The sequence below is a fragment of the Thioclava sp. JM3 genome (assembly GCF_002213185.1).
Classification (GTDB): domain Bacteria; phylum Pseudomonadota; class Alphaproteobacteria; order Rhodobacterales; family Rhodobacteraceae; genus Thioclava; species Thioclava nitratireducens.
Map to the genome: position 1 here is coordinate 444315 of NZ_NBOB01000002.1, position 57671 is coordinate 501985.

General features: G+C 61.3%; 50 protein-coding genes (2 of these 50 cut by a window edge). 29 read left to right on the forward strand and 21 right to left on the reverse strand.

Annotation, left to right across the window (positions count from 1 at the left end; translation table 11 throughout):
• Together B6V73_RS05520 and B6V73_RS05525 are read left to right on the forward strand one after the other, a co-directional pair.
• Positions 1 to 133, forward strand: partial view of a hypothetical protein gene (locus B6V73_RS05520; protein WP_088719011.1) — the 3' portion only. The gene continues 95 nt to the left of window position 1, outside the view; only the last 133 of its 228 coding nucleotides appear in the window; its start codon lies beyond the left edge, outside the window; its stop codon occupies positions 131 to 133.
• Positions 133 to 588: a host attachment family protein gene (locus B6V73_RS05525; protein ID WP_075776072.1), complete on the forward strand. Its 456-nt coding sequence runs from the start codon at positions 133 to 135 to the stop codon at positions 586 to 588. The genes B6V73_RS05520 and B6V73_RS05525 overlap by 1 nt, the downstream gene beginning before the upstream one ends.
• Before the next feature lie 223 nt (positions 589 to 811).
• Here the strand turns inward: B6V73_RS05525 and B6V73_RS05530 are convergent, their stop codons facing one another.
• Positions 812 to 1657 carry a DUF1206 domain-containing protein gene (locus B6V73_RS05530; protein ID WP_075776071.1) on the reverse strand — a complete coding sequence of 282 codons (846 nt, stop codon included), beginning with the start codon at positions 1655 to 1657 and terminating at the stop codon, positions 812 to 814.
• Between the two features lie 133 nt (positions 1658 to 1790).
• Between B6V73_RS05530 and rarD the strand changes: the two genes are divergently transcribed.
• Positions 1791 to 2732, forward strand: a complete 942-nt coding sequence (rarD, locus tag B6V73_RS05535; protein ID WP_088719009.1) for an EamA family transporter RarD — start codon at positions 1791 to 1793, stop codon at positions 2730 to 2732.
• Here rarD and B6V73_RS05540 read toward each other — a convergent pair.
• The gene (locus B6V73_RS05540; RefSeq protein WP_088724715.1) at positions 2718 to 3272 is read right to left on the reverse strand and encodes a TIGR00730 family Rossman fold protein; all 555 of its coding nucleotides are present in this window, start codon (positions 3270 to 3272) and stop codon (positions 2718 to 2720) included. The two genes, rarD and B6V73_RS05540, sit on opposite strands and share 15 nt — an antisense overlap.
• A gap of 135 nt (positions 3273 to 3407) precedes the next feature.
• Here B6V73_RS05540 and B6V73_RS05545 point away from each other — a divergent pair, with 135 nt between their 5' ends.
• Both B6V73_RS05545 and B6V73_RS05550 read left to right on the forward strand, forming a co-directional pair.
• Positions 3408 to 4970 (forward strand): LysM peptidoglycan-binding domain-containing protein, encoded by a 1563-nt coding sequence (locus tag B6V73_RS05545; RefSeq protein ID WP_088724716.1) that lies wholly within the window; start codon positions 3408 to 3410, stop codon positions 4968 to 4970.
• A 138-nt stretch (positions 4971 to 5108) separates the two neighbouring features.
• Complete coding sequence (locus B6V73_RS05550) at positions 5109 to 6956, forward strand: ABC transporter ATP-binding protein/permease (protein ID WP_088719006.1); 1848 nt, start codon at positions 5109 to 5111, stop codon at positions 6954 to 6956.
• 157 nt (positions 6957 to 7113) lie between these two features.
• On the opposite strand, the gene B6V73_RS05555 is transcribed toward B6V73_RS05550, so the two are convergent.
• Both B6V73_RS05555 and B6V73_RS05560 read right to left on the reverse strand, forming a co-directional pair.
• Positions 7114 to 10668 carry an efflux RND transporter permease subunit gene (locus tag B6V73_RS05555; protein ID WP_088724717.1) on the reverse strand — a complete coding sequence of 1185 codons (3555 nt, stop codon included), beginning with the start codon at positions 10666 to 10668 and terminating at the stop codon, positions 7114 to 7116.
• Positions 10665 to 11843, reverse strand: a complete 1179-nt coding sequence (locus B6V73_RS05560) for an efflux RND transporter periplasmic adaptor subunit (RefSeq protein ID WP_088724718.1) — start codon at positions 11841 to 11843, stop codon at positions 10665 to 10667. The genes B6V73_RS05555 and B6V73_RS05560 overlap by 4 nt, the downstream gene beginning before the upstream one ends.
• Before the next feature lie 196 nt (positions 11844 to 12039).
• Here B6V73_RS05560 and B6V73_RS05565 point away from each other — a divergent pair, with 196 nt between their 5' ends.
• From B6V73_RS05565 to der, 3 genes are all read left to right on the forward strand, one after another.
• Entirely contained in the window at positions 12040 to 12717 is a 678-nt protein-coding gene (locus tag B6V73_RS05565) for a hypothetical protein (RefSeq protein ID WP_088719003.1), read from the forward strand.
• A 71-nt stretch (positions 12718 to 12788) separates the two neighbouring features.
• Complete coding sequence (locus B6V73_RS05570) at positions 12789 to 14111, forward strand: PQQ-binding-like beta-propeller repeat protein (protein WP_075776063.1); 1323 nt, start codon at positions 12789 to 12791, stop codon at positions 14109 to 14111.
• A 49-nt stretch (positions 14112 to 14160) separates the two neighbouring features.
• Positions 14161 to 15675 (forward strand): ribosome biogenesis GTPase Der, encoded by a 1515-nt coding sequence (gene der, locus B6V73_RS05575; RefSeq protein WP_088724719.1) that lies wholly within the window; start codon positions 14161 to 14163, stop codon positions 15673 to 15675.
• A gap of 83 nt (positions 15676 to 15758) precedes the next feature.
• Here der and B6V73_RS20720 read toward each other — a convergent pair whose 3' ends face one another.
• Positions 15759 to 15932, reverse strand: a complete 174-nt coding sequence (locus B6V73_RS20720; RefSeq protein WP_157771566.1) for a hypothetical protein — start codon at positions 15930 to 15932, stop codon at positions 15759 to 15761.
• A 123-nt stretch (positions 15933 to 16055) separates the two neighbouring features.
• Complete coding sequence (gene serS, locus B6V73_RS05585) at positions 16056 to 17345, reverse strand: serine--tRNA ligase (RefSeq protein ID WP_075776060.1); 1290 nt, start codon at positions 17343 to 17345, stop codon at positions 16056 to 16058.
• A gap of 200 nt (positions 17346 to 17545) precedes the next feature.
• Between serS and B6V73_RS05590 the strand changes: the two genes are divergently transcribed.
• Both B6V73_RS05590 and B6V73_RS05595 read left to right on the forward strand, forming a co-directional pair.
• Positions 17546 to 18535 carry an efflux RND transporter periplasmic adaptor subunit gene (locus B6V73_RS05590; protein ID WP_088719001.1) on the forward strand — a complete coding sequence of 330 codons (990 nt, stop codon included), beginning with the start codon at positions 17546 to 17548 and terminating at the stop codon, positions 18533 to 18535.
• Positions 18525 to 21782 (forward strand): efflux RND transporter permease subunit, encoded by a 3258-nt coding sequence (locus B6V73_RS05595; RefSeq protein WP_240504101.1) that lies wholly within the window; start codon positions 18525 to 18527, stop codon positions 21780 to 21782. The genes B6V73_RS05590 and B6V73_RS05595 overlap by 11 nt, the downstream gene beginning before the upstream one ends.
• 5 nt (positions 21783 to 21787) lie before the next feature.
• Here B6V73_RS05595 and B6V73_RS05600 read toward each other — a convergent pair whose 3' ends face one another.
• The 5 genes from B6V73_RS05600 to B6V73_RS05615 form a co-directional block, all read right to left on the reverse strand.
• On the reverse strand, positions 21788 to 23521 hold the full coding sequence (locus tag B6V73_RS05600) for a recombinase family protein (RefSeq protein ID WP_088724720.1): 1734 nt from the start codon (positions 23519 to 23521) through the stop codon (positions 21788 to 21790).
• Complete coding sequence (locus B6V73_RS20725) at positions 23518 to 23688, reverse strand: hypothetical protein (RefSeq protein ID WP_168174866.1); 171 nt, start codon at positions 23686 to 23688, stop codon at positions 23518 to 23520. The genes B6V73_RS05600 and B6V73_RS20725 overlap by 4 nt, the downstream gene beginning before the upstream one ends.
• A 40-nt stretch (positions 23689 to 23728) precedes the next feature.
• Positions 23729 to 24085 (reverse strand): hypothetical protein, encoded by a 357-nt coding sequence (locus B6V73_RS05605; protein WP_088724721.1) that lies wholly within the window; start codon positions 24083 to 24085, stop codon positions 23729 to 23731.
• 182 nt (positions 24086 to 24267) lie between these two features.
• Entirely contained in the window at positions 24268 to 24435 is a 168-nt protein-coding gene (locus B6V73_RS20730) for a YegP family protein (protein WP_168174867.1), read from the reverse strand.
• Between the two features lie 138 nt (positions 24436 to 24573).
• Complete coding sequence (locus B6V73_RS05615; protein ID WP_088724723.1) at positions 24574 to 24837, reverse strand: hypothetical protein; 264 nt, start codon at positions 24835 to 24837, stop codon at positions 24574 to 24576.
• Between the two features lie 181 nt (positions 24838 to 25018).
• Between B6V73_RS05615 and B6V73_RS05620 the strand changes: the two genes are divergently transcribed.
• Genes B6V73_RS05620 through B6V73_RS05640 form a run of 5 tightly spaced genes read left to right on the forward strand, consistent with a single transcriptional unit; the run spans position 25019 to position 32132 of the window.
• Positions 25019 to 25633: a restriction endonuclease subunit S gene (locus tag B6V73_RS05620; protein ID WP_206185562.1), complete on the forward strand. Its 615-nt coding sequence runs from the start codon at positions 25019 to 25021 to the stop codon at positions 25631 to 25633.
• Between the two features lie 11 nt (positions 25634 to 25644).
• On the forward strand, positions 25645 to 27171 hold the full coding sequence (locus B6V73_RS05625) for a class I SAM-dependent DNA methyltransferase (protein WP_088724725.1): 1527 nt from the start codon (positions 25645 to 25647) through the stop codon (positions 27169 to 27171).
• Positions 27161 to 28429, forward strand: a complete 1269-nt coding sequence (locus tag B6V73_RS05630; RefSeq protein ID WP_088724726.1) for a restriction endonuclease subunit S — start codon at positions 27161 to 27163, stop codon at positions 28427 to 28429. The genes B6V73_RS05625 and B6V73_RS05630 overlap by 11 nt, the downstream gene beginning before the upstream one ends.
• Entirely contained in the window at positions 28426 to 31395 is a 2970-nt protein-coding gene (locus B6V73_RS05635) for a type I restriction endonuclease subunit R (protein ID WP_088724727.1), read from the forward strand. Before B6V73_RS05630 ends, B6V73_RS05635 begins: the two co-directional genes overlap by 4 nt.
• Positions 31392 to 32132 carry a SprT family zinc-dependent metalloprotease gene (locus tag B6V73_RS05640; protein ID WP_088724728.1) on the forward strand — a complete coding sequence of 247 codons (741 nt, stop codon included), beginning with the start codon at positions 31392 to 31394 and terminating at the stop codon, positions 32130 to 32132. The genes B6V73_RS05635 and B6V73_RS05640 overlap by 4 nt, the downstream gene beginning before the upstream one ends.
• Here the strand turns inward: B6V73_RS05640 and B6V73_RS05645 are convergent.
• The 5 genes from B6V73_RS05645 to B6V73_RS20420 all read right to left on the reverse strand — a co-directional run bounded on the left by B6V73_RS05645 (position 32121) and on the right by B6V73_RS20420 (position 36274).
• Entirely contained in the window at positions 32121 to 32543 is a 423-nt protein-coding gene (locus B6V73_RS05645) for a hypothetical protein (RefSeq protein WP_088724729.1), read from the reverse strand. The genes B6V73_RS05640 and B6V73_RS05645 overlap by 12 nt on opposite strands.
• Before the next feature lie 7 nt (positions 32544 to 32550).
• Complete coding sequence (locus B6V73_RS05650) at positions 32551 to 32886, reverse strand: hypothetical protein (protein WP_088724730.1); 336 nt, start codon at positions 32884 to 32886, stop codon at positions 32551 to 32553.
• Between the two features lie 108 nt (positions 32887 to 32994).
• A complete protein-coding gene (locus B6V73_RS05655) occupies positions 32995 to 33435 on the reverse strand; it encodes a hypothetical protein (RefSeq protein ID WP_088724731.1) in 441 nt (146 codons plus the stop codon).
• A gap of 109 nt (positions 33436 to 33544) precedes the next feature.
• Positions 33545 to 34033, reverse strand: a complete 489-nt coding sequence (locus B6V73_RS05660) for a hypothetical protein (RefSeq protein ID WP_083080420.1) — start codon at positions 34031 to 34033, stop codon at positions 33545 to 33547.
• A gap of 1113 nt (positions 34034 to 35146) precedes the next feature.
• Positions 35147 to 36274, reverse strand: coding sequence for a hypothetical protein (locus B6V73_RS20420; RefSeq protein WP_143597872.1), 1128 nt, complete (start codon positions 36272 to 36274; stop codon positions 35147 to 35149).
• 393 nt (positions 36275 to 36667) lie between these two features.
• Here B6V73_RS20420 and B6V73_RS05665 point away from each other — a divergent pair, with 393 nt between their 5' ends.
• The 7 genes from B6V73_RS05665 (at position 36668) to B6V73_RS05695 (ending at position 44250) form a co-directional block, all read left to right on the forward strand.
• The gene (locus B6V73_RS05665) at positions 36668 to 38107 is read left to right on the forward strand and encodes a hypothetical protein (RefSeq protein WP_143597873.1); all 1440 of its coding nucleotides are present in this window, start codon (positions 36668 to 36670) and stop codon (positions 38105 to 38107) included.
• Positions 38108 to 38642: 535 nt separating this feature from the next.
• Positions 38643 to 38915: a hypothetical protein gene (locus B6V73_RS20940; RefSeq protein WP_088724733.1), complete on the forward strand. Its 273-nt coding sequence runs from the start codon at positions 38643 to 38645 to the stop codon at positions 38913 to 38915.
• Positions 38908 to 39900 carry a DUF4917 family protein gene (locus B6V73_RS05675; RefSeq protein WP_088724734.1) on the forward strand — a complete coding sequence of 331 codons (993 nt, stop codon included), beginning with the start codon at positions 38908 to 38910 and terminating at the stop codon, positions 39898 to 39900. The genes B6V73_RS20940 and B6V73_RS05675 overlap by 8 nt, the downstream gene beginning before the upstream one ends.
• Complete coding sequence (locus tag B6V73_RS05680) at positions 39893 to 40345, forward strand: hypothetical protein (RefSeq protein WP_088724778.1); 453 nt, start codon at positions 39893 to 39895, stop codon at positions 40343 to 40345. Before B6V73_RS05675 ends, B6V73_RS05680 begins: the two co-directional genes overlap by 8 nt.
• A gap of 1 nt (position 40346) precedes the next feature.
• Positions 40347 to 42197, forward strand: a complete 1851-nt coding sequence (locus B6V73_RS05685; RefSeq protein WP_088724735.1) for a DUF262 domain-containing protein — start codon at positions 40347 to 40349, stop codon at positions 42195 to 42197.
• Positions 42198 to 42448: 251 nt separating this feature from the next.
• A complete protein-coding gene (locus B6V73_RS05690) occupies positions 42449 to 43738 on the forward strand; it encodes a plasmid recombination protein (RefSeq protein WP_143597874.1) in 1290 nt (429 codons plus the stop codon).
• 125 nt (positions 43739 to 43863) lie between these two features.
• Positions 43864 to 44250, forward strand: coding sequence for a hypothetical protein (locus B6V73_RS05695; RefSeq protein WP_143597875.1), 387 nt, complete (start codon positions 43864 to 43866; stop codon positions 44248 to 44250).
• Between the two features lie 182 nt (positions 44251 to 44432).
• Here B6V73_RS05695 and B6V73_RS05700 read toward each other — a convergent pair whose 3' ends face one another.
• From B6V73_RS05700 to B6V73_RS05715, 4 genes are all read right to left on the reverse strand, one after another.
• The gene (locus B6V73_RS05700; protein WP_088724738.1) at positions 44433 to 45194 is read right to left on the reverse strand and encodes an ABC transporter permease; all 762 of its coding nucleotides are present in this window, start codon (positions 45192 to 45194) and stop codon (positions 44433 to 44435) included.
• Complete coding sequence (locus B6V73_RS05705; RefSeq protein ID WP_088718999.1) at positions 45194 to 45982, reverse strand: ABC transporter ATP-binding protein; 789 nt, start codon at positions 45980 to 45982, stop codon at positions 45194 to 45196. Before B6V73_RS05705 ends, B6V73_RS05700 begins: the two co-directional genes overlap by 1 nt.
• A gap of 72 nt (positions 45983 to 46054) precedes the next feature.
• On the reverse strand, positions 46055 to 47068 hold the full coding sequence (locus B6V73_RS05710) for an ABC transporter substrate-binding protein (RefSeq protein WP_088724739.1): 1014 nt from the start codon (positions 47066 to 47068) through the stop codon (positions 46055 to 46057).
• A 174-nt stretch (positions 47069 to 47242) separates the two neighbouring features.
• Positions 47243 to 49159 (reverse strand): 5'-nucleotidase C-terminal domain-containing protein, encoded by a 1917-nt coding sequence (locus B6V73_RS05715; RefSeq protein ID WP_168174868.1) that lies wholly within the window; start codon positions 49157 to 49159, stop codon positions 47243 to 47245.
• 232 nt (positions 49160 to 49391) lie between these two features.
• Between B6V73_RS05715 and nudC the strand changes: the two genes are divergently transcribed.
• Positions 49392 to 50423: an NAD(+) diphosphatase gene (nudC, locus tag B6V73_RS05720; protein WP_088724741.1), complete on the forward strand. Its 1032-nt coding sequence runs from the start codon at positions 49392 to 49394 to the stop codon at positions 50421 to 50423.
• Between the two features lie 67 nt (positions 50424 to 50490).
• Positions 50491 to 50958: an SRPBCC family protein gene (locus B6V73_RS05725; RefSeq protein WP_088724742.1), complete on the forward strand. Its 468-nt coding sequence runs from the start codon at positions 50491 to 50493 to the stop codon at positions 50956 to 50958.
• A 12-nt stretch (positions 50959 to 50970) separates the two neighbouring features.
• Here the strand turns inward: B6V73_RS05725 and B6V73_RS05730 are convergent, their stop codons facing one another.
• Positions 50971 to 51828, reverse strand: coding sequence for a prephenate dehydratase (locus B6V73_RS05730; RefSeq protein ID WP_088718994.1), 858 nt, complete (start codon positions 51826 to 51828; stop codon positions 50971 to 50973).
• Positions 51829 to 52034: 206 nt separating this feature from the next.
• Here B6V73_RS05730 and B6V73_RS05735 point away from each other — a divergent pair, with 206 nt between their 5' ends.
• From B6V73_RS05735 to B6V73_RS05755, 5 genes are all read left to right on the forward strand, one after another.
• Positions 52035 to 52583: a cytochrome c family protein gene (locus B6V73_RS05735; protein WP_075776052.1), complete on the forward strand. Its 549-nt coding sequence runs from the start codon at positions 52035 to 52037 to the stop codon at positions 52581 to 52583.
• A gap of 151 nt (positions 52584 to 52734) precedes the next feature.
• A complete protein-coding gene (locus B6V73_RS05740) occupies positions 52735 to 54651 on the forward strand; it encodes an extracellular solute-binding protein (RefSeq protein WP_088724743.1) in 1917 nt (638 codons plus the stop codon).
• A gap of 32 nt (positions 54652 to 54683) precedes the next feature.
• Positions 54684 to 55841, forward strand: a complete 1158-nt coding sequence (locus tag B6V73_RS05745) for an ABC transporter permease subunit (RefSeq protein WP_088721872.1) — start codon at positions 54684 to 54686, stop codon at positions 55839 to 55841.
• On the forward strand, positions 55841 to 56953 hold the full coding sequence (locus B6V73_RS05750) for an ABC transporter permease (RefSeq protein ID WP_075776049.1): 1113 nt from the start codon (positions 55841 to 55843) through the stop codon (positions 56951 to 56953). The genes B6V73_RS05745 and B6V73_RS05750 overlap by 1 nt, the downstream gene beginning before the upstream one ends.
• Positions 56950 to 57671: the beginning of an ABC transporter ATP-binding protein gene (locus B6V73_RS05755; RefSeq protein WP_088724744.1), read on the forward strand. Its footprint extends 889 nt past the window's final position; only the first 722 of its 1611 coding nucleotides appear in the window; it begins with the start codon at positions 56950 to 56952; its stop codon lies off the right edge, out of view. Before B6V73_RS05750 ends, B6V73_RS05755 begins: the two co-directional genes overlap by 4 nt.

The window sequence follows — 57671 nt, forward strand, 5'->3', positions numbered from 1 at the left end:
CAGCTCGGGCGGGAACCTGAACCGCAAGGTCGGCACCCGCGATGAGAAGAAGCAGCTCGATGAAACCTCCGCAGGCACGACGCGCCCGCTCGGTGGCGACGAGCGAGATAGCGGCGAAAAGGAGAAGATGTGATGAAGAAACTCTCCAAGGGTACTTGGGTCGTCATCGCGGATGGCGAGAAGGCGCTGTTTCTGGAAAACATGATGGATGACGAGGATCCGAACCTCGTCGTGCGGCGCGTCGACGAGCAGGACAACCCGCCCGATCACGAGCAGGGCACCGACAGCCCGGGTCGGATGGCTGATGACGGCCCCGGCCAGCGCTCGGCTTTTCAGGAGACGGACTGGCACGAACTGGCGAAGATGCGCTTCGCTGACGATCTGGCCGAACATCTTTACAAGATGGTCCACAAGGGTCGGATCGAGCGGCTGGTGATCGTCGCGGCACCCCGTGTTCTGGGGGAAATCCGTCACGCGCTGCACAAGGAAGTCGCCGACGTCGTGGTGGCCGAGATCGACAAGACGCTGACCAATCACCCCCGCGACGAGATCGAGAAGCTGGTGAAAGAAGAGCTTGCGACCGTCTGATCGCGCCTCGCTGCGATTGACAGACAAAGCGCCGCGCGGTTGTTCGCGCGGCGCTTTTTTGATGGGGCTTTCCCGAAGGAGCGCTGCGGGGAAGCGGCGAGACCCGCAAGGGGAGTGCAGTGACCGGGCCTGTGATGCGGGCACATCGCGCGCGCATCGGCAGAGCGCAAGAAAACGCCGCGCGAGATGGGCGCGGCGTTCCGTCGACGGGGCAGGGCGCGCCTCAGTCGTCGCTCTCGAGGCTCTGCTTGAGCGTTTCGATGTCCGGGTCGCTGGCACGCGGCACGATCCGGTAGACCGCGTTGACGAAGCAGAACACCGCGAAGCCCAGCAATCCGACGCAGATCGCCCCGGTCAGGAATTGCCCGAACGGGTGGCCCCGCACCCAGTCAAAGACCTTGCCCAGACCACCCGCGCTCGACGGATCGTAGCGGTAGGCGGCATAAACGATAAGCGCGCCGATGATCGCGACCACCACGCCCTGCGCCGCAAGCCCCGCCTGCAGGACGAAATTGGCGCGACGGGTGACTTCGTTGGCCATCAGATGCTTCAGATAGGCCTTGGTGAGCCCCTTGTAGAGATAGTAACCGCCAGCCCCGATCACGATCAGGCCGATCACGCCGAGCGCGATACGACCCATCGGCGCGCTCAGGATCGTCGAGACCAGCTTGTTCGTCCCGCCATCGCTGCTCGCCCGCGCGACGAGCGCCGTGACCGCAATGCCGCCGATGCCGAGATGGACGAGACCGCTGACCACGAGGCCGATACGGGCGATCCACCCTTTCATCTCGGAGCCATAGGCCTCGAGATCCCAGACCGCGTCCACCACGCGCCAGATTGCGTAAGCCGCCATGCCAAGGGCGATGCCGACGAGCACCACGGCGCCCCAGCCGCTTGAGAGCTTCTCCATCACCTGTTTGGTGCCCTCGGCGCTGCCGCCATGAAAAAGCGACCAGAGCGAGACACCCGCGACGACGAGATAGACCAGACCGCGCCCGCCGTAGCCTGTGCGCATTACGGGCACTGCCCAAGCGAAATCGTCGGGATCGTGGCTGTTGGTGGCGGACATTGGCGGTCTCTCTCGGCGTTGTGAATTGACGCAGACCCAATGCGTGGACAAGCGCACAGGTTCCGCCGCGCCGTGGTCTTTCCTTTCGCCCGCCGATCGGTCAGGGTCACGCGGTTGAGAGAAGGGAATTTCGATGAACGAGGCGGTCAAAGGCTTCTGGGCGATGGTGACGACCTGCGTCATCTGGGGGCTCTCGGGTCTCTATTACAAGATGCTCGACGGGATGCCGCCGATCGAAGTGCTCGCCCATCGCACCTTATGGTCCTTCCTGTTCTTCGCCGTGATCCTCGGGTTGAAAGGCCGCCTCGGCGAGCTTTGGGCCGCGCTGGCCGAACGTCGCGGGCGCGGGGCGTTAGTGATCGCGACCGCGGCGTTTATGATATCGGCCAACTGGTTCACCTTCATCTGGTCGGTCCATTTCGGCCACGCGGTTCAGGCGTCGCTCGGCTATTACATCTTCCCGCTCGTCGCCGTCGTTCTCGGGCTGATCGTCTATCGCGAGGCGCTGAGCACGCGGCAATGGATGGCGGTCGCGCTGGCCGCCACGGCGGTCATCGTCCTGACGATCGGGCTGGGTGTCGCGCCCTGGGTTTCGCTGATCCTTGCCGCGACCTTCGGCACCTATGGGCTGATCAAGAAGGGGTTGCGCGCGGGCGCGATGGTCTCGGTCTGCGCCGAGGTGCTGCTGCTCTCGCCAGTCGCGCTGATCGTGCTCTGGGGCTATCACGCGGGATGGTGGGGCAGCGCGCCCGGCGCGGGCCATTTCGGCGGCGATTGGAAGACCACGGTTCTTTTGATCTTCTCCGGCCCGCTCACCGGCACACCCTTGCTGCTGTTCGCCTATGCGGCGCAGCGGGTGCGGATGGCAACCGTGGGTCTGGTGCAATATCTCAATCCGACGCTGCAATTCGCGGTGGCGACGCTGGCCTTCGGCGAGACGGTCACCATCTGGCACGCGATCGCGCTGGCGCTGATCTGGACGGCGCTCGCGCTCTATTCGAGCGCCAATCTGAAGATGCGCCGACCGCAGCCGGCGGCGCAGCCCGCGACGCAGCGCGGTTTAGGCGAAAGCTGAGACGAGCGCGGTTTCCAGCTCCGCCACGCTATCGACCGTCACCACCAGCTCGCGCAGCGACGGATCCGCGAAGCCCTGCTCGATGATATGGTCGATCAGGGACCCGAGCGGCGCCCAGTAGCCCTCGGTGTTGAGCAGGAAGATCGGCTTCTCGTGCAGGCCGATCTGACGCCATGTCAGCACTTCGAACAGCTCGTCGAGCGAGCCCGCTCCGCCCGGCAGTACCACCACCGCATCGGCATTCATGAACATTACCTTCTTGCGCTCGTGCATCGTCTCGGTGACGACGAATGTGGTCAGGTCACGCTTGCCGACCTCGCGGGGGAAGAGATGCTCGGGGATCACGCCGAAGGTGCGCCCGCCCGCGGTTTGCGCCGCGCGGGCGACCTCTCCCATCAGCCCGACATCGCCCGCCCCATAGACCAGCTGCCAGTCGCGCGTGGCCAGCATCTCGCCGGTGTCACGCGCCGCTGCCGCATAGGCAGGCTTCGCGCCCGAACGCGAGCCGCAATAGACACAGACGGAACGGGGAATGGTCATGACGGTGTCTCCGGAAATGCATTGTTATTGAGCGGTGATACCGGGGTTGCTAAGTTCCCTCAAGGGATCGGGTCACCTAGCCGCAGATAACAACAGGCGGCAGGGCCCTGGGGATGACGTTAAGGCGGGACTTAGATGAATGAAAACGTAACGGATCAACCGGCCGGGGGCACCGGGCTCGGTGTGGTGAAAGGGGGGGCGGCGGCGCTGCTCCTCGTGATCTTGGGGCTGGTGCTTTGGGGCGTCCTGCGCCCGGTGGAGCGCGAAGGGGCGCAACCGTCGGGCACGGAGACGACTGCCGCGACCGGTTCGGCCGAGGCTGATAAGGCGGCCGGCGGTGTGAATGCGGCGGCGAACAACGCAGCGCAAACCGCGCAAACGGGGAGCGCCGATGCGACCTCCGGGACCGCTGCGCCGCAGACGCGAAGCGCGGAGACGGTGGCGCAGGAGGCTGAAGAAGCGGCGAGCGCCGCGGCGCCGCTGGCCCAGGAACCCACCGACAAGCTGGTTGAAACGGTCAAGGATCCGGGTGCGGAGGCCGCGTCGGGAAGCTCTGCCACGGGCGCGGATATGGCGACTGACGGCACCACCGCGAAGGCGCTACGTGACGGCAAGCCGCTCGCCCAGGTGCAATTCGACGCGCTGCGGGCCGCACCCGATGGCTCGGTGACGCTCGCCGGGCGGGCGGAGCCGGGCGCGAAGCTCGATATTCTCGTCGACGGCAAGGTCGTGGCGAGCACGCAGGCCGATGGCGGCGGCAGCTTCGCCTCGCTCTTCGATCTGCCGCCCGCCGACGGCCCGCGCGCGCTCTCGCTGCGGGTCACCGGCGCGGATGGCTCCGCGCGCGACAGCGCCGAGACGCTCGTGCTGCGCGGACAGCCGAAAACCGAGAGGATTGCCTCTGCAGAGCAGAGCGTACCCTCCCAGACGCCCGTTGGGCCGGCTGCGGACGGTGCGACAGATAGTAGCGCCGATGCGACGGCCTCGGCGGCAGATGGTACGGCGATGAGCGGAAGCGCCGCGAACGGGACCGATGTTGGCACGTCCGCCGGAACTGCGACCACGACGCCCGCTACGGCGACCGAGGTGACACAATCGACGCCCACGCCGCCCGCAGCGCCGCTCATCGCCGATGCAGACGGTGCGCGGCTGCTCGCCCCGAAAAGCGATGACCTGGTGATCGATACGATCTCCTTCGGCTCGGGCGAGGTCGCACGCAGCGAAGGCCGTGGCGCACCCGAGGGCACGACGCTCAGCGCCTATCTCGACGACACGCTCGTCGCCGAGGCGCAGCCGGGCGCGGATGGGCGTTGGTCGCTCGACCTGCCGGGCTTGGGCACGGGCGAGCACAAATTGCGGATCGATGCGCAGGACGCCACAGGCAAGGTCGTCGCGCGGGCCGAGACCGGCTTCGACCAGCCCGACGAAATCCTCGTGGCGAATGCCGCCGATCCGACTGGTGCGCAGGCAGCCTCCGTGCGCGCGACCGGTGAGGTCGGCGACGCGGTGAAGGTCGTGCAGATCGTGAAGGGCAATACGCTTTGGGCGATCGCGCGCGAGGTCTATGGCGACGGGTTCCTCTATGTCCGGGTCTTCGACGCCAATCGCGACCAGATCCGCGACCCCGACCTGATCTATCCGGGGCAGGTCTTCAATATCCCGTCGCCCGAGACGGACGTCTCGGGGGCTGCGCAGTAGCGCACACACCGCTTGCATGGCTGGACTCCTTCGCGCCGCCGAGTAGGTTGCGCGCAGGTTCCACCCGTGGAGGGGCGCTGCCCCGCTCCCTGACGGGAGCCCCCGGGATATTTTCGTCAAGAGGAAGAGGAGGGCGCGATGCCTCCGGCACAGATCACGACCAAGGGCAAGATGAATGCCGAGGAGCGCGCCCGAGGTTGGCGCACGATCCGCGCGGTGCTGCCCTATCTCTGGGCGCATGAAGCCCCGTGGGTGAAGCGGCGTGTCGTCTTCGCAATGGTGATGCTGGTCTTCGCCAAGATCATCTCGGTCGCAACGCCCTTCGTCTATCGCGAGGCGGTCAACGCGCTCTCGGGCGAGGGAACCTCGGCGGCCTGGGCACTGGGCATGGGGGCGGTGGCGATCACCGTGGCCTATGGCGTCGCACGGCTGATGACGGTGGCCTTCGGCGAGCTGCGCGATGCGATCTTCGTGAAGGTGGCGCAACGCGCGCTGCGCCATCTGGCGCTGCAGACCTTCACCCATATGCATCAGCTCTCCTTACGCTATCACATCACCCGCAAGACCGGCGGCCTCAGCCGGATCATCGAGCGCGGGGTGAAAGGCGTCGAGTTCCTGCTGCGCTTCATGCTGTTCTCAGTCGGCCCGCTGATCGTCGAACTGACGCTGGTGGCGATCATCTTCGCGGTGGTGTTCGACTGGCGCTACGCGGCGGTCGTGCTGGTCACCATCGCGGCCTATATCAAGTTCACCTTCAAGGTCACCGAGTGGCGCGTGAACATCCGGCGCGAGATGAACAAGGCCGACACGGCGGCGAACCAGAAGGCGATCGACAGCCTGTTGAACTTCGAGACGGTCAAGTATTTCGGTGCGGCCAAGCGCGAGGCGGACCGCTACGACGAGTCGATGAAGGGCTACGAGACGATGGCGGTGAAGACCGGCCAGTCGCTCGCGGCGCTCAATGCCGGCCAGACGCTGATCATTACGATTGGGCTGGTTACGGTGATGGTCATGGCCGCGATGCAGGTGCAGGCGGGTACGCTGACGGTCGGCGATTTCGTCATGGTGCAGGCCTACATGATCCAGATCACCATGCCGCTGGGCTTCCTCGGCACGGTCTATCGCGAGATCCGGCAGGCACTCGTCGATATGGGCGAAATGTTCGATTTGTTGCAGCAACCGGCCGAAATTCAGGACAAAGAGGGCGCCGATGTTCTGAAAGTGAAAGGCGGGCATATCAGTTTCGACCGGGTCGAATTCGCCTATGACCCGACGCGGCCGATCCTGAAGGGGATTTCCTTCGACGTGCCTGCGGGGCAGACCGTGGCGCTGGTCGGGCCCTCGGGCTCGGGCAAATCGACGATCGGGCGTTTGCTGTTCCGGTTCTACGAGGTGACTGGCGGGGCGATCCGCATTGACGGTCAGGACCTGCGCGACGTGACGCAGGAAAGCCTGCAGCAATCGATCGGCGTGGTGCCGCAGGATACCGTGCTGTTCAATGACACGATCCGCTACAACATCGCTTACGGCCGCGCCGATGCAACGGACGAGGAGATCGTGGCGGCTGCGAAAGCGGCGCGGATCCATGACTTCGTGACCAGCCTGCCGGAAGGCTATGACACGGCGGTGGGCGAGCGCGGTCTTAAGCTTTCGGGCGGCGAGAAACAACGGGTTGGCATCGCGCGCACGATTCTGAAGAACCCGCCGATCTTGTTGCTCGATGAGGCGACCTCGGCGCTCGATACCCAGACCGAGCGCGACATCCAGATGAGCCTGAAGGCGATGGGCGAGGGGCGCTCGGTGATCACCATTGCGCACCGTTTGTCGACGGTGGCGGATGCCGATCAGATTCTCGTGCTCGACAAGGGCGAAATCGTCGAACGCGGGCGCCACGAGGAGCTTCTGGCGCAGCGCGGGCGGTATGCCTCGATGTGGGCGCGGCAATCGGCGGAAGAGGAAGACGAGGCGGAGCAGGGGGCGGCGTAACGCGTGAAGGGCGGCGCCTTACCCTTGGGTAGGCGCGACCATCCCGACGAGGCTTGGCGCTTTATCGCGAAAGTCCGTAGGTCGGTCGTGCCTGCGATGACATTGCCAATGCGCCCTCCCGGGGAGGGTCGGGCGCGGCCCGGGCGTTTTCGCGGGTTCACTCCGCCGCGTCGGGCCGTGTCACGAGATGCGGCTTCACGCCGCCTTCGGGCGCATCGTCATCCCAGATGATCTCGCGGCCACGCATCTTGCGCATCGCGCGTTCCAGCGCCAGATCGCGTGCAGCCCGGCTGTCAGCCCCTTGCATCAGCGCCGAAAGCGCGCGGGTCGAGCGGTAGGCGCCGGTCTTGAACCAGACGCGAAGCGCAAGCAGCGCGGGCGTCAGAACCAGCGTCAGGACAGTCGCGGTGCCGAGCCCAAACACCACCGCCGTCGCCAGTTGCTTCCACCAAAGCGCGGTCGGGCTGTCGATCGAATAGCCGCCATTGAAGAAGTCGAGCGACAGGCCGAACATCATCGGCGCGAGCCCCGTCATCGTGGTGATCGTGGTCAGCAGCACGGGCCGAAGACGCGCCTCAGCGGTGCGGATGATCGCCTCGATCTCGGGCATGTAGCGCGAGAATTCCTGATAGGTGTCGATCAGGATGATGTTGTTGTTCACCACGATCCCGGCCAGCGCGACGATGCCCACGCCGGTCATGATGATCGAGAATTGCTGGCCCATCACAAGCATCCCGATCAGCACGCCCGCAGTCGACAGGATCACCGCCAGCAACACCAGCACCGAATTGTAGAAGCTGTTGAACTGCGCGAGCAGGATCACGAACATCAGCGCCAGCGCGCCGCCGAAGGCGGTCATCAGGAAATCCTGACTCTCGTTCTGCTCGACCAGATCGCCTGACCATTCGTAGCTGACGCCCGGCGGCAGCGCGGCCTCCGTCTCGAGCCACTTCCCAAGCGCCGCGATCCGCTCGTTGCTTGTGATCGGCTGCCCGTCTTCGTTGGTGAGCCCTTCCTGAACGCCGGCCTTGATGTCGTAGAAGCGGGTCTGGTCGATCCGGTCGATCTGCCCGATCTTCGGCTGCGGGGTTCGAGTGATGAAATTCGCAAGCGGTACCAGCCCCTCGGAGGTGCGCAGCTTCAGCGTATCAAGTGTCGACAGCACCCGGTCTTCCTCGGGCAGGCGCACGCGAATCTCGATCTCTTCGTCCGACGATGGTACGCGCATCGTGTCGAGCAGGATGCCGCGCGTGACCAGCTGCACCATGCCGCCGACGGTCGCCACATCCGCGCCGAAGCGGCCCGCGCGAGTGACGTCCACGTCGATCACCCAGTCGATACCGGGCAGGGGGCGCGTGTCTTCGATGTCGGTCACGCCTTTCATCTGCGCCATATGCGCCTCGACCTTCCGCACCGCTTGATCGAGCGCGGCAAAATCATCGCCCTCGAGCCGCAGCTGGATCGGCTTGCCCGAGGACGGCCCGCGATCCTGCGCGAGATATTCGGACTGGATCCCCGGGATGGTGGCGATCTTTGCCATGATCTTCTCCATCACCACATCGCCATCGAGCGAAGGATCGTTCTTGCGCTCTTCCCAGGGGATCATCTCGATCTGTATCTGGCCGATCGTATCGCGCGGGGTCTGCGCGCCGCCGGTGTTCTGGTTCAGCCCGCCTTCGCCCGCGAAGGAGAAGACCGCGCCGACGCCGGGCGTGCCGATCACCATGTTCTCGGCTTGCTGAAGGAGCGCGTCCTTCTCTGTCAGCGAGAGGTTGCCGCGACCGCGGATATAGACGATCGCCTGTTCCACCTCGCTATCGGTGAAGAATTGGGTGCCGTTATTGTTCTTGCCGTAATAGCCGAAGGTCATGAATACGCCCGCCACGATCACCGCGACCACGATCAGCGGCATCACCGGATTTCCTGCGATGGCGGCGGTGAAATGCCCGAAGGGGCGGCGGCGATACCCCGCATCGATGGGCTTCGGTTTGCCTTGGGGCTTGGCCGCCGTGAATGTGATCGAGCTGAGCATCGCCGCGAGCACGAAGAGGATCACGCCGGGCAGCGAGGCCAGCAGGTTGCCCGAGGCGGTATGCGTGCCCGTGAAGAAGGCCGGGTTGAGCGTCAGCAGCGCGCCGAGGAACACGAGTGCGGCGGAGACCACGGCCAGAAGCAGGCGCAGCCAATAGGGGCGCCCTTTGAGGTGCGCGGCCCCGTTATCCAGTCGTCGGCTCACGCGGCCCGCGACGCCGCCCACGACAGGAAGATAGATCAGCGCCACGACCAGCGAGGCCGAGAGCACGAAGATGATCGTGACCGGCAGCATGCCCATGAACTCGCCTGGCACGCCTGGCCAGAACAGCATTGGCAGGAAGGCGCAGAGCGTCGTCGCGGTGGAGGAAACGACCGGCCAGAACATGCGTTTCGCGGCTTCCGTATAGGCGGCCATCGGGCCGGAGCCCTCGGAAATACGCTTGTCGGCATATTCCACCACCACGATCGCACCATCGACCAGCATTCCCACGGCGAGGATCAGGCCGAACATCACGATATTCGAGATCGGCACGCCCATCGCGCCCAGCAGCAGGAAAGTCAGCAAAAACGACGTCGGGATCGCGAAGCCCACCAAGAGCGCAGAGCGCGTGCCCAGCGTCGCAAGCACCACGATCATCACCAGCGCGATCGCGGTCAGCACCGAGCCTTCGAGCTGGCTGACCATTGCGCCCACGGTTTTCGACTGATCGAGCGAGATGCCGACATCGACCGCGCGTTGCAGTGGCTCGGGCCACTGGCTCTCCGCCTCGGCCACGGTCTTTCGCAGCAGGTCCACCGTGTCGATGACGTTGTAGCCCTTGCGCTTGACGATCTGCAGCGCCACCGTCGGCTCGCCGTTGAAGCGCGCGGTGCCGGTGCGATCCTCGAATGTCAGGCGGATATCGGCCAGATCGCCGAGTGTCACGACGCTTTCGCCGTTCTTCTTCACCGGCAGGGCGTAGACATCCTGCGCGGTCTCGAAGGTCGCAGGGATCTTCACCGAAAACGCGCCGCCATCGGTCTCGACCTCGCCCGCCGCGATCAGCTGGTTGTTCGCTTGGACGACATTGATCAACTCGGGCGCTGTGACGTTATAGGCCTCTAGCTTCAGCGGATCGATCACCACTTCCAGCATCTCGTCGCGCTGGCCTGCGATCTGGGCTTCCAGCACTGGCTCCAGCCCCTCGACCTCGTCCTGCAACTCGCGGGCGAGCTTTTGCAGGGTGCGCTCGGGCGCATTGCCCGACAGCGTCACCACGACGATCGGAAATTCCGAGAAGTTGATCTCGTTGATCGAATATTTCTCCGCGCCGTCGGGGAATTTCGCTTCGGCGGTGTTCATCGCGTCGCGGACATCGGCGAGGATTTTGGTCTTGTCCCAGCCGAAGTCGAATTCGAGCATGAGCCCCGCGTAATTCTCCTTCGCGATGCCGGTCATCTTGTCCAGACCGTCGAGCCCGGCCAGTTCGGTCTCCATCGGCTTGACCAGCAGCTTCTCGGAATCGGTGGCCGAGATGCCGGGGAAGGGGACCGAGATGAACAGCATCGGAATCTCGATATCCGGCTCGCCCTCCTTGGGCAGGCTCAGATAGGCGGTCAGCCCCGCGAGGATCGAGATCGCCACGAAGGCGATCACCATCCGCGCGCGCGCTGCGGCCCAATCGACGATGCCGGTCATTGCGCGGCCCCGTCGGTGGCGTCTGCGGCACCACCATCGGTTTGCGGCGCGGGCGTCATGGGGTCGGGCGTGTCTTTGGCCGCATCGCCCGGCGCGTGATCGACGAGGGTCACGGCCACGGGCGAGCCCTCGGTGACGTAGTCCTGCCCGACCACGATCACCGTGGCGCTTTCCGGCAGGCCCGCCAGCCAGACGCCCTCGGGCGTGTCGCGCAGGAAGTCGACCGGGGCGAAACGGGCCACGCCGTCCACCGCCAGCCGCACGCCCAGCTTGCCCTGATCGTTCAGCGACATCGCGGAGGCGGGCAGGAAATGAGCCTTGGTCCCGTCGGCGGCGACGATCATCTCGACCGTCTGGCCCTCGCGGATCGATTGGTCGCCATTGGGCGCCTCGGCTTCGATCCGGAAGGTGCGCGTGGCGGCATCCGCCGATTGCGAGACAAAGGTGACCTTGCCCATCACCTCGCGCCCGGTCGCAAGCCGTGCGCCGACCATCGCGCCGGCCTTGACCCGGTCGATCTCTGTCTCAGGGACGTAGCCGACCAGCTTGATCGGATCGAGCTGGATCACGGTGGCGCAAAGCCCGCCCGCCGAGAGTAGCGAGCCAAGTTCGGCGGTATCTTCCTCGATCAGCCCGGCGAAGGGCGCCGTGATTTCGAGCCGCGCCAATTCGGTCTGCGCGGCCTCGACGGCGGCGGTAGCCGCTTCGAGCGCCGATTGCGCGGAAGCGGTTGCGGTTTCAGAGCGGTAGCCGCCTTCCTTCAGCCTCTCGGCGGCGGTGGCGTTCAGCCGGGCCTCGGTCAGCCGTGCCTGCGCCTCGGTCAGTGCGGCCGGGCGCGTGCCGGGGTCGAGCTTGCACAGCAGTTGTCCCTTTTCGACCTGCGCGCCTTTGCCCAGCGGTTCGGAAATCACCTTGCCCGTCGTCTCGGCGCGCACTTCGACGCGGCGCGCAGCCTCGGTCTGCCCGCGCGTCAGAACGCCTTGGTCGAGCGGCTGCGCGGTCGAGACCATCGCCTGCACCGGCACGGCGGGGGTGCCGGTCTCCTCTACCTGCTGCGCTTTCTCGGCAGGCGTCGCGGCATCGCCGAGATAGCCCATCAGGCGGTCGCGCTCGAACACCAGAAGGTAGAGCGCGACAAGAACGAGGATCGCGTTGAGGATCGGGACCGGACGCATCGGCGGGCTCCTGTAAATGGGCGCGGCGTTCCGCCTAAATGGGGACTGAACCGCAGAGTTCAACTTACCGAGAGCGAGGCGTGATCTCAAGGCTTGCATTCCTCAGCGATGCGCGGACCGGAGCGGTCCGTGCGGCCCTTGGCAGCGCCCGGGGAGCCGTGTAAGAGGGGCGCCAAAGCTACGAGGAGACCCGCGCGTGAGTGATACCGACAGTTTCATCGACGAAGTCACCGAGGCGGTGCGTCAGGACAAGCTCTGGGCGGCGTTCAAGAAATGGGGCTGGATCGGCGCGGTGATCATCATCGCGATCGTCGGCGGCACCGCCTGGAACGCGTGGCAGAAGGAAAAAACGCAAGCCGAGGCGCGCGCCTTCGGCGATAAGGTGATGGCTGCCGTCAACGGCGACACCACGGGCGCGGACCTCGCGAAGATTACCCCCGACGGTCCGGGCCGCGCAGCAGTTCTCAAGATCATGCAGGGCGACGCCGCTATCGAGGCGGGCAAGCCCGACGAGGCGATCAAGTTCTTCGATGCGGTCAGCGCCGAGCCGGGGCTGCCGGCTTCGATCAGCGATCTCGCCAAGCTCAAGGCGGTGATCGCGGCGGGCGACAAGATGGACGCCGCCAAACGCGACGCGACGCTGCAGGAACTGGCCACCCCCGGAGCGCCTTACCGCCTTCTGGCAATGGAGCAGCAGGCGGCGGCGGCCCTGTCCTCGGGTGACAAGGAGGGCGCAATCTCGATCGCTCAGCAGATTCTTGAGGACGCCGGCCTCACGCCGGGCTTGCAACAACGCGCGACAGAGTTGATTGTGGCGCTGGGTGGCGAAGTGCCGACCCAGCCGGGGCAGGGCGCTCCGGCACCGCAAGAGTAAAGGGTTGAACCGGCGCGCCTTTCGGATGCGCAGGAGCTGCAAGAGAGCCGAGACAGGCAGGGGGAACAGGCGTGAAGCTGAGTAAGACGATCTGCGTGCTGAGTGTGGCGGCTTTCGTGGCAGGCTGTACCAAGGAAACCATCCTCCCCGGCGAGCGTCTCTCGCCCCGCGACGCGCTGCGCGCCGAAGAAGGGCTGCCGCTGGCTGATGCGCCCGCCCAGCAGTCGCTGCCGATCTCGCTTCCACGTCAGGTGAGCAATGCAGAATGGCCGCAACGTGCGGGTTCGGCGACCCATAGCCTGTTCAACGCGGCGATCGGAAACGGCACGACGCCGGTCTGGTCCGCCGATATTGGTGCGGGCAATGCGCGCCGCTACCGCATCACCGCCGATCCGATCGTGGGCGGTGGCAAGATTTACACCCTAGACAGCCAGGCCCGCGTCACCGCAACCGCGACGAATGGCGGGCGCGTCTGGCAGGCCGACATCACGCCGCCCGGCGACCGCGAGGGCGACGCCTCGGGCGGCGGGATCGCCTATGCCAACGGCACGGTCTACGTGACGTCCGATTTCGCCGAGCTCGTCGCGATCGACGCGGCCACCGGCGGCATCAAGTGGCGGCAATATTTCGACGCAGGCATCGGCGGTGCGCCGACCGTGAAGAATGGCGTGGTCTACGTGGTCGCCCGCGACTCCTCGGCCTGGGCGATCCGCGCCAGCGACGGCAAGGAAATCTGGCAGGTGCCGGGTGCGCCGTCCGCTTCGGGCATGACCGGCGTCTCCTCGCCCGCGGTGACCGACCGCATGGTGATTTTCCCGTTCTCCTCGGGCTTCCTGAGCGGCGTTCTGCCGCAAAGCGGGATGCAGATGTGGAACTCCAAAGTGCCGGGCGCACGTCCGGGCGTGGGCTATGCCAATATCGTCGATCTGACGGGCGATCCGGTCGTGGTGGGCGATACCGTCTACGCGGGCTCCTCGGCGGGCAAGCTGGCGGCCTTCGACGTGAATTCCGGCGATCGTATCTGGACCGCGACCGAAGGGGCCAACAGCCCCGTGCAGGTTGCGGGCGGCTCGATCTTCCTCGTTTCGGATCAGGGCAAGATCGTGCGGCTTGATGCCAAGACCGGCGATCAGATCTGGTCGAAGGATCTACCGTACTACACCAAGGACAAGCCGAAGCGTCAGCGCGACATCGTCGCGAGCTACGGGCCCGTTCTTGCCGGCAACAAGCTGTTCGTCGCGTCTTCCGACGGCGTTCTGCGCGTGTTCAGCCCGATCGACGGCAGCCTCATCGGCCAGGCGAAGATCCCGGGCGGGGCTGCGACCGATCCGGTCGTGGCGGGGCGCACCCTCTACGTCGTCGGCGGCGATGGGAAACTGCACGCTTTTCAGTGAGCCCTTTAGGGTGTAAGGGGGCCGCTTACGACCGCCCAAGGAGGGCATCATGAGCTTTACCCTGGCCATCGTGGGCCGCCCAAATGTCGGAAAATCGACGCTGTTCAACCGGCTTGTCGGCAAGCGACTGGCGCTTGTCGACAACATGCCCGGCGTCACGCGTGACCTTCGCGAGGGCGATGCGCGTCTGGGAGATCTGCGTTTCATCGTGATCGACTCGGCCGGTCTGGAACTGGCCGAAGACGACAGCCTTCAGGGCCGTATGCGGCGCCTGACTGAACGCGCCGTCGAAGAGGCCGATATCTGCCTGTTCATGGTCGACGCGCGCGTGGGCGTGACGCCGGCCGACGAGATTTTCGCCGATATCCTGCGCAAGAAGAACGCCAATGTGATCCTCGCGGCCAACAAGGCCGAAGGGGCGGCAGGCGATGCCGGCGCGATGGAGGCATGGAGCCTTGGTCTCGGCGAGCCGCTGCGGATCTCGGCCGAGCACGGCGAAGGTTTGGACGATCTTTACACCGCGCTGGTGCCGCTGGCGGACGAATTCGCCGAGCGCAATGCCGCCAACGCGCCGGTCACGGATGTGGTCATCGACGAGGAGCTTGAGGAAGGCGACATTCCCGCCTACCAGCCGCCCTCCGTCACGAAACCGCTGCAGCTTGCCGTGATCGGACGCCCGAATGCGGGCAAGTCTACGCTGATCAACAAGATTCTGAACGAAGACCGCCTGCTGACCGGCCCCGAGGCAGGCATCACCCGCGATGCGATCTCGGTCACGGCCGATTTCATGGGCACGCCGATGCGGATCTGGGACACGGCGGGGATGCGCAAGAAGGCGCGCGTCACCGACAAGGTCGAGAAGCTGAGCGTGGCCGATGGGTTGCGCGCCGTGCGCTTCGCCGAGGTGGTCGTGGTGCTGCTCGACGTCAATATTCCGTTCGAGACGCAGGATCTCCGGATCGCCGATTTCGCCGAGACCGAGGGCCGTGCGGTCGTGGTCGCCGCGAACAAGTGGGATCTCGAAGAAGACAAGCCCGAGAAGCTGAAGGAACTGCGCGAAGCGTTCGAACGCCTGCTGCCGCAGCTCAAGGGTGCGCCGCTGGTGACCGTCTCGGCCAAGACCGGCAAGGGGCTCGACCGGCTGCACAATGCGATCCTGAAGGCCCATGAGGTCTGGAACCGCCGCGTGCCGACCGCGAAGCTGAACAACTGGCTGACCGCGATGACCGAGGCGCACCCGCCACCCGCGCCCGGCGGTCGCCGGATCAAGCTGCGCTACATAACCCAGGCGAAGACCCGTCCGCCGGGCTTCGTGGTGAAATCGACCCATACCGACAAGATCCCGGAGAGCTACGAGCGTTACCTGATCAACGGCCTGCGCGAGAGCTTCGACATGCCGGGCACGCCGATCCGCCTCTACATGCGCGATCAGGGCAAGACGAACCCTTACAAGGATCGCAAGAAGTCGATCCCGTCGCGTCTGAAAAAGCACGTCGATGCGAAGAAGCGCTCCGCTCACAAAGAATCGGCGCGTAAAGCGCGCGAGGCGAAGAAGGGCGAGTAAGCGACTGAGCTGGAATGAAAACGCCCGCCGGAGGATATCGAGACTCCGGCGGGCGTTTCTAATTCGGGAGATGTGGACGCGGCTTAGAGAAAGCCCAGCCGATCGAGCGCCGCCCGGGCCCGCGCGCGCTCTTCGGTCGAGCCCGAGAGCGCACCCGCATTGATCTCCGCCATCAGTTTCGAGAGCGTCTTTTCCCGACGCATCGCAATGATCTGCTCGGGGATCTGGTCCTCGCCGATCTCAAGGATGCGGGTCATCAAGACGCTGTCCCGCTTACGCGTGATCGTTACCGACATATGCAGTTTCCCCTGCGACTCACTTCGTACACGGAAACGTTAACAGCGTTCCCGCCCCGAGTCTCGCGTCGCCGCGTCGCAGCGTCAGACCAGTTTCCCGTCCACCAGCCGCGTCTTGCCGCCCAGATAAGGGTGCAGGCAGGCGGGCAGGGTGACCGAGCCGTCCTCTTCCTGACCGTTCTCCAGCACCGCGATCAGGCAGCGCCCGACCGCGAGGCCCGAGCCGTTGAGCGTCGCGATGAACTCGGGCTTGCCGCCGCCTTCGGGCTTGTAGCGCCCGTTCATCCGCCGCGCCTGGAAGGTGCCGCAGGTGGAGACCGAGGAAATTTCGCGATAGGTGTTCTGCCCCGGAAGCCAGACCTCGAGATCGTAAGTTTTCTGCGCGCCGAACCCCATGTCGCCGGTGCAGAGCACGATGCGGCGATAGGGCAGTTCCAGCGCCTCCAGCACCGCCTCGGCGCATTTGGTCATGCGCTCGTGCTCGTCGATGGCGGTCTCGGGGGTGCAGAGCGTGACCATCTCGACTTTCTCGAACTGGTGCTGACGCAGCATGCCCGAAGTATCCTTGCCCGCCGAGCCCGCCTCCGAACGGAAGCAGTTGGTATGGGCGCACATGCGCTGGGGCAGGGCGGAGGCCTCCATCACCTCGCCATTGGCGTAGTTCGTCAGAGTGACCTCGGCGGTGGGGATCAGCCACCAGCCATTGGTGGTCTGATAGCTGTCCTCGGCGAATTTCGGGAGTTGGCCGGTGCCCATCATCGCCTCGTCGCGCACCAGCACGGGGGTGATGTTCTCGGACAGCCCGTGTTTGTCGACATGCAGGTCGAGCATGAATTGCGCGAGCGCCCGGTGGACGCGGGCGACTCCGCCCTTGAGCACCACGAAGCGCGAGCCCGACAGCTTCGCCGCCGTCTCGAAATCCATCTCGCCACCCACGGCGGACAGCTCGAAATGCTCTTTCGGGTCGAAGGCGAACGCGCGCGGCGTGCCCCAGCGGCTGACCTCGACATTCTCGTCCTCGTCCGCGCCGGTGGGCACGTCGGCCAGCGGCAGGTTCGGGATCGTCATCAGCAAATCGCGGACCTTCGCGTCAAGCTCGCCCGCCTCGGTCTGCATCTGCGCCACTTCGGCCTTCTTCTCGGCCACCAGCGCGCGCAGGCGCTCGAACTCGGCTTCGTCGCCCTTCGCTTTCGCGGCGCCGACCTGCTTCGACGCGGCGTTCTGATCGGCTTTCGCGGTCTCGGCTGCGTGGATCGCCGTGCGGCGTGCTTCGTCCATTGCGAGAATCTCGCGCGAGAGCGGCGAGAGCCCGCGCCGCGCCAGTTGCGCGTCGAATTCTTCGGGGTTTTCGCGGATTGCGCGGATATCGTGCATCTCACCATCTCCAAGACTGTTGCGGGAACGGCTTTAGCGCATGAAAGTGAAAGCGAAAACCCCCGGCGATGCGGCCATGACACAGGTCAAGGCAATAGAAACTGTGCGGTGCTTGTATTCTGTCGGGTGAATACATATTCAATAACCGGAATATAAAACCGCAGGCGCAGGGGCGCGCCGGTAAGGGAAGGGAACCCGAGATGACGTTGAAGCTTCTGCCATTGGCATTCGCCGCGTTGATCCTGCCGGGAATCGCGCTGGCGCAGGACGGGGCGATCACGGTCGAACCGCAGGTCGTGACCGATTGGAAATCTGTCTATGGGCAGGTCGAGGCGAAGAACACGATCGCGGCGCGTGCACGGATTTCCGGCACGATCACCGCGCTGGACGTGACCGAGGGCGACGAGGTGAAAGCCGGTCAGGAGATCGGCAAGATCACCGACCAGACGCTCGATTATCAGATCGGCGCGGTTGATGCGCAGATCAATGCGCTCGAAGCGCAGCTGGAGAATGCCAAGACCGAGCTCAAGCGCGGGCAGGAATTGCAGGCCCGCGGCGTGTCGACTTCGCAGAATGTCGATCAGTTGCAGACGCAGGTGAATGTCTACGAGGGCCAGATCGCGGCGCAGAAAGCGCAGCGCAAGGTCTATGAACAGCAGCAGGAGTTCGGCACCGTTACGGCGCCGATCGACGGCAAGGTCGTGACCGTTCCGGTCACCAAGGATGCCGTCATCATGGGCGGCGAGACGATCGCGACGATCGGCGGCGGCGGGTTTTTCCTGCGTCTGTCGATCCCCGAGCGCCACGCCGACACGCTGCACACCGGCGACACGATCCTGATCACCGATCCCGACGGGAAGGAGATCGAGGGCAAGCTCGCCAAGATTTACCCCGAGATCGAGGGTGGCCGGGTGCAGGCCGATGTGGAAGTGCCCGATCTGGATTCGCGCTTCGTCGGCGCGCGGCTTCTGGTGAAGCTGCCGATGGGCGAGCGAGAGGCGCTTCTCGTGCCGCAGGGATACGTCTTCAACCGCACGGGGCTCGATTTTGTCCGCGTGAAGGAAGAGGGGGGCACCTATCTGCGTACGGTCGTGCCGGGGGTGCATGTCACGAGCGATGGCAAGGACATGGTCGAAGTTCTTACCGGTCTGAACGCCGGCGACACGGTGGTGCCGAACGATGAGCAATAACCAAGGCACCGGGCCGGAGATGCCCGAGGACGACGAAATCCACGGCAAGCTGGGTATCGCGGGCGGTCTGACGAAATCCTTCATCCGCTCGGCGCTGACGCCGCTGATGATCCTCGCCGCCGTGGCGGTCGGTCTGGTCGCGCTGATCTCTCTGCCGCGCGAGGAAGAGCCGCAGATCTCCGTGCCGATGGTGGATATCCACCTGCAGGCCCCGGGTCTGAAGGCGCAGGACGCGATGAAGCTGGTGACCGAGCCGATGGAAACCATCGTGCAGGGAATCAACGAGGTCGAACACGTCTATTCGCGCACTCAGGACGACTATTCGCTCGTGATGGCGCGCTTCAAGGTCGGCACCTCTTCGGATGCCGCCATCCTGCGCGTGCATGAAAAAGTCCGCGCCAACATGGACAGGATCCCAAAGGGTATCCCCGATCCGGTGATCGTGGGTCGCGGGATCGACGATGTGGCGATCGTCTCGCTGACGCTGACCGGCAAGGACGGCGCGCAGGTCGACAGCGATGAACTCACCCGCGTCGCGCGCGAATTGCAGACCGAGGTCACGAAAATCGAGAATGTCGGCCTGACCTATCTGGTGGGCGACGCAACGAGCGAGATCCGTATCGAGCCCGAGCCCGACAAGCTCGCGCTCTACGGGGTCACGCTGCAGCAGCTGTCGAACAAGGTCACGCAGGCGAACCGCGCTTTCAACACCGGCAATATCCGCCATGAGGGCAAGCAGATCAGCCTCTCGGCTGGCGAGACGCTGACCGCGCCTTCCGAGATCGCGGGGCTCCTGCTGACCACCCGCGACAATCGCCCCGTCTATGTCGCCGATGTCGCGAAGGTCTCCTATGTGCCGGACGCCTCGGATCATATCGTCTCGAACGTCCAGCGCGACGCGGACGGCAAGATCGAGCGCACGCCGGCCGTCACTCTCGCCATCGCCAAGCGGGCGGGATCCAACGCCGTGGTGGTGGCCGAGCATATCCTCGACCGCATCCACGAGCTGCACGGCCAGCTGATCCCCGACAATGTCGAGGTGAAGGTCACCCGCGACTATGGCGAGACAGCGAACGAGAAGGCAAACGAGCTGCTGTTCCACCTTGGCCTCGCGACGATCTCTATCGTGGGTCTGGTGCTGCTGGCGATCGGCTGGCGCGAATCCATCGTGGTGGCGGTGGTCATCCCGGTGACGATCCTGCTGACGCTGTTTGCCGCCTATATCATGGGCTTCACCCTCAACCGCGTGTCGCTTTTCGCGCTGATCTTCGCGATCGGTATCCTCGTCGATGACGCCATCGTGGTGATCGAGAATATCGCGCGACATTGGGCGATGAAAACGCCCGGCTCGCGCGTGACCAAGGCGATCGAGGCCGTGGCCGAAGTAGGCAACCCCACCATTGTCGCGACCCTGACCGTTGTGGCCGCGCTGCTGCCGATGCTGTTCGTGTCGGGACTGATGGGGCCTTACATGTCGCCCATCCCGGCGGTGGCCTCGGCGGCGATGATCTTCTCGTTCTTCGTGGCGGTGATCATCACCCCGTGGCTGATGGTGAAGGTCGCGGGCAAGGCGCAGCTGCATGGCCATCACGGCGATGACGACACCTATGGCGGTGAACATGCGGGCGGCAGGCTCGGCCGGATGTACAGCGCCGTGGCGCGCCCGATCCTGAAAACGAAAGCGCGCTCGGGGCTGTTCCTGCTGGTGGTGTCGGTGCTGTCCTTCGGCTCGCTGGGGCTTCTCTACACCAAGCATGTCACGGTGAAGCTGCTGCCCTTCGACAACAAGTCCGAACTCTCGGTCGTGGTCGATATGCCTGCGGGCACCTCGGTCGAGGGTACGGATGCGGTCGCCCAGCAGGTGGCCGAGATCGTGACCGAACTGCCTGAGGTGCTCTCGGTGCAGACCCATGCGGGTACCTCCGCGCCGTTCAACTTCAACGGGCTCGTGCGCCACTACTACCTGCGTGCGCAGCCCAATCAGGGCGATGTCGAACTTCAACTCGCGCCGAAAGGGGAACGCGATCGCACCAGCCACGAAATCGCGCTGGAGATCCGCGAAAAGATCAAGGCGATCAAGCTGCCCGAAGGCGCAAGCCTGAAGACGGTCGAACCGCCGCCCGGTCCGCCGGTGATCGCGACGCTTCTGGCCGAGGTCTATGGCCCCACGCCCGAGGCGCGCCGTGACGCGGCCCGCCGGATCGAGGACGCCTTCAAGCAGGTGCCCTATATCGTCGACGTGGATAACAGCTTCGGCATCCAGCCCGACAAGCTGCGCGCCACGGTCAATTCCGACGATCTGGAGTTCTATTCGGTCTCCGAAGGCGATGTCTGGGACACGCTCGGGATGCTGAACGGTTCGACCACCGTGGGCTATTCCCATCGCGGGCAGGAGCGCCAGCCGATCCCGATCGTGATGGAGCGTTCGAAATCGAACAAGGTGATGAACGAGGAAACGCTCTCGACGCCGATCCCGGCCAACGTCCTGCCCGGCGCGCGCGGCGTCGTGGAGCTTGGCGACGTGGTCAGCGTGGACAAGGAGAAGGCGTCCTATCCGATCTTCCGCCATAACGGGCGCGAGGCCGAGATGGTCACCGCGGAACTCGCCGGCAAATTCGAGGCGCCGCTTTACGGGATGCTCGCCGTCGACGATACGATCAACAACATGGACTGGCCGAAGGGCGAGAAACCGGTCGTGTCGCTGCATGGCCAGCCGCAGGACGAAAGCCACGTGACGCTCCTGTGGGACGGCGAATGGGAGGTGACCTGGGTGACCTTCCGCGACATGGGCGCGGCCTTCGCCGTGGCGCTTCTGGGGATCTACATCCTTGTCGTCGCGCAGTTCGGCTCGTTCCGCCTGCCGCTGGTGATCCTGACCCCGGTGCCGCTGACCTTCCTCGGTATCATGCTGGGCCACTGGATCTTCCACGCTCCGTTCTCGGCCACGTCGATGATCGGCTTCATCGCGCTGGCAGGGATCATCGTGCGTAACTCGATCCTGCTGGTGGACTTCATCCGCCACGGCAGCCATGAGGGCAAATCGCCGATCGAGGTACTGATCGAGGCGGGCGCCATCCGCTTCAAGCCGATCCTGCTGACCGCGATCGCGGCGATGATCGGTGCGGTGGTGATCTTGGCCGACCCGATCTTCCAGGGTCTTGCGATCTCGCTGCTGTTCGGTCTGCTCAGCTCGACCCTGCTGACCGTGCTCGTGATCCCGGCGATCTACCGGATCTTCAAGACCTGATCCGGTCACTGACCTGAAACGCAAAACCGCCCGCACGTTTCTCTCGTGCGGGCGGTTTTCGTTGCGCGGTCGACGCGCCCCCTTTTCCTTCGCATAAATATCCCGCGGATGAATGGCGAAGCCAGAAGGGGCAGCGCCCCCTGCCTAATCGATAGTTGCCTCGTAGCACTGAAAATATCGACGATACTCGGCGTAACGCCCCCCGCGGAAAGCAAAGCGCCGAGATCAGAAACGATCTCGGCGGCAAGCGCATCGGGTGCGTCTGGGTCAGGTCTCAACTCGACCCGCCTTATGAGTTCTCGAAGATGCTCATTGGCTTGGTGAACAAGCTCGGGATCGGCGAGCAATGTCTCAAGTTCCTGAACGGCGCGTGCGAAGAGCGCGGCACTGTCGGTCGGAAGCTGCGGCAGGACCGCGCGGGTCTGCTGATGCTGAGCCAGCTCGGCTTCAAGATCGCCGATCTCTCGTTCGAGTTCTTCGGCGCGCGCTTTGTAGGCGCTGTAAGGTGCGCCTTGCTCGATCGCATCGAAGATCCGCTGGCGGCTCGTACGCGCTTTCTTAAGACGACGCTCGAGCCGCGATACGGTGTCTGCTCCCTGAGCGCTCGCCAGCGCCTTATACTCAGCCTTAAGCGCGGCGTCGAAGCTCGCGGCCAGTTCCGGCGTCAGGAAGGTGCCCCGGAGCTTCGAGAAGATACGAGCCTCAATCCGGTCGCGGTGGATGGTCGTCTTGTTGTTGCACGCCCCCTTGCGTGCTTCGCGGCAGCCGAAATGGGTTCGGCCGACTTTCACATAGGTCGCGCCGCAGCAGCCGCAGACCAGCAGACCGCTCAGCAAGTGCTTACTGCGCCGGGCCCCGACGGGGTTCCCCTTGCTTTTGGCTTTTACAGCTTGGGTCGCAAGCTGCACCTCAACGCGATCCCAGAGATCTTGATCGATGATCCGCAGCGCCGGGATCTCAATCTCCGCCGCCGCGCTCGGGGTTTCGTAGACTTCTTTGCTGCCGGTTTCCGGATGGTAGCGGCGTGACGTCTTCGCGACGCTTGCGATACCAATATAGAGGCGATTGCGCAGCATGCCTTCGAAGCGTGTCGGGTTGCCTCGGATGGTACTGATGTCCCAAGTGCCGCCACGTGGGGCAGGAATGCCGTCTTTGTTCAGCCGCTTGACGATCGCCTGCGTCGAATGCCCGTCGGCGAATTCGCTAAAGATGCGGCGCACGATCTCCGCCTCCTCGGGGTCGATCTCGCGGTTGAGGCCTTCGTCGCGGTCACGCTTACGGTAGCCGTATGCGCTCGTGTGAAGCCGTTTCCGGGTGAGCCCTTGAACCATTCCGCGGCGCGTGTGTTCACCGATCATCTGCGCATAAAGCTGTGCGCCGAGCGCATTTATCAGGACTTTGAAGAAGTCCTGCTGACCTTCAGCGACAGAGTAAAGCTCGGCCTGCTGGAACTGGAACAGCTCGTAATGATTGAGCGCGTCGGCGATCTTGCGGGTGAGGCGGTCGACAGCTTCGATGACGATCGCATCAACCTGCCGCGCATTGACCGCAGCACACAGCGCCTGAAGACCCTCGCGGCGCGTGTTGCGGCCCGACTTCTCGTAGTCCGTGAAACGATGTGCCACCACCCATCCGCGCTTGGCTGCAAAACGCTCCGCCATCGCGATCTGATCGTCGATCGACGTTTGCTTTTGGAGACCCGAGCTATAGCGAGCATAGATCGCAACGCGTTTCGTCATTGTGCTTCTTCCTTCTGAGGCGCGGCGGGGCAGTTGGCGGGGATCGCACTCGCGAGATCTCGGACAACTGCGCGCGCCAGCAGCCGCGCGATCGCGTTGCAGGCGGGCGGAACGATCATGGCTTCATCGAGCGTATCGTTGGCGGCGGGAATGGGGGCGGATGGCATGGTAAGCTCCTTCGTTCGGGGTCCTACGAAGAAGCTGGGTTCATCTGTCAGAGCGCGGAAACGCGATCACGAAGAAACTGAAATTCGCGATGCGAAAAGGTCGGCATGAAGCCTCAAGTTCCTTGCGAACGAGCCCGCCCTTCCTTGCGAACGAGCCCGCCCTAGCGTTCGTCTCAGGAGCGGACTCGTGCTCAATAAGGGCGGAGAGCTGACGGATGCGGATGCAGCGGCACGGTCGCGGTCTCCGCCTGAAGCAGCCATTTAAGCAACGCACCGCGAGCGCGAGGCTGAGAAACACCCCGACGACCCCGGTAAGCCCATGGCCTTCGACCATCACCAGGATGTGGAAGCTCGGCTGCGCGATCGCGATCAGCGGCACGAACTGTATCCAGCTCACGGTACCGACATCTGCCTAGCACAAGGAATGGAGGCGCGCGTAGATGCGTAGGGCATGCAAGCGCTATGGAACACTAGGACGCCCTCATTGGCGGCGGAATGAAACTGACAGTCAAGTGCCATAGCCTAATCAAAAAACACCCCGCATCCGACAGGCTGCGGGGTGTTGTGTTAGTGCTTTACTTAGGTGCGATCGACGACGCTCGCGCTTGGCGCGATCCGCTTGGCGGTTTCCGCCCCGCGTTCAGCCGACTGTTTGGTCGTATAGACCTCGGAGTGGCAGAGGATTTCTCCGTTGCCACCCTTCAGGCGCCAGAAGTAACCGGTAGATGCTTTCAACACCTCGAACATGGTGATTGCCCTCCTTGGGGCCAAGTTGGCGGCCTGACGAAGCTTCAGGCCGTTGACTGTGATCGAGGGGCCAGCTAGAAACATGGTGTTCAAGCATATTTGCTAGCGGGGCTTCGCCCCCTTTTTGGAAACCGGCTGTTACAGCAGCCGGTTTTCCATCCATGCGACCTTCGGGGTCATATACGGCCCCTTAGGCGGCAGTTCCTCTTCGTCAGCGGCGGGAATCCCCGGGAACCGGGTTCCGTCCTTGATCTCCGCGACCCTTCCTTGGTTCACTCCGAAGAAAGCTGCAATGTCGTGGTGACGATCGCCGCGGCGAACCATTCCGCGAATGAGGGCCGCATCTGATGCGGTGAGTTTGAGCCCGCTGGGCTCAGCGCGTGTTGCCATGTTGTACTCCATAGCTGTTTCAGTTGTGTCCAGATCGCGCTGGACATCATGTATATGACAGACTCAGACTCGGATTTCAACTCCATTTATTTAGGCCAAAAAAACAATGTATGCGACTACGTTTGCGTAGTAAGTTCGAATCGTATTGACATACGTAAAGTTATGCACGATATCAGCCCTCATGACAGAGAGCATGAAGAAACCGAGAATTGATGCCACCGCCGCGCGCCTTGGCGATGTTGCTGAGGTGTTTGCGGGAGCGGGTGTTTCTCGCGAGGAGGCTGTGCAACGTGATGGCGAGCAGTTGCCGATGATTGGCGTCCGAGACCTCGTGGACGATGCCGTAACACCGATAGGCGTGCTCGACACGGTTGGCTTCGATAAGCCGGAACGCGCAGAAAACTACCGCGTGCGAACCGGCGACACACTTCTGACGGGCCGGGGCACCGCGATGAAGTTTGGCCTGGTCGGGGAAGAAACAGAAGGGGCGGTTGCAAGTAGCAACATTATCGTCGTGCGTCCGGGGGGGAGCATCATTGGGGCCGCTCTCTATGCTCTACTTTCTAGCGAGGCGTATCGCCCCAAGATCGAACTGCTTCGTCGGGGCTCGACCACGCTGCTGTCACTGTCTGCCAAGGATTTGAAGCGGCTGGAGTTGAACCTTCCGCCTATGGATGAGCAACATCGCATCGCGGCTCTGATGCTTGAAGCGCGCGACGCTTACAGGAATGCAATCCGTGCGGCGGAGCTACGGCGCGACATCGCTCGCCAGCTGCTGAACCAGCGGCTCTTCGGCGGAATGAATTGAGGGAGATAGAAATGGAAAAACTGACGCGCGATGCGCTGAACAATCATCTTTGGCGCGCTGCGGACTACCTCCGTGGGTCGATCGACAGTTCGGACTACAAGGTCTACATTCTTGGCTTTCTGTTCCTCAAGCGCCTGTCGGACCGCTTCGAAGAGGAGGCGCAGGAGCGTATCCGCGACGGCCTGCCGGAAGACATCGCCTACAATGACCCGGATGAACACGAGTTCTTCGTGCCCGAGCGCGCGCGGTGGGACAACATCAAGAAGACAACCGTCGAAATCGGCCAATCCCTCAACAAGGCCTGCGAAGCACTGGAAGATGCCAATCCTGCCATTGAGGGCGTTCTGGTAAACATCGACTTCAACAGCGAGTCGCGGCTGGGCGATCCCAAGAACAAGGAAGTCGTCCTTGCTGGCCTGATCGACCATTTCTCTCGCATTGACCTCGCCAACCGGTCGTTGTCCGAACCGGACATGCTCGGGCGGGCCTATGAATATCTGATCGAATATTTCGCGGACGACGCGGGCAAGAAGGGCGGCGAGTTCTATACCCCCCACCAGGTGGTCAATCTGATCGTGCAGTTGCTCGATCCCGAACCGGGCATGCGCATCTGTGACCCGACATGCGGTTCGGGCGGTATGCTGATCCAATGCGCGGAATATGTCGGCTCCAAGCAGGGCAAGCGCTTGGGTGAGCCGATCAACGTCACACTGCATGGGCAAGAGCGCAATCTGGGGACGTGGGCCATCGCCAAGATGAACCTGTTGTTGCACGGCCTGCGCGATGCCCGGATCGAGAAAGGTGACACGATCCGCAACCCGCGCCTGCTGGATGGTGACGGCAATCTAATTCTCTATGATCGGGTGATCGCCAACCCGCCCTTCTCGCTCGACAAGTGGGGCGCCGAAGAGGCAGGGGGCGAGGGTGAGAAGGCGAGCTTCAACCGTTTCAAGTATGGCATCCCGGCCAAGAACATCGGCGACTATGCATTTGTGCAGCACATGCTCGCGACACTGAACAAGGACGGCATGTGCGGGGTGGTCATGCCGCATGGCGTGTTGTTTCGCGGGTCAGGCGACGGGCGCATCCGCAAGGCGCTGCTGGAAGAAGACCTGATCGAGGCGATCATCGGCCTGCCTGAGAACCTGTTTGCGGGCACCGGCATTCCAGCCATCGTGCTGATCCTCAACCGCAACAAAGCTCCGGAGCATCGCGGCAACGTTCTCTTCATTCACGCTTCCAAGGAATATGAAGAGCGGCCGAAGAAAGCGGTTCTCGCTGACAAGAACATCAAGACGATTGTCGATGCATACCGGGCAAGGACTGAGATTGATCGTTTCAGCCGTGTCGTGCCCATGACTGAGATTGAAGAGAATGACTTCAATCTCAACATCTCTCGCTATATCGACACGCTTGAGCCGGAAAAGCCGATCAATGTGAAAGCCGAACTGGGCAAGCTTTGGGAGGCGGAAAAAGCCCGTGACGAAGCCGAGGCTCGCATGAACACACTGCTAAAAGAGATGGGTTATGTGGGCTGATTTTCCAGATGATTGGGAGCAGCTGCACTTCTCCGACGTTCTCTGCGAACAAGTGAGACGTGAAAAGCCAGTTTCCGAAAAACAATATCCGTTATTGGGCGTAAAGTGGTACGGTCAGGGGCCGTTCCACCGCGAAACTCGTTTAGGTGCTTCGCTCTCGGCACCGTACCTTTTCGAGGTCAGCTACGGCGATATCATCTACAACAAGCTATTCGCCTGGAAGGGCTCTTTTGGGGTGATTGTTAGAGACTACGCCGGCTACTTCGTCTCTAATGAATTCCCACTATTTTCATTAGATCGTAGTCGGGTTGTGCCTGAGTTCTTCGCGTGGGCACTCAGGTCGCCACGATTGGCAGAGCGAGCGAACGTCTTTTCAACTGGTACCACATCAATCAGCCGAAATCGACTTGATGAAAATGATTTCTTGAGCTTTCCGCTTGCGCTGCCGAGTTACCCTGAACAGCTGGCAATCGCCGAAGTTCTTCAGTCCGTCGAAGATGCGATCGCGCGCAAGCGTGTGCTCATTGCGCAGTTGGAAAGAACCGCTAACGCTGTGTTTCAAGATGCGCTGTATCCGGGAGGTGTTCCTAGATTTCCACTAGCCAAATTTGGAGACGCAATCGAATCCATAAAATATGGAACTTCGGTTAAAGCAGACAAGCACTCAGAGGGTTATGCGGTTCTGGGAATTCCAAATATTATCGGCCGCCGTGTTAAAGCGGACGCTTTGAACCGAGCCGAGCTGGGTGAAAAAGAGGCCAAGAGATATTCGCTCAACTCAGGCGACCTGCTTGCTGTTCGAACGAACGGCAACCCTGAATATGTAGGACGTATGGCTCTGATCCGAGACCCAATGCCCTCAACGATTTTCGCTTCCTACCTGATCCGTATCCGCCTCAAAAAATCAGTAACTTTACCCGAGTATATTGAGGCTTGTGCGCCCCGTTGGCCCCTTCGAACATCATTGACAAAATCTGCCACAACGTCGGCTGGAAACTTCAACATCAACACGGATGGCATATCGCAGGCGAAGATCATTCTTCCCCCGATTGATGTGCAGCAGGAAGTTGTGAAAATTGAGAGAGCATTCCAGGACCGCATCGAAGCAGAGAACCGAACACTCTCGGAGCTGCAAAACACGCGCGCCGCGCTTGCGCAGGAGTTGCTTTCTGGCCGTCTGCGTCTGCCTGCCAGCATGGTTGCCCGCTTCGAGAACGCTCCGCCAAGCGGCAAGACGTCCAAGGCAGTGACGGCATGAGCTCATCCCGCGATCGGTTGGAAATCGAGTTTGTCGAAGACCCGGCTGTAGACCTGCTTCGGGTCCTGTTCGACTATCGTGAGCTGTTGCCCGCTGACGTATCCAGGCTGAGGGAAAGCACGACCGATGTCTTGCTGACCCGGCGCTTGGAAACGCAGCTCCAGGCGCTCAACCCATGGATTGACCAAGATGGAATCCGTCGCGCCATCGCCGCCATTGCACGCGTCTCGGCCATCGATCTGATCGACGCCAACGAAAAGGTCCACACGGCGCTGACCTATGGCATTACCTTGCCGCACACCGATGCAAACGGGCGCAGGCAGGACCGGAGCGTCCGCTACTTCGACTTTGAAACCGTCGAAAAGAACAGGTTCGAGTTCGCGCGCCAGGTCACGATCAAAGGCCCGCGACAGGAGATTATCCCCGACATCATCGTCTATGTGAACGGCATCCCGCTCGTCGTCATCGAGTGCAAATCGCCGGGCCTCTCTGACCCGATCGGTGACGCACTTCGCCAGTTCCGTCGCTATGAGGGGCGGGACGAGTTCCAAGGGTTGGGCGCGCCGCGTCTGTTCGAGGTGTCGCAGATTTCACTCGCGCTCGCGCGCGATGTCGCCAAGAGCGGCACAACAATGACGCCGACGCGGTTCTGGGCGGACTGGCGCGATCCCTATCCATTGAGCAGCGATGCACTTGCCTCGCGCCTTGGCCGCACACCGACACCGCAGGATACCCTCCTGGCTGGCATGCTTGCGCCTGAAAACCTGCTCGATCTGGTGCGCAACTTCATCATCTTCGAGACCATTGATGGCAAACGGATCAAGAAGATCGCCCGCTATCAGCAATATGTGGCGGTGGGCCGGACCATCGAGCGTATCCGGACCGCTTCGCGGCCAGACAAGCGTGGCGGTGTCATCCACCACACTCAGGGCTCTGGTAAGTCGCTGACAATGGTCTTTTTGGCGATAAAGCTTCGTCGCTTGCCGGAGGCGGAAAACCCGCGCCTCGTTATCGTGACGGACCGGACAGAACTGGATGGCCAGATCACCGGCCAATTTCAACGCGCTGGATTCCCCAATCCCGCCCAGGCTGAAAGCGGCGAACACCTGCGAGAGCTTTTGTCCGGCGGCGCAGGTACGACGGTACTGACGACCGTCCACAAGTTCCAGTCGGCTGTACCGAAGCGGACGGATGTCATTTCGGACAGCCCGAACATCTTCGTTATGGTCGATGAAGCGCACCGAACTCAATATGGCGCGCTTGCGGCACGGATGCGCGCGGGCCTGCCGAACGCCACTATGATCGCCTTCACCGGTACGCCTATCGACAAGAAAGACCGGGCGACGCGTCGCGTCTTTGGCGACTACATCCATCGCTATCTGATCCACCAAGCTGTCAAGGACGAGGCGACGGTTCCGATCTACTATGAAATGCGGGATGCTCGCATGCGTGTCCATGGCGTTGAATTGGAATCTGCAATCCGACGTGCCTTTCCCGAATTGAGCGACGAAGAAATCCAGAAGCTGAAACGCGGAACTCGTTTGCAGGAAAAGGTAGCTGGTGCCGAAGAACGCGTCCGGATGATCTGCCAAGATATACTCCAGCACTACCGCGAAACCATTGAGCCAAATGGGTTCAAAGCACAGATCGTGACGGTCAGTCGAGACGTAGCGGTCACCTATGTAGAGACACTTCGTGATCTTGGTGCTCCGGAATGTGCCGTCATCATGTCGACCGCGAATAACGACAGCGCGCGGCTGCAACGACATCACCATTCCAAGAGAGAACGTGAGGACCTGATTGCCCGATTCAAGCGCCAGAACGACCCTCTGAAATTCCTTGTCGTCTGCGATATGTTGCTGACGGGGTTCGACGCCCCAATCGAGCAGGTTCTTTATCTCGACGCACCGTTGCGAGAGCATACTTTGCTGCAGGCAATCGCACGCGTTAACAGAACTGCCGACGGTAAGAAGTACGGCTTGGTTGTAGATTATTGGGGCGACAATCAACGTATCTCTGAAGCGCTCGAAATGTTCTCAGAGGATGATGGTGTCCTTTCGGCAATGCGTCCTGCCTCGGAAAAGTACCAACTTCTTGAAAGTCGCCATCGAGCCGCAATGCGCCTGTTCGATAATGTCGATCGCAACGACGAAGAGGCTTGCGTCCTGTTGCTCGAGCCAGAGGATGTGCGTGCCCGTTTTGAATTAGACTTCCAGCGTTTTGCGGAAGCATTTGATATGGTTCTTCCCGACCCCAAGGCATTGGAAGAACCATATTTGGCTGATCTTAAGTGGCTGTCTCGAATTCGCGCTACAGCTCGCCGAACGTTCAGCGACGAGCGGTTTGACGCTCGGCCCTATGGCGCAAAGGTGGGTGAACTCATTACATCACATCTTCAGTCGGAAGGCGTGGAACAACTGCTTCAGCCGACGGACATTCTTGATCCTGCATTCCTTCGAAGTGTGGCCGAGCTTCATTCCGACGAGGCCAAGGCCGCGAGGATCGAACATGCGATACGCCATGAAATACACGTCCATCGAGATGAAAACCCAACAGCCTACTCTTCACTTTGGGAAGAACTCGAGGAACTCATTTCACGTCGCCGAACTGATCGTGTCAGCGCTGCTAGCCAGCTAGCTCGATTGGAAGAAATGGCTACGCGCTCCGCCGAGCTGCGTAGTGATGCAGGCGGCATACGCCTGTCGGGCACGTCTGGTGCCATCCTGCCTTTGATAGAGTTCCGGCCTGATTTGGATGCTGACACGCGCCGAGAAATCGCATCTAGCATTGCGACAGACCTCGAAGCCATGACGCAAGTGATCGACTGGCACATGAAAGAAGATGTTCAACGCCAGATGCGGCGTAAGATCAAAGAGCATCTGCGCGCCGCGCAATCTGATTTTCAGGCAATGGAAGCATCTACTGCAAAGATTATGGATGTAGCCAGAGCGCGATTTGCCAAATGAGACAAATCGACAAGCACGATGTCAGTTATGGTGGCGAGAATATCAGCTTTCGACTGGAACGGACTGCGCGCCGAAAAACCATCGCTATTTCAGTGGGTTTTGATGGAATTCGAGTTCTTGCGCCAGTTGATATGATTGACCAAGACGTGGCGGCGTATGTCCGAAAAAAGGCACCCTGGGTAATCAAAAAGCTTGCGGATTATAGGGAATTGGCTTCGGAAACACAGCCAAAGGAGTTCGTTAGCGGTGAAAGCTTCCACTATCTTGGAAGACCTTATCGGTTGCGAGTTATTGAAGATCCGAACGCTGTCGTGACACGAGTTTTGGCGCGTGGACAAACCCTTGTAGCGCCAGTTCTCCCAAATCAGCACTATCTTATCCGTCGCGCGTCAATCCGCTCTGGTTTGCGCCAATGGTATGTCGAGAAGGCAATGAGGCGGTTTCCGGAAAGGCTCAGTGCAGTAAGTACGAAGCTTGGAATTGACACCCCGCGGATGCTGGTAGTTGAGCAATCAAAGCGATGGGGAAGTTGCGACAAGAATGGAAAAATAAGGCTGAACTGGCGCCTAGTAATGGCACCTGCATCACTCATTGACTATGTCATAGCACATGAAGCCTGCCACATTCTTTATCACGACCACTCCCATCGGTTCTGGCGCTCTCTCGAAACAATTATGCCCGACTATGAAAGTCGCATTAACCGCCTGGACAAAATCGGTCACCGGCTAATCTGGTAGGGCGTCGATCTGCGAGGCGTTGCTCATGCGAAATCGGGTACTTGTCACGCGCGCGCGGTTGATGAGGAATTGCTCGAAGGTGGCGGCCTGCAGCGTTTGGGCGCTGGCGTCCGCGTTGGCGACCTTCATCCTCCGAAAATGCTGCGCCATGGATGAATGGCCGGCCTGGTGAAGCTGTACCGCGGCGATGGCTCCTTGGCAAATGGAAGCAGTGGGCCGATCGCGTCTTGTTCTAAGAGCCATCACGCTCCGAGCATCGTGCAAACCAACAGTCTTGAACGCCGCGTCGCTTGGATTGGAGGGAGTCTGGGCGCGCCGATTCCGGTGGAGTTTGGAGCATATGCGGAAAGGATTTGTTGGCGCGCCCAGGCGGATTACCACCGCCACCTCTTCGAGCCCGTTCGGCGTCATATCTTCATCATGCGGCTCCCTGGATGCTGGTCGCGCGCTCGACGCTGAAAGCAACGGCCGTACGATAGGAGCCGTTGATCGCGTCCCGAAGTCGACGCATGGCCCTGTCGAGCTCGCGCGCAATCGTCTCGTCCGGCTCGATCCGCGCGAGGTGGCGCAGGATCTCCGCGCCCGCCTCCCGGAAGTCCTCGCCAAAGACGTCGCCCTCGACCACAAGTTGCTCGCAGAGATCGCGATCGCGCTCTGCGCCCCGGAGAACGTCAGCCGGCAGTGCCTCGAGAGCGTAGATTGCCTCGCGCGCCATCACTTTCACAGTTTCGATCCGCTTCGGTTGTTGAAACATCGGACATCCTTTTCAAAGCTGAACTGCGGGCGCTGCGGCCCTCATCGAGGGGCCGCAGCGGTTGCGGTTCAGCCGATCCCGTCAGGATCATTTCCAACCATCACGAAATCAGGCATCGCAGCGTATCTCGCCGAGCGCATCGAGCGCCTTCTGCGCCCAATATGCTTGCCCCTCGAGCTGCGTGCGGATCCCTCTCAGATCGGTCGCGACGGCTCGCATCGCGAGATGCGGCGGGGCCTCTTCGACGGAAAACCGCGGTCCGAGGCGCATGTAGCCATCTTCGAGGTAGGCCCATTCGAGGTCGTCATCGAGGGCGATAAGTGCCCTCGTGATCAGCTTTCGGGTCCGGCCGTTGGCTTCCGTCAGGCGGCCGAAGAGCGAGACGTCCTCGAAGCCAGTGAAAAGCATCCAGTCTTCGAGTAACGGCGCGTTCTCCAGGTCTTTCGGGGAGGGCTTGGCGGTCGCTCCGTGAATGACGTTTGCGAGCACATTGCGCTCTTTGCGGAGCTCTTCGGGGGTAAGTTCGGACGGGTGTTTATCGTGGGTCATGTGTGATCTTTCGAAAAATTTGGGGTTCAGAAGACGAAGCAGGGCTGCAAGATCCGTCCGCCTCGACAGGCAGGCGGACGGACGCTGCAGCCCCAATCGACGGCGCGCGTTACGGTTGGATGAGAGGTTTGGGGCGGTAGATCGCGACCCGCGGCCTCAGCCGGGACCGAACCTCGCGCGGTGCGGTCGCGAGTAGCGTCTCGACAGCCTCGAATTGTTCGCGCTGCGCGGGGCCGAGGCGCCCGATACGAGCATTGCGTTCAAACAGGTCGGAACCGGTCGCGATGAAGAGCCGATGCGATGCGCGGAACATGGTGGGGCGATAGAGCCCGCAAGCGGCAGCTTGATCGTCATCAGCAATGACGATGTCATCTTCGCGCAGCAGTCGGCCTTCCGGGCTGACACCGGGCGCGACGATGTTCATCGGGGTATCACCGATCAGCCCGCGCGAGAGCAGCAAACAGGGACGCGTGCCGGGCGGGATGTCGAACTCGCCATCACGCCTGCGGTCGGAGCCGTAGGGGAAGCGCATGAGGAAGATATCGCCCGGTTTGAGCTGGCCGCCCGGAAGCAGCCGAAGGTATCGGTCGTGGAGCATGAGTGCCTCGTGTCGTTGATAAGAAGAACGACGCGCCGAACCTCACCAACAAACCCCGATACGCGGCCTCGGGGCGTGGCTTGATTGCGTGCGTCAAAGACGCTGCACGCAAGCAAGACATGCGCCGAGGCCTGCCCTCCCGCGACCCATTGATCGCTCGCCTGCGGGCAGATCGCGCGGGTGCCGGGGAGAGCGTCGAGAGGGGTGACATCCCTCTCGACCCGCCGGAGGCGCCGGGAGAGTTCGGAGAGGGTGGCGCGCGCCTCTTCGATCCGTCGGAAGGACGCCGAGAGGGTCCGGGGAGATTGGCGAAAGTCTCCCCCGGTCCGCCGGATGGGCGCCTTAGGGTGCAGGGAAAGTGGCGAACGATCCCTGCCCTGGGGGTTTGGGGGATGTGGAGCTTCCCCCATGCGGCGCGCAGCGGCGCCGGGTCTGGGGCTGTGCCCCAGCGAACGCACGGGACGCGCTATCGGCCGGAGGACGATTGCGCGGGCCGTCTAGTGAGTAGATGGCCCTGCGCACCCGTTGAGCGATGGCTTCCGGAATTAGGGAGTGTCTATGCCAGCTGCGTTTGGAGAGCGGGTGTAAAGACCAGTCGTTGGGAAGGAAGGTCGACGGAGACTGTCATCTGCATGAGACTCCGGCAATCGAAGGGTCACAGCCCAAAGTTGCCACCGGCGAGGGGCGCAGCGTGATTCCCCGCGCCGTTTGGGCGATCGAAACGTGAGTTTCGATCACTAACTTCACGGCCTCAATCTTGAACTCGCGGCTATGCTTCCATCCGATCATATTGTGTCACCAGTTCCTTGGTTACGGACTGATATCCGTGTCCAAGAAACAGGCAGCAGGCCTCATGTGCGATCTTCTGGATGGAGACGATTTCTCATTTTCCCCACTCTTCATGCATCTTGGCGTTGATTAAACCTCACCCTATCGGCTTGGCCGAGTTGAATTCAAACCAAACCCAAAGGGGATAGATATGTCGACGAAAAGTGACATGGACAACCACTCCAACCAACTGAACCCGAACAATGATGCCTACTGGGAGAGCCGGGGCTACGAAGATGGTCGGCCGGACGATTGGGAGGCTCACTCTTGCGACCCGCAAGAATGCTACCTGTTCTGATCTGAAGCCCGCGCAGGCATCGACCTCGGTTCCAAGATAGCTTGCAGCGCCACAAAATAATTATGATATAGCTGGCAGACGTCGAAACTCGAGGCGCCTGCCAGTTCCTCAAGTTTCCGACTAGATCGAGCTATAAATTGGGCGACCATAACAAACATTCTACAAGCCCGCCTATCGTCAGGATCCATATCGATACCGACATCCAGCGCATTCATGGTTTGAGCGTGGGAAGGAATTTCAGCTCCTGACAAGAATTTCTTCGCCTCCCGGACTCTAGTGCCCGAAGTGCCGAACGCTTTATGGATAAATTCAATTCTAGTTTCGCATTTGGTTTCTTGGCGAGCATACTCCAAAATGTTAGCCACTGACATTCTCGGATTCGCTTGTCCATCGGCATGGGCAAAAAGCAGTTCGATTGCATTCTTAACAAGGACTTTTTGCCCTTTTTCATCTAAGTCTTGATTCCGGGCGCCTTCGGCAACCCAAACCAGTGCAAGCCCCAATACGCCCATCACACAGAGAGCCAGACAAACTTCCTCGGGGATCGAATTTTGTCCATGCAACCGTCGGGCCAAATACTCGAACCATGGACGCCAAATTTGATCATCTGCCGCCTCACATCGCTCCGCAAGGCAACCTAGCCCGCCCTTTTCGATCTCTCTCAGCGTGGCCTGAGAGGCCGCAAGTAAGCTGTACAGACGCTGCTTCGTTTGGGGAGATCGTGCCTCCGGTATCGACAGATATAATTGATACCAGAGCCCCAAACTCACCACTTCCCGCGACACTTTTCTTGACGGAGAGTTTGACGCAATGGCCTTAAGTGATTGCCTCAGCACGTCCTCGCGAAGTGCCTCATCATCTGGAAGCAGATGCTCAATTATCGCACTGGAAAGTTTGGCCATCCGGTTTGCCGATATCGGCTTCCCGTCACAGAGATCTCTCAAAGTCTTGTGGAGCGCCCCGTTCCCCCCCTTCACGCGCACTTCGCTAGGCAGAAGCACCTCTCCAAGAGAAGTGACCCCACAAAGTTTCGTAAATAAATTGATATCTGGGAGTAACATGCTGCCCGAAGCGCGCTCGTAAAGTGAAGAACGGAAACGGCGCTTCAATGCCAAGCAGCATTTTCCGCGTCATTTCTGATGATACTATGTAAAGACAACGCCCTCAGGTAGCAATCCGCCACGACATCCGCTTTTCCGCCCGCTCGCCGTGGACCGACTACATCAATCGCACAAGGCGCGTTTCCCTAAGCGCACTGTTCGCAACCTGCGTATTGCTGTCGCTCGTCGAGACAGTAGCGAAGGGCCGCTCTCTGCCCTTAAATGCGAGGTTGCTCGCGGACTACACCCGTCATACATGCGCCGGGCGTCTAACGACCGCTCCCAGTCCCAAACATGTCGTTCATCTTGACCCATATCGGTTTTGTGCATCAATCATTACGCGGCAGTCTAGGTCTCATTGGTACCTATGCTGTAAGCGCCAGATGAAACAGTATAGAATTAAGGGAAATGTTTTTTTATCTTCTTCCAGCCAGCGCACAGGCGGCACTCATTTCATATCAGACCTCACGTCTATCTGAAAAAATTTTGCTTATTGTGGAAGCCACCTCCGCCGTCATCGCTCTCCCAGCGCTCGCCCAGGGGGTTCTACCCTTGATTGAGGCTTTCCGGGGCAACGGCATAGGATCAATGCAGAGATCAGATTATGTGGGAGTTTTTTTGACTCTCGCTCCAACGTCTCTGTTTCTTGTCATATACATCGCCAGAAAGAGATGGCGCGATGGAATCCTTTATCGATTTTCTTCACAAAATTTGCTGACGGGTCGGCCCGGAAAGACCCTTCGGGAAGAGATGGTAGATGCCAGTTCCGGGCGCATAGACGACTTTGCACCCGAGTTTGGGTGGACCGACCCTAAGCTCAATGCCTGGATCGCTAAGCAATCCTTCACTGGTGCTGTGCTGAAATACGAAATAGAAGGTTCATATTACAGCTACAGACCAACCGACGGTAGCGAAAATAAGGCTCAGCAACTTCGAACTTTTGCCCTAAATGCCAAAATGAAACAGAATGTAAAAATCTTCAATGGCATGAAGGTTCGCATGGCAGGCGATTTGTTTCCTGGTCGCACAAATGCGATCCCATTGCAGAAGACTGATTATGTTTCATCATTGATGTCCGATCAACTCGCATTCCATCGAATAGCGGATGAAAACTCTGGGCAAGTCTTGTCTGATGGAATATCTAGCTTCCTGGAGCACATGAATGGCGATTCCGGTCAAAAAATTTATAGACTTAAGTCATTGTCGCAAGCCGATGTTTCAAACCAAATAGGAGTCTCGACGATTGCTTTTACAAAGGATGGCATGATCCCTTTCGTCGTTCAGACGAACAAGAATGCTCAAAGTCACGGAAAACTGGCACCTTCAGGGTCTGGGTCGCTCGATTGGAGCGACATCTATGAAAGTAGCGTCAATCATGACTTCTGGTCCTTAATCCGGTATGGTGCCGCGCGTGAACTTCTTGAGGAGTGCGGTATCGGTCAAAGGTTGGATGTCGAGGAGTTCAGTCGTGAGAATGTTAGAATTTATGCATTTGCAAGAATGATTCACAGAGGAGGAAAGCCTGAGTTCTTTGCAATCGCTCTCCTACCTTACACGATGCGCCAGCTGAGCGAAATGAAAGTTTTTGGCAGCGAAAGAGCTTACTCCATACGCACGCGGGCTTCTGACGGCCCACCAATCGAAGCCGGAACAGACATTCGCGCGAGCATCATTCAAACTTGCGAATTTTATTCCGACGAGCGTAACATTCACAAGATTATGCAGGGAGCTATCGCCCTCTCCTATCCGTTGCATCACGGTTTGGAGCTACTTGTTGAAGCTGCAAAAGACCGGCAAATTGGCGTCGAGATTGCAGATTTTGTAAAGGCCAACTTGTTGGCCCGCTAGAAACAGAAGAGCTTAAATTATCATGGCGCCCCCAGGGGCCGTTTTTCAAATTGCCTCTGCCCGTAAATTAGGTGCTACTATATACAGCTTTTTCAGGATTAAATCATCAGAGCCCGGGAAATTTAGCTTCGGGTCGAGTGTGAATACCATTTTTACCCAGCAAACCGGATTTTCAAAATTTAGCTTCCCTGAGCATAGCGGTGCTTGGTGCAGAGCGCAGAAAATTAGCGCTTTCTTCCCTTTCCACGTGGCGTCATCCTCAGCCCATAGCGGATTCTCGCGAAGCAGCCCCTTGCTGCGGCGCGGCTTCGCCGAAGCCCCCCTTCATCACCCTGTCAGCATTATTCCGAGGGTCGGAGTACGCAGCCTGTGCCAACCGGGCTCTTCAAGGCAAACCGCCGAAAGACAGCTCAATCTAAACCGTTCAGATTTCCAGAAATCCAGGGCACCTAATCCCTTACCGGTGCGCCCGCAATTGCCTTTTCGCTCCCTGAAGGCCATGATCGAGTAAATGTAGCAATTTGAGGCGATATCCGTGTTACCTGACGTCCCCTCCCCCGAGCAGAGAGAATTCCATTTCGCCGTCCGTACTAACGCCGAACAAGCCGAAATCGTCCGCCTCCTCGAAGAAACACTCGAAGTCGCCGGCGCGCTCGAAGCCGAGATCGACGCCCTCCGTAAATCAATCCTGAAAAAAGCGTTCTTCGGTCAGCTCGTTCCGCAAGGCCCCGAGGGCGAGTCCGCCTCGGCCCTGCTCGAGCGGATCAAGGCCGAGAAAGCCAAGAAATGGAAAACCTCCCATGCCTGACGTCATCAGCTTTCAGGATGCCATCAATGCGACGCAGGGCGACGACAAAGCGCTGCTCATCGGTAACGGTTTCTCAGCGCAATACTTCAACTACGCCAACCTTCTGGCAGAGGCCAAACTGGACGAAGGCAGCCCGATCAAAGAACTGTTTGACCAACTCGGCACTGTAGATTTCGAGGCGGTGATCCGCGCCGTGGAAGATGCCTCTGTTGTAGAACGCGCATACGGCAACGACGATCATGCAGAGCAACTGATTGCGGATGCTCAGACTGTCCGTGAAGCGTTGGTTACAGCGGTCAACGCGACCCATCCGGCTCATCGAGAAGACCTCGATTTTCAATATGAGAGCGCCGCCGCCTTCCTGAAGCATTTTTCAAAGGGTCAGGTTTTCACCCTGAACTATGACCTTTTGCTCTATTGGGTGAATCTCGAAAAAGGCCTTCTTACCGATGGGTTTGGCTTGGGCGACTATTCTGAAGACGGTCGGTTCAAAGGTCCATTTGTGGAAGGAGCTTATTGCCGAACCTTTAATCTACACGGTGGCCTTCACCTCTTTCAGAATGAGATAGGTGAAGTCTACAAGGCGCTGAACGATGGCGATGGCGTCATCGCCAACATTACCCATGAAATTGCGAACAATGGGCGCCTTCCCCTCTATGTCGCAGAGGGGACTTCGACGTCAAAGCTGCGAAAGATCAACTCCGTCGAGTATCTCCGCCATTGCTACCATACATTACAGGAAACCACTGCCGCTGTTTTCATATTCGGGCACAGCGCAGACCCTAACGACGCCCACATCTATCATGCGATTTTCGGTTCAAAGGCAAAGCACGTCTATTTCGGCCTATTCCAGCCGAACGAAGAAAAGGTGACGGCCTTGGATGCAGAACTCGCAAAATACAAGAAGCTCGGAGGGGATGACGTCCCCTACAGCTTTTTTGACTCGGAGACAGCACACGTCTGGGATGGCTCGTCGGTTGAGTAATTTTCAGAGAGTCGGCTCTATCAGCAACTCCCATGTCGGGAGGGCATTCGAACTGCGCGCCCAGAAGATCCTTGCCGCGCACGGCTTGTCTCTGGAGTTGAGCCACAAGGTACCCTGTGGCCTGTGTAACCTGAAAAAGGATCATACCTTCGATCTTGGATCAGAGACGCCCAAAGTGATTGTCGAGTGCAAGTCCCAGACATGGACCGCCAGCGGCAATGTGCCCAGCGCCAAGATGAAGAATTGGGCAGAGGCCATGTTCTATTTTCATATGGCGCCGCCCGAGTATCGGAAGATATTCTTCGTGGAGATGAGCCTGCGGGCTGGACGCGAGGAAACTCTACTCGGCTATTTTCGCCGGACACAGGCCCATATGATTCCGCATGATATTGAGTTTTGGGAACTGCCGCGCGACACTGACGAACCCGTAATTCACGAGGACTGAAATGAGCTCATTTGACAGCACAAAACTCCCGCTGCCCCAAGTTCTATCCGATGTGACGAGCGGCATAATTCAACTTCCTGATTTTCAGCGCGGCTGGGTCTGGGATGATGAACATGTGAAATCCTTGTTGGTCAGTATTTCCCGGTCTTTTCCCGTCGGCGCGGTTATGATGCTCGATACCGGTGGCGATGTGCGTTTCCAAGTCCGACCGGTCGAGAATGTCGAATTCGAGGGTGCCGTTCCGGAGCCAGAAAAGTTGATCCTGGACGGCCAGCAGCGTCTGACATCGCTGACCCAAGTCCTGTCACTCGAAAAACCAGTCAAGACGTTCAATGAAAAGGGCAAAGCGATAAATCGCTACTATTACATCGACATCGCGGTGGCGCTGGAAGATGACCGATTGGAAGAGGCCTTCATTTCGGTGCCAGACGACAAGAAGATCAAGACCAATTTCGACCGCGATGTGGTTCTGGACCTCTCCGCACGCGAGCTAGAGATCAAGAACTTCCATTTTCCCTGCTCACAAATCCTGAGTTCAGATGCTTGGGAAGAGGCTTTGCATGAGTTCGCACCCGAAAAGTTCGGCGACTTCATGACGTTCCGAAAGAAAGTTTTAACCGCATTCCGGAGTTACCAGCTTCCTGCAATCACGCTTGGCAAAGCAACGTCGAAAGAGGCAGTTTGCCTTGTCTTCGAGAAGGTGAACACCGGAGGTGTCCCGCTTTCGGTGTTCGAACTGATGACCGCGACTTTTGCCGCGGATGGGTTCAACCTTCGCGACGACTGGTACGGCAGCACATTGCGAAATGTTGAGGGGCGTTCTCAACGCCTAAGCAAAGAGCCGATCCTGAAAGGCACTGAGCCGGCAGATTTCCTTCAAGCGATCTCGATCCTGCAAAGCTCGGAAAGGCGTAAAGCGGACATCGAATCCGGCAAGAAAGGCAAGATGATTTCCGCGGTAAGCGCCAAGCGTGTTTCCGTGCTTTCCCTAACGCTTGAGGACTACGAAAAATGGGCTCCACTTGTCGAAGAGGGCTTTAAACTGGCCGCAAAATTCATGCGGAAGGAGTGCTTCTACGACGGTCGAGAGTTGCCTTATCGAACACAGCTTGTGCCCCTTGCCGCCGTTCTGTCTCAGGTCAGGGAGCGATGGCTAGAACCTAGGGTCCATGATCGCCTTTCGCGTTGGTTCTGGTGCGGCGTCCTGGGTGAGCTTTATGGCGGGGCCGTTGAAACGAGGATCGCGAACGATTTTGAAGAGCTGATGCCTTGGCTGTTAAGTGATCTAGATGACGAGTATTATGAACTGATTCATGGCCTTCCAAGGACAATCAGCGAATCCGCATTTCAGGAAAGCCGCCTAGATACGCTTCGCTCTCGAAACAGCGCAGCCTACAAGGGGCTGAATGTTCTTGTCCTTCGGGAAGGTGCCCGCGACTTCTTTTGGAAAGCGACGATCAAGGAGCTGGATGACGAAGATATTGCGCTGGATATTCATCACATATTTCCCAGGGCGTGGTGTGAGGACAATGGGATCAAAGCGAACACTTACAATGCCATCGTCAACAAGACGCCCATTTCCTACAAGGCAAACCGGATGATTGGGCGCAAAGCGCCATCCGAATACCTGACCGCCCTTCAAAAGCACAAACAGGTCACGTTAGACGACGCGTCAATGAACGCCTTACTCGCCTCGCACCGTATCCCTGCCGATCTGCTTCGTTCCGACGATTTCGATGCGTTCTATTCTGGTCGAAAAGCTGAACTTCTCAGTTTGGTCGAAAGAGCGATGGGCAAAGCTGCACAACTGGATCAGACAGGAGTTGTATCGAACGTAGGTGAGGAACAATGAACATCGCCTTTAGGGTATGGAGTTTCTGCACCACACTGCGCGACGACGGCGTCGAGTATGGCGACTAGTGTCTTCGTACCCGCGGCGAGGGTCCGGTTCCCGCCGTTTGTGACTGAGCCTCCCGTAGTGGCCTAGCCGTCCCGACACCCGCCTCGCCAGCAGCTCCCGGGTAGACACCGGGGGAAATTCGCCCCAATTTCCGCGCGGAGTGACATGAACCCACCTCGATCTCACAAGCACGGAGATCGACTATGTCATCAGCACCTAAAACCCACTACCCAATCGTCATGCGCATGCAAGGCATGCACCCGCGCAATCTTGCGGGTTACGAGAAGCACCGGATGCGCAGCGGGGGCGATAACGGCCATTGCGACAGCAGCCTCATGGCACACAACCGGCGCCTCATCGGCTCGAATACCTGGGCACAAGATGCGTGGGACGAGATTCAGGACATGCGCCACGCGAACCATCTTCTCGAATTGGAGCAACTGCGCCGACGGCGTCGGAAAACAGAGCTTAAGAATGCGCTTTTCCGTGGGCCGCGCGATCCCTGGCGCGCAACCCGGCATGGTCCGCTGCGTGAAATCATTCTGACGGTAAACAAAGAATGGTTCGACAAAGACCTCACCGAGTTTTTCGGGGAGAGCGGACCGACGCGAGAAATGCAATTCGAGACGCGAGCCAAGCAGTGGCTCTTGACCAACTTCGGCGACGACTGCGTTCATGCACGCGCCGATCTCGACGAAACAGCATATCATATCCACGCTGTGATCATTCCCCGCGCAGTGACAACCGATGGTCGGCGTATGCTGCAGCCGGCAGTCCATCCGCTGATCCGGAGCTACGAGAAGGCGCAAGATAGCGTCGGCGAATGGTTCGAGGAGATTGGGCTCCAGCGCGGCGAGCGTCGCAAGCAAGCCCTGAGGGAGGCTCTCAACCACAACAAGAAAGTCCGCGAAGCGCGTGCGAATGGAGTGGCCGATCCTGGAACCGAGATCGCACTGCCAGAACATCGCGAACACGTCAGCCCACGGAAATGGCGCGAGAGCCAGGAGATTGAGCTGGCCAGCCGCGACAAGGCGGTGAAGCAGACCGAGGAAACCCTCGCTGCCGAAAAATCGGCGCTCGCAGATCAAGAGCGTACCGTCACGCAGCGGCAGCGAGAGGCTCAGTCAGTGCTCGAAGTCGCGGCTGCGGTGGCCGATGGCCACGTGGATATCGTGTCCGATTTGAACGAGACGGCGTCACAGGTCGCTCAAGCCGATACGCCATCGCCGGTGCGGGCGCTTTTCGGACGCGCTTTGGAAGTTCTCCGCCAACAGGCACGCAAAGAAGCGCGCGCGGAGCTCACTGATGAGTTCACGCAGATCGAGGCGGCGGACGCTGCGCTTCGCGAGATCGCGAAAACGCTGCCCGGCAAAGCTAGGCACCGTCTCGCACAAGCGCGCAGATCACTGTCTTTGCCGCTGAATGCGCTTCGCCGCCGCTCGTCGCGCGCCCGGTTCGACGACGTCGATCGGGGCTCTGATGAGAAAACGTGAAAAAAGTTCGCGAATTCGATTTCCGCGCCCTGCGCGATGAACCCACCTCATCATCAGCGGCCAAGAAGCCCCGCGATAGGCGCGGGGCAGGCGCTGCAAAGACCGCCACGAAAGGACTCGACTACATGGCACAGAAACACCGGCATCCCGTCATCGACTGGAACCGTATGACCGACCGCCAACGGCAAATGAAAGCGCGCGCGGAAAACCTCACCGCGCAGATCGCTCTTGATCAGCACCGCGAACATGACCGCGCGAACAAAGCGCTCTTCGCAAGCCTCGAGAGCGTCTTGGCCCAACTGGCGGGTACGCCCAAGGCAGTCGAATTTTTCCGCCTCTTCAGCGAGACCGCCACGCAGGCAAACGCCAAGCGGATCGCAAATCATCCCGACTGCCCGGATGTCGTGCGCAACGAAATCGCGCAGCGGATCGAGACGGCTGGTGCCACCCGTGGCCACGAAGGCGTTGCAAGCGCTGTGCCCGGGAAATCGGTCAACGCCAGCGAAGGCTGACGGGGCTTAGATCGCCCAACACGAAAAGGAAGGGGGCGCGGTGTATTCCGCGCCCTTTCTCGTTATCACGGGCTACTCATTGGCTGGGCAGCGATCGGAATGTACCGGCGCAGTCCGGTACCATCAGCTAATTAAGCACTGCAGAGGCTCTCCGCTGACAACTATCGGTCGGGTTAGGCCCCTTACCCCGGCTGCCGTTCGGCCCAGCCTGCGAAGATCTTCTCCAGCGCGACGACGGCGTAATAGAGAAGGATTCCGAGGAAGGCCAAGGCGATCAGCACCGCGAACATCAGCGGGTAATCCCCGTTGGTCTGGCCCGACAGGAACAGCGCGCCGAGGCCCTTGCCGTGGGGCGAGATGATCTCGACGAGGTTGGTGCCGATGAAGGCCAGCGTCACCGAGACTTTCAACGCGCCGAAGAACTCGGGCAGGGTTTTGGGCAGGGCGATCTTGCGGAAGATGGTGAATTTCGAGGCCCCCAGCGCGCCGAGGATATCGCGATATTCGGGCTCCAGCGTGGACAGGCCGATCCCTACTGACACGGCGATCGGGAAGAAGGAGATCATGAAGGCCATAAGCACGGTGTTGAAGTCATGCGCGCCGATGAACAGCAGCGCCAGTACCGGCACGACTGTCGCCTTCGGCACCGCGTTGAAGCCCACCAGAAGCGGATAAAGTGCATCGCGCGCGGTGCGCGAAAAGCCCATGAGCATGCCGAGGAAGGTGCCAAACACGATCGAGATCGCAAGCCCTGCTACCGTCCGCCATAGCGTCTGCCAGCTATCGATCAGGAACAGGTTCCAGTATCGCATATAGGCGGCGGGCAGGTCCGACGGCGAGGCCATGACGTAGTTCGGCCAGCCATTCGCCCAGACGATGAATTCCCAGATCGCGAGGAAAGCGACGATCGACAGGATCGGGGTGAAGATTTTCTTGGCGTCCATCAGTGTACCCCCTCGTCGCGGCCCTGCGCGATCCGGATTTGGTCGCGCAGGAGATGCAGCATCTCGACGGCTTTCGGCTCGTAGAGAACGTCGATCGTGCGATCCTTCGGCAGGTCCACATCCAGAACGTATTGCGTATGCGCCGGGCGGCCCGAGAGGACGATGACCTGATCGCCGAGGAACACGCTCTCGCGCAGGTCATGGGTGATCAGAACGGCGGTGAAAGGCTCGGCGGCGCGCAGATCGCGCATCGTCTGCCACAGATCCTCGCGGGTGAAATTGTCGAGCGCGCCAAAGGGCTCGTCCATGATCAGCACATCCGGCTTGTGCACGATGGCGCGACAGAGCGAGGCGCGCTGGCGCATCCCGCCGGACAGTTCCGACGGGCGCTTGGTCTCGAACCCCTTCAGGCCCACCATCTCCAGCAAGTGCTCGGCGCGCGCGGCCTTCTCGGATTTCGCCATGCCCGGAGCCACGATCTCCAGAGGCAGCATCACGTTCTCGATGATCGAGCGCCATTCCAGCATCACCGGGTTCTGGAACGCCATGCCGACAGTCTTGCGCGGGCTGGTGACCTTCTCGCCATGAAGCCAGACCTCGCCCCGGTCGGGCTTCATCAGCCCCGCCACCAGACGGGTGAGGGTGGATTTGCCGCAGCCCGAGGGGCCGACCACGGCGCAGAACTCGCCCTGCGGTACGCGGATGTCCAGTTGGTCGAGCACGGGCAGGGGGCCATGCTTGGTTTGATAGGCGTGGGTCACGCCGCGAATGTCGATGAGATTTTCCATGAGGGTCCGGCGCGAGAAGGCAGAGAATAGGGGCGGGTGCATCCGCGGCGCCTGCCCCTGAAGGATGTCGGATCAGTCGATCTTCCGCTCTGCCGCGTCGGGCAGGTACGCGCTGTCGAAATAGAGAGCCGCATCGGGCGCGTTCTGGAACTCGTAGACGGTTTTCGTCTGCTCGATCGCGGTGGCCATCCGGTCCGCGTCGATCCCACCCATGCCATTTTCCTTCACGTAATCGGTCAGGACATTGGCATCGATTGCCATTTGAAGTCGCTCGGTCTCCAGATCCTTGTCGGCGGCTGGGTTGCGCTTGAGAAGCGCGTCCACGGCCTTGCCCGGATCGGCCACGGCGGCTTTCCAGCCCTCGGCGGTCGCCTTGATGAAGCCGGTAATCTCTTCGGGATGCGCCTTCGCGTAATCCGTGTTCACGATGATCGCGTTGCCGTAAAGCGCCACGCCGTAATCGGCCATCAGCAGCACCGACTGGTCCTCCATGCCCACGCCCAGACGCTTGAGATTGAGCGTCGAGGAGAAGGAGAAGCCGGTGACTGCATCGACCTTGCCCTCGGCTAGCATCGGCTCGCGCGTTGGGAAGCCGACCGGTTCGACCTTGATCTTGTCCATGTCGAGGCTGGCTTCCTTGGCGAAGATCGGGAACTGTGCCCAGGCGCCATCCGGGGGCGGCGCGCCCAGCACTTTGCCTTCGAGGTCTTTGGGCTCGTTCACGCCCTGCGACTTGCGGCCGACCACCGCGAAGGGCGGCTTGTCATAAACCATCATCACGGCGGTGACGGGCGCGCCGGGGTTCTGGTCGAGGAATTTCATCAGTGAGTTGATATCGGCGAAGCCCACCGGATAGGCGCCGGTTGCCACTTTCGGGATCGCGTCGAGCGAGCCTTTGCCCTCTGAGATTTCGACCTCCAGCCCGGCCTCGTCGTAGAACCTCTCGTCGATAGCGAGGAAATAGGGCGCCGAGGGGCCTTCGAATTTCCAGTCCAGCGCGAAAGGCATCTTGGTTTCGGCCTGTGCCAGCGTGGCCGAGAGGCCGAGCGCGAGCGTGGCGAAAAGCCCCGGTTTGATGTGCAGCATGATATCCCTCACTTCGTTAATCCGTTTTCGCCCCGATCCTGACCGGCGGCGCGCGGGGGTAAACTCAAACCGCGCGCGCCATGCGAGCAGGCGAGGTGCTCACGGTTCCGTGATTAAGTTTTGTGCGGGGTGCTGCGTAAATGCAAGAAAATTGGGCGCCACATCGGCGGGCCCTCAGAGGGCGATCTCGAGTGGAAGGAACCCGTTCGCATCGACCGGTCCGGGGTCGGCCTGCAATCCGACTTGCGCGAGCTCCGACAGGTAGGCCGATGCGCCGGGGCCCGTATGATACAAGGCGCGCGCGCCGGGCAGGGGAGCGAACCGCCAGATCGGCGGCGCGTCGATGCGGAGCGGTCCTTGCTGCGCATCGATTTCCTGCAGCAGCAGGTCGCGCACGCGCATCGGCTCCGGAGCGAGGGAGACGGGGCGACCCCGCTGCTTGAACCCGCCGCCGCCGGAGAGGCGGAAATCGTTGCTCACGACGATGAACCGGTCTGTATCACTGACGCGAGCACCCTCGTGGCGCAGGTCGCGGATGCGTCCCCGTGCGGCCGTGTTCAGGCTGCCATCCGGGCGGAAGCGTGGTGGCTGCGACAGGTCGATCTCGTAGGTAAGCCCCGCGATCACGTCGAAATGGTAACTCGCGAAGGCGAAATCGCAGAGCATCCGCAACCGCCCGTCGGCGCGCTGCTGGTTGTAGATCGAGACCGCCTGTTCGAGCCAGTCGCGCAGTTCCGCGCCACTGAGTTCGACCGCGGCGACCATGTTGTTGAACAGGTAGATGTCGTCGAGATGGCTCATCCGCAGCGGGCCGGCAGGGATGTCGATGAAATGCGCAGAGCCTGCCGTACCGCCCGATTTGAAGCTCGACGCAGCGCCGAGTAGGGGCAGGTCCGCTTCGGGGCGTCCAGCGAGCTTTTCGCGGGCATATCGCCGTTTCGCCGCGATGGTCAGGGCGAGTGTCCGGTCCGGCGCGATCTGGGTGAAATAGCTGTGCAGTGGCTCCGCGGTGGTGCCGATGGGGCGGCGGATGTGATCGAGCGTGCGGCGATGGGCGCGGGCCGAGGAGGCAAGCACGGCCGCGCTGTCCGGCCCGCTCTCGCCCTGCGCTGGGCGCAACTCCGCCCGGTGCGCCGCGAGTGCCCAGCCTTCCTTCCGTTTTTCCAGAACGAGATCGAGCACTCCCAGATGCGTCCCGCCGGCCCCGGCGTTGAGCGCGGGCTTGCCGTGAAGCGTGCCCAGAACCGGATCGATCCCCGCGAAACTCGGACGGGAAGGATCGGGAAAGCGCAGGTGGTCATGCCCAGCCAGCACGATGTCGATCCCGTCGAGCTGCGCGATCGTGACTGCCGCCCGCTCGGCGGCGGCGGCCGAGCCTTGCGGCGCGTTCTGATCCAGCGGCAGCGGAGAAATCCCCGTATGGGCGAGGGCGACGACCAGATCGGCCCCGGCTGCACGGATCAGACGCAGCTGCGCCTTCATCGCCTCCAGAAGTGAGGAGGTCGAAAGCTCGGCCTCGGGTCGCGTCTCGAGCCACGCAAGGCTGGGCGGCGGCAGCACGCCAATCACCGCGACCCGCAGATGTCGCTCGGTACCGTGACTGTCGCGAAAGCGGCGTTCGATCATCGCCCAAGGCCGGATCGGCGTATCCGACGAGGCATGCAGATTGGCGCAGACGGTGGGAAAATGCGCGGTTTCCAGAGCGCGCTCGAGCGACGCCAGCCCGAAATCGAATTCGTGATTTCCAAGCGCGGCCGCGTCGTAGCCCAAAGCGTTCATTGCCGCGATCATCGGATTTTCGCCGTCGTGGCTGTCCGCCGTCTCTCCCGGCTCGCTCCAGAGCTGGGTCAGGGGCGTGCCTTGAAGGAAGTCGCCGCAATCGAACAGCAGGCAATTAGGGGCTTCGCTGCGCGCTTGCGCAATCTCCGAAGCCAGCGCTGCCAAGCCTCTGCGCGGGGCCGGGCGGTCATTGAAGTAATCGTAGCCCCTCGCTTGACCATGCAGATCGGTCGTCTCAAGAACCCTCAGCGCGAGTGTGACGCGCTGATCCGAAAACTGGCCGGGCCAATCCCGGTCAGACAGTTTCCCCATGTGATCCCCTTGGCCCGTAATTGACCTTTTATCGTTTAAATGCCGCCCCTTGGCGGTCGTGTGTCCCACACGCAAGCTAGAGTAGAGGTCGGTCGTTTGCCAAGTTTTAAATTGACGTAACGCGTTTGCGAGGTCCGGGCACGTGGCGGCTCTGGCTTGCGCGTCACCTGATCGGCACTGGTCTCCGGCTGGCGCCCCGTGGCATGGGTAGGGCGATCCGCAGGAGTTTTTCATGCCGCCCGATTCCCTCGCCGACGCGCGAAAGCCGATTTCTCAACCCGCCCGGTTGTCTCAAGGACGCGTGCTCGATTCGCGGGGCTTGGCCTTTGCGGAAGCGCCGGGTGCGCTCGAGCGGGCGGCCCATCTGCGGGGCGATGCAGAGCGGCTCGCGGAGCTGCGCGCAGGCGAAGCGGCGCGGGTGGTTGCGCTTTGGCGCGGGCGTCTGCTGTTCGGGCCCGAGGGGCTGCGCCTTCTGCGCGCGGGCGAGGCGGCGCTCGAGGCGATGCCGGGACCGGAGATTTTCCTCGGGTGCCACGACGGGTGTGCTCTGTTTTCCCGCGATGTCTCGGCTTTCGAGCCCGAGGGTGAACGACCCGACGGGGCGGCCTTCTTCGACGCCTCCGAGCAGCGCCATCCCGATCTGCCCGACGACATCGTCTTTGCAGAGCTGCGTGGCCGGATGGGGTTTCTGAGCCCGGTCGAGGCGGAGATCGCCGCCACCGCGCGCGGGCTCGTGGAATGGCACCGGACGCATCGCTTCTGCTCCACCTGCGGTGCCGAGAGCCAGTCCGAACAGGCGGGCTGGCATCGGCGCTGCCCGGTTTGCGAGCGGCACCATTTTCCGCGGACCGACCCGGTCGTGATCATGCTGATCACGAACGGCAACCGGCTCCTGCTGGGGCGCGGCCCGCATTGGCCCGAGACGATGTATTCCTGCCTCGCGGGCTTCATGGAACCGGGAGAGACGGTCGAGGCCGCCGTGCGCCGCGAGGTGTTCGAGGAAAGCGGCGTAGAGGTGGGGGAGGTCTCTCTCGTCGCTTCGCAGCCGTGGCCGTTCCCGGCCTCTTTGATGCTGGGGTGTCGCGGCGTGGCGACGACCACCGAGATCACCATCGACCCGGTCGAGATAGCCGATGCACGCTGGATCAACCGGGAGCGTCTACTGCAGGTTGTGGCTGGGCGCGACCCTGAGATCTCCGCGCCACGCCAGGGCGCGATCGCCGGTTGGCTGATGCGCGAGTGGCTTGCAGATCGGCTGGAATGAGGCCAGTTTGCCGCGCACGGCGCGCCGCTCCCCGGTGCCCTGACTGCTGATCCGAGGAATTCGTCTCATGAAATTGTCGACCCGCACCGATATTTCTGCGCCCGCCGGTTTCGTCTTCGGACGGCTCGCGGATTTCGGGGGCTTCGAGCGGGTGGCGATGCGCCGCGGGATCACGCTGAAACGGCTCGATACGCTGAACGAACCGGGCGCAGGCATGTCTTGGGATATCGGTTTCCGTTTTCGTGGCAAGCAGCGCCAGATGATCACCGATGTGAAGCGTTTCGAAGTGCCGGAACTGATCGTCTACGAGGGCGTTTCGAACAGTTTCGAGGCGGTGATGGATTTCGATCTCACGGATCTGTCGCGAACCCGGACGCGGTTGCAGGTGGGGCTGGAGTTGAAGCCGCGCAGTCTCGGCGCGCGGCTGATGATCCAGTCGGCCAAGCTCGGCAAGGGCAACCTCGAACGCCGCTTCAAGGAACGGATCGAGCAATTCGCGCAGGATATCGAGCGTCAGCACGAGAAGATCGTCTGACGCCCGGCCCCCTCAGCTCTTGCGTTCCGGTGCGGCCGGGTAGACGCCCAGAATTTCCAGATAACTGGTGAAGTAATCCAGTTCCTCGAGCGCGCGCGCCAGCGCCGGATCGTCGGGATGGCCTTCGACATCGGCGTAGAACTGTGTCGCGGTGAAGTGCCCGCCGACCATGTAGCTTTCGAGCTTGGTCATGTTCACGCCATTGGTCGCGAACCCGCCCATTGCCTTGTAGAGGGCTGCCGGGATGTTGCGCACCCGGAAGACGAAAGTGGTCATCATCTTCTCGCCGCGCGGGCGGGTGTCGGGCTCGGTGCCCATGATCAGGAAGCGCGTGGTGTTATGCGCGTGATCCTCGATATGCCGGGCGAGGATGTTGAGGCCATACGTCTCGGCGGCCATGTCGGAGGCCAGCACGCCGACGCTGCGGGTCTGCGCCTGCACGAGTTCGGCGGCCGCGCCCGCACTGTCGGCGGCGGCCTCGCCCCGGATCCCGTAGCGCGCGAGGAAGCTTGCCGCCTGCGGCAGAAGCACCAGATGCGCGCGGACCTTTTCCAGCTCCTCGATCTCCACGCCGGGCAGGGCCATCAGGCTGATATGCACGCGCACGAAGGCCTCGTCGAGGATGTGCAGCCCCGATTCCGGCAGCAGGCGGTGAATGTCGGCCACCCGCCCGTAGGTGGAGTTCTCCACCGGCAGCATCGCGAGATCGGCGTCGCCTTTCTTCACCGAGGCGATCACGTCCTCGAAGGTGCGGCAAGGGACCGGCTCGAGGTCCGGACGCGCGTCGCGGCAAGCCTGATGCGAATACGCGCCCAACTCGCCCTGAAAAGCGATCCGTCCGGTTCTCGGCGTTTGTCCTTGGCTGCTCATGGGCAATCCCCCCGCACTGATCTCGTCTCGCGCCCCTGCCTAGCCCGTGCCTGCGCGGAAGGGAAGAGCCGGGGCGCAGAGGGCTCACGCTGCGTCATCCCCCGGTCACTCTTCGGAAATCCGATCACATCTGGTAAAGTTCGCTTGATCTAAAGGGCCCTGTGCGGATAGATGCGCGGGACGACGACGCATATCAGGGACGAGACATGTTCAACACGATGACCTTCACCAAGGCGGCGGGCGCGTTTCTGGGCGCGTTGCTGTTCTTCCTGCTTACGGCCTGGGCCTCGAGCGCGCTCTACACCGTCGGCGAAAGCCACGACGCTTCGGGCGGGAGCGAGCACGCGATGAAGGACATGATGTCCGCAGCGCCCGGCGATCTACTGGCCGCGCCGGAAGAAGGCGATGGCGCCGCGAAGGAAGAGCAAGTCGCACAGGTCGAACTGGGCACCGGCGATGCCGCCAAGGGCGAGAAGATCTTTGGCAAGTGCAAGGCCTGCCATTCGCTCGAAGGCAAGAACGGTGTCGGCCCGCATCTCGACGGTGTGGTCGGTCGCCCGATCGCTTCGGTCGCGGATTACTCCTATTCGGACGCGCTCAAGAGCCATGGCGGCGAATGGACGCTCGAAGCGCTCAACGAGTGGCTGACCAACCCGAAAGACTTCATCCCGGGCAACAAGATGTCCTTCGCCGGTCTCAAGAAGCCCGAAGACCGCAACGACGTGATTGCCTACCTGCAAGAGCATTCGAACTGAGGCAAGCCCTCTCGAAATCTCTCAAGGCCGCCTCTTTGGGCGGCCTTTTGCATTTCCCGCCGTGCTTTACAGATTCGTAACTTGCTCCCTGCGCGCTAAGGCTTTTAGCTAGGCAGACGCGAAAACGCTTTGGAGCAGGGAGCAGGAGTGCATGGCAAAAGCGCGAGTGGCGAGTAAAGCGATCGATCTGGATTTGACGCAGGTGGCGCCGCGCGCGCTGAGCGGGCTGGTTGCAGCGGGTCTGATCTGGGCGGGGCTGGCCTTCGGCGCACATGCACAGGATAGCACCCAGGGCGGCGACACGATCACCTCCTACGGGATCGCGACGCTCGGACATCTGAAATATCCCGCCGATTACACCCATCTCGATTATGTCAATCCGGACGCGCCGAAGGGCGGCGAGATCTCGGAATGGGCGCCGGGCGGGTTCGACAACTACAATCCCTATTCGATTCAGGGCCGGGCCGCCGCGCTGTCGTCGGTGCCGCTGGAATCGCTGATGGAGGGCACCGCCGACACGGTGGGGGAGCTGTATTGCCTACTCTGCAAAAGCCTCGAATATCCACCGAGCAAGGATTGGGTCGTCTTCACGCTGCGCGACGGGATCAAATTCTCCGACGGCACACCGCTGACCGCGCAGGATGTGGTCTTCTCCTACGAGCAGCTGCGCGACAAGGGGCTGAGCTCTTTCCGTGCGGTGATCGCCCAGCAGGTCAAATCCGCTAAGGCGATCGACGACAAGCACATCCGTTTTGACTTCCAGCCCGATTACCCGCGCCGCGATATCATCCAATCGGTTGCGTCGCTGCCGATCTTCTCCAAGGCGCAGTTCGAAAAGGAGAACATCGACCTGTCGCAGACCTCGCCGGTGCCCTTCATCGGCTCGGGCCCCTACATGTTCGACAGCGTCAAAAGCAATCGCGCGATCACCTGGAAGCGGAATCCCGACTATTGGGGCAAGGACCTTCCGATCAACAAGGGCCGCTCGAATTTCGACAAGATCCGCGTCGAGTATTTCGGCGATTACCAGTCGGCCTTCGAGGGCTTCAAATCGGGCACCTACACCTTCCGCAACGAAGCGAGTTCGATCATCTGGGCCACCGCCTACGACTTCCCGGCGATGCAGTCGGGCGAGGTCGTGAAGGCGGAACTGCCCAACGGCAACATCGCCTCTGGGCAGGGCTTCGCGATCAATCTGCGCGAGCCGAAATTCGACGATATCCGCGTGCGCGAGGCACTCGGTCTCGTCTTCAACTTCGAGTGGTCGAACGACACGCTTTTCTACGGGCTCTATGATCGGGTCGAGAGCTTCTGGGAAAACTCCAAGCTGCAGGCGCAGGGCATGCCCTCGGCGGAGGAGAAGAAAATCCTCGAACCGCTCGCCAAGGATCTGCCTGACGGCATCCTGACCGACGACGCGGTGATCCAGCCGGTCTCGGGCAAGCGCCAACTCGACCGCAAGAACATGCGCAAGGCGGCGAAGCTGCTCGAAGAGGCGGGCTGGACCGTCGGCGACGACGGGATGCGCCGCAACGACAAGGGCGAGAAGCTGACCGTGGCGATCCTCAACGACAGCCAGACCTTCGATCGTGTCATCAACCCTTATGTGCAGAACCTGCGCGCGCTCGGCATTGATGCCAGAATGGACCGCGTCGACGACAGCGAGTATGAAAACCGCCGTCGCAGCCACGACTTCGACATGATCACCACCCATCTGGGGCAGGACGAAATCCCCGGCTCGAACCTGCAGCAGTATTTCGGCTCGGGCTCGACCGATGACGTGTTCAACGCGATGGGGCTGAAGAACCCGGCGATCGACAAGATGATCCGCATGGTCGAAGAGGCGAACACCGAGGAGGAGCTGTTGCCGCGCGTCCATGCGCTGGACCGCAGCCTGCGCGCCCTGCGTTTCTGGGTGCCGCAGTGGTTCAAGCCCACCTACACGGTCGCCTATTACGACATGTACGATCACCCGGAAAAACTGCCGCCCTACGCTCTGGGAGAACTGGATTTCTGGTGGTATGACGCCGACAAGGCCAAGAAACTGAAAGCGAGCGGCGCGCTCTGAGCGACCGCCGATAAACGAGCAGAGGGCCGGACATGGGCGCCTATATCCTGCGGCGATTGCTGATGGTGATCCCCACCTTGTTGGGAATCATGATCATCAACTTCACGCTGACGCAATTCGTCCCCGGCGGGCCGATCGAACAGGTCATTGCCCGCGTTCAGGGCGAGGCGGATTCGATGCGCAACATCTCGGGCGGTGGGGATGCGGGCACGCAGAACCAGGGCGGCGTCGAGGATAGCGGCTATCAGGGGGCGCGCGGCATCTCTCCGGAGCTGCTCAATCAGCTCGAAGTGCAGATGGGCTTCGCGCGGATCGTCTGCGATGACGGGTTCACCGGCACGCCCGATCTGGCGGACCCGGCCTGCCACAAGGAGAAGATCCCCGCCTGGCAGCGCTTCGCGATCATGATGAAGGGCTACCTGACCTTCGATTTCGGCAACAGCTTCTTCCGCAACGAGAGCGTCGTGAACCTCGTGATCGACAAGATGCCGGTCTCGATCACGCTGGGCCTGTGGTCGACGATCCTCGCCTATATCATTTCGATCCCGCTGGGCATCCGCAAAGCGGTGCGAGATGGCACCCCGTTCGACACCTGGACCTCCGGCGCGATCATCGTGGGCTACGCGATCCCGGGGTTCCTGTTCGCGGTGATGCTGATGGTGCTGTTTGCGGGCGGCAGCTATTTCAAGATATTCCCGCTACGCGGCCTGACGTCGGATAATTTCGATCAGCTGACGATGATCGGCAAGGCGCTCGATTACCTGTGGCACATCGCGCTGCCGGTGACGGCGACGACCATCGCGAGTTTTGCCACGATGACGCTCCTGACGAAGAACTCCTTCCTCGACGAGATCAACAAGCAATACGTGATGACCGCCCGCGCCAAGGGCTTGGCCGAGAAGAAGGTGCTCTACGGGCACGTCTTCCGCAACGCGATGCTGATCGTGATCGCAGGCTTCCCGGCGCAGTTCCTCGGCATCTTCTTTGGTGCCTCGATCATCGTGGAGACGATCTTCTCGCTCGACGGGCTGGGCCTTCTGGGCTTCCAGGCGGCGGTGGAGCGCGACTACCCGGTAATCTTCGGCACGCTCTACATGTTCGGGCTGATCTCGCTCGTCGTGAACATCATCTCCGACATGATGTATGTGTTCGTTGACCCGCGGATCGATTTCGAGAAGAGGTCCGGCTGATGGCATTGTCTCCTCTCAACCAACGCCGCTGGCGCAACTTCAAGGCCAATCGCCGTGCCTTCTGGTCGGCGATCATCTTCGCGATCCTGTTCGTGGCCTCGATGTTCGCGGAGTTCATCGCGAACGACAAACCCATCGTGGTCAGCTACCGCGGCGAGCTGTATTTCCCGATCTACAACTTCTACCCCGAGACCGCCTTCGGTGGCGATTTCCGCACCGAGGCGATCTATCGCGACCCGACCGTGCAATGCCTGATCGAGACCGGCGGCACCGAGGGTTGCTTCGACGCGGACGACCCGAAGGCTTTCGCCAACGAGGCGCTGAAGACGGGCGAGGTCGATGGCGAGAAGATCGAGAAGGGCTGGCTCCTGTGGCCGCCGATCCCCTACAGCTACAACACGATCAACGATGTGGGCACCGCGCCCTCGGCCCCCGATGCCGATCACTGGCTGGGCACGGATGACACCGCGCGCGACGTGCTGGCGCGGGTGATCTACGGCTTCCGCACCTCGGTTCTGTTCGCGCTGATCGTGACCGGGATCGGCTCGATCATCGGGATCGCGGCGGGCGCCGTGCAGGGCTATTTCGGTGGCAAGGTGGACCTGTTCTTCCAGCGTATTCTGGAGATCTGGTCCTCCACGCCCGCGCTCTACGTCATCATCATCCTCTTCGCGATCCTGGGCCGAAGTTTCTGGCTCCTTGTCATGGTCTCGATCCTCTTCGGCTGGCCCGCGCTGGTCGGCGTCGTCCGGGCCGAGTTCCTGCGCGCGCGCAATTTCGAATATGTCCGCGCTGCTCGGGCGCTCGGCGTGTCGGACCGGGTGATCATGTTCCGCCACATCCTGCCCAATGCGATGGTGGCCACGCTGACCATGCTGCCCTTCGTCATCACCGGCGCGATCGGTGCGCTCGCCTCGCTCGACTATCTGGGTTACGGCCTGCCGTCCTCCGCGCCGTCGCTTGGGGAGCTTGCGCTGCAAGGCAAGCAGCATCTGCAAGCGCCGTGGCTGGCCTTCTCGGCCTTCTTCACCTTCGCCATCATGCTCTCGCTTCTGGTCTTCGTCTTCGAGGGCATCCGTGACGCGTTCGATCCCAGAAAGGTGTTCCGATGAAACCGGTTCTCGAGGTCGAAAACCTGAAGGTCGCCTTCAGCTCCGAGGGCAAATTCACCCCGGCCGTGAAAGGCGTGAGCTTCACCGTGAACGCGGGCGAGACCGTCGCGCTGGTGGGCGAGTCCGGCTCGGGCAAATCCGTGACCGCGCTCTCGACCGTGGCGCTGGTCGGCGGCAATTCCAAGGTCGAAGGCTCGATCCGCTACGAGGGTCGCGAGATGGTCGGCGCCTCGGAACGTGAACTGATGCGGGTGCGCGGCAACGATATCAGCTTCATCTTTCAGGAGCCGATGACCTCGCTCAATCCGCTGCACACGCTGGAAAAGCAGATCGGCGAAAGCCTCGCGCTACACCAGGGCGTGACCGGCGAGCAGGCCAAGAAACGCATCATCGACTTGCTCGACAAGGTCGGCATACAGAACCCGGCAGACCGGCTGCAGGACTATCCGCACCAGCTTTCGGGCGGGCAGCGCCAGCGCGTGATGATCGCGATGGCGCTCGCCAATGGGCCGGACCTGCTGATCGCGGACGAACCCACGACCGCGCTCGACGTGACGATTCAGGCGCAGATCCTCGAACTGCTGGCCGACCTGAAACGCGACATGGGGATGAGCCTTCTGTTCATCAGCCACGACCTCGGTGTGGTGCGCCGCATCGCGGACCGGGTCTGCGTCATGCAGCATGGCGAGATCGTGGAGCAGGGGAAGACCGAAGACAT

Excerpts from the sequence above, each read along its gene's own strand:
- B6V73_RS05685 (WP_088724735.1), top strand. The coding sequence starts at position 40,347 with ATGAGCTCATTTGACAGCACAAAACTCCCGCTGCCCCAAGTTCTATCC.
- B6V73_RS20725 (WP_168174866.1), bottom strand. The coding sequence starts at position 23,688 with ATGCCATCCGCCCCCATTCCCGCCGCCAACGATACGCTCGATGAAGCC.
- B6V73_RS05745 (WP_088721872.1), top strand. The coding sequence starts at position 54,684 with ATGGGCGCCTATATCCTGCGGCGATTGCTGATGGTGATCCCCACCTTG.
- B6V73_RS05550 (WP_088719006.1), top strand. The coding sequence starts at position 5,109 with ATGCCTCCGGCACAGATCACGACCAAGGGCAAGATGAATGCCGAGGAG.
- B6V73_RS05650 (WP_088724730.1), bottom strand. The coding sequence starts at position 32,886 with ATGTTTCAACAACCGAAGCGGATCGAAACTGTGAAAGTGATGGCGCGC.
- B6V73_RS05690 (WP_143597874.1), top strand. The coding sequence starts at position 42,449 with ATGTCATCAGCACCTAAAACCCACTACCCAATCGTCATGCGCATGCAA.
- B6V73_RS05600 (WP_088724720.1), bottom strand. The coding sequence starts at position 23,521 with ATGACGAAACGCGTTGCGATCTATGCTCGCTATAGCTCGGGTCTCCAA.
- B6V73_RS05615 (WP_088724723.1), bottom strand. The coding sequence starts at position 24,837 with ATGGAGTACAACATGGCAACACGCGCTGAGCCCAGCGGGCTCAAACTC.
- B6V73_RS20720 (WP_157771566.1), bottom strand. The coding sequence starts at position 15,932 with ATGACCCGCATCCTTGAGATCGGCGAGGACCAGATCCCCGAGCAGATC.
- B6V73_RS05665 (WP_143597873.1), top strand. The coding sequence starts at position 36,668 with ATGTTTTTTTATCTTCTTCCAGCCAGCGCACAGGCGGCACTCATTTCA.
- B6V73_RS05635 (WP_088724727.1), top strand. The coding sequence starts at position 28,426 with ATGAGCTCATCCCGCGATCGGTTGGAAATCGAGTTTGTCGAAGACCCG.
- serS (WP_075776060.1), bottom strand. The coding sequence starts at position 17,345 with ATGCACGATATCCGCGCAATCCGCGAAAACCCCGAAGAATTCGACGCG.
- B6V73_RS05750 (WP_075776049.1), top strand. The coding sequence starts at position 55,841 with ATGGCATTGTCTCCTCTCAACCAACGCCGCTGGCGCAACTTCAAGGCC.
- nudC (WP_088724741.1), top strand. The coding sequence starts at position 49,392 with ATGCCGCCCGATTCCCTCGCCGACGCGCGAAAGCCGATTTCTCAACCC.
- B6V73_RS05555 (WP_088724717.1), bottom strand. The coding sequence starts at position 10,668 with ATGACCGGCATCGTCGATTGGGCCGCAGCGCGCGCGCGGATGGTGATC.
- B6V73_RS05700 (WP_088724738.1), bottom strand. The coding sequence starts at position 45,194 with ATGGACGCCAAGAAAATCTTCACCCCGATCCTGTCGATCGTCGCTTTC.
- B6V73_RS05540 (WP_088724715.1), bottom strand. The coding sequence starts at position 3,272 with ATGACCATTCCCCGTTCCGTCTGTGTCTATTGCGGCTCGCGTTCGGGC.
- rarD (WP_088719009.1), top strand. The coding sequence starts at position 1,791 with ATGAACGAGGCGGTCAAAGGCTTCTGGGCGATGGTGACGACCTGCGTC.
- B6V73_RS05590 (WP_088719001.1), top strand. The coding sequence starts at position 17,546 with ATGACGTTGAAGCTTCTGCCATTGGCATTCGCCGCGTTGATCCTGCCG.
- B6V73_RS05620 (WP_206185562.1), top strand. The coding sequence starts at position 25,019 with ATGAAGAAACCGAGAATTGATGCCACCGCCGCGCGCCTTGGCGATGTT.
- der (WP_088724719.1), top strand. The coding sequence starts at position 14,161 with ATGAGCTTTACCCTGGCCATCGTGGGCCGCCCAAATGTCGGAAAATCG.
- B6V73_RS05530 (WP_075776071.1), bottom strand. The coding sequence starts at position 1,657 with ATGTCCGCCACCAACAGCCACGATCCCGACGATTTCGCTTGGGCAGTG.
- B6V73_RS05705 (WP_088718999.1), bottom strand. The coding sequence starts at position 45,982 with ATGGAAAATCTCATCGACATTCGCGGCGTGACCCACGCCTATCAAACC.
- B6V73_RS05625 (WP_088724725.1), top strand. The coding sequence starts at position 25,645 with ATGGAAAAACTGACGCGCGATGCGCTGAACAATCATCTTTGGCGCGCT.
- B6V73_RS05675 (WP_088724734.1), top strand. The coding sequence starts at position 38,908 with ATGCCTGACGTCATCAGCTTTCAGGATGCCATCAATGCGACGCAGGGC.
- B6V73_RS05725 (WP_088724742.1), top strand. The coding sequence starts at position 50,491 with ATGAAATTGTCGACCCGCACCGATATTTCTGCGCCCGCCGGTTTCGTC.
- B6V73_RS20730 (WP_168174867.1), bottom strand. The coding sequence starts at position 24,435 with ATGTTCGAGGTGTTGAAAGCATCTACCGGTTACTTCTGGCGCCTGAAG.
- B6V73_RS05730 (WP_088718994.1), bottom strand. The coding sequence starts at position 51,828 with ATGAGCAGCCAAGGACAAACGCCGAGAACCGGACGGATCGCTTTTCAG.
- B6V73_RS05595 (WP_240504101.1), top strand. The coding sequence starts at position 18,525 with ATGAGCAATAACCAAGGCACCGGGCCGGAGATGCCCGAGGACGACGAA.
- B6V73_RS05695 (WP_143597875.1), top strand. The coding sequence starts at position 43,864 with ATGGCACAGAAACACCGGCATCCCGTCATCGACTGGAACCGTATGACC.
- B6V73_RS05560 (WP_088724718.1), bottom strand. The coding sequence starts at position 11,843 with ATGCGTCCGGTCCCGATCCTCAACGCGATCCTCGTTCTTGTCGCGCTC.
- B6V73_RS05525 (WP_075776072.1), top strand. The coding sequence starts at position 133 with ATGAAGAAACTCTCCAAGGGTACTTGGGTCGTCATCGCGGATGGCGAG.
- B6V73_RS05655 (WP_088724731.1), bottom strand. The coding sequence starts at position 33,435 with ATGACCCACGATAAACACCCGTCCGAACTTACCCCCGAAGAGCTCCGC.
- B6V73_RS05640 (WP_088724728.1), top strand. The coding sequence starts at position 31,392 with ATGAGACAAATCGACAAGCACGATGTCAGTTATGGTGGCGAGAATATC.
- B6V73_RS05630 (WP_088724726.1), top strand. The coding sequence starts at position 27,161 with ATGTGGGCTGATTTTCCAGATGATTGGGAGCAGCTGCACTTCTCCGAC.
- B6V73_RS05740 (WP_088724743.1), top strand. The coding sequence starts at position 52,735 with ATGGCAAAAGCGCGAGTGGCGAGTAAAGCGATCGATCTGGATTTGACG.
- B6V73_RS05645 (WP_088724729.1), bottom strand. The coding sequence starts at position 32,543 with ATGACGCCGAACGGGCTCGAAGAGGTGGCGGTGGTAATCCGCCTGGGC.
- B6V73_RS05735 (WP_075776052.1), top strand. The coding sequence starts at position 52,035 with ATGTTCAACACGATGACCTTCACCAAGGCGGCGGGCGCGTTTCTGGGC.
- B6V73_RS05715 (WP_168174868.1), bottom strand. The coding sequence starts at position 49,159 with ATGGGGAAACTGTCTGACCGGGATTGGCCCGGCCAGTTTTCGGATCAG.
- B6V73_RS05710 (WP_088724739.1), bottom strand. The coding sequence starts at position 47,068 with ATGCTGCACATCAAACCGGGGCTTTTCGCCACGCTCGCGCTCGGCCTC.
- B6V73_RS05660 (WP_083080420.1), bottom strand. The coding sequence starts at position 34,033 with ATGCTCCACGACCGATACCTTCGGCTGCTTCCGGGCGGCCAGCTCAAA.
- B6V73_RS05545 (WP_088724716.1), top strand. The coding sequence starts at position 3,408 with ATGAATGAAAACGTAACGGATCAACCGGCCGGGGGCACCGGGCTCGGT.